The organism is Micromonospora sp. NPDC049801 (assembly GCF_040656575.1).
GTDB lineage: Bacteria > Actinomycetota > Actinomycetes > Mycobacteriales > Micromonosporaceae > Micromonospora.
This window is the reverse complement of sequence record NZ_JBFAMS010000022.1, coordinates 1-55,651: the sequence shown is the minus strand read 5'-3', so window position 1 is coordinate 55,651 and position 55,651 is coordinate 1. Positions and strand designations below refer to the sequence as shown.

The 55,651-nt window shown below is 71.8% G+C and carries 53 protein-coding genes and 2 tRNA genes (1 of these 55 cut by a window edge); 38 read left to right on the top strand and 17 right to left on the bottom strand.

Going from position 1 to position 55,651, the window contains the following annotated elements; translation table 11 throughout:
* Positions 1-1,582: the 5' portion of a transglycosylase domain-containing protein gene (locus AB0I89_RS30040; protein ID WP_357133617.1), read on the bottom strand. Its footprint begins 551 nt before the window's first position; the window shows 1,582 of its 2,133 coding nt (coding positions 1-1,582); it begins with the start codon at positions 1,580-1,582; its stop codon lies off the left edge, out of view.
* A 122-nt stretch (positions 1,583-1,704) separates the two neighbouring features.
* Here AB0I89_RS30040 and cobC point away from each other — a divergent pair, with 122 nt between their 5' ends.
* Genes cobC through cobA form a run of 3 tightly spaced genes read left to right on the top strand, consistent with a single transcriptional unit; the run spans position 1,705 to position 5,211 of the window.
* On the top strand, positions 1,705-2,787 hold the full coding sequence (cobC, locus tag AB0I89_RS30035) for an Rv2231c family pyridoxal phosphate-dependent protein CobC (protein ID WP_357133615.1): 1,083 nt from the start codon (positions 1,705-1,707) through the stop codon (positions 2,785-2,787).
* Positions 2,787-3,947, top strand: a complete 1,161-nt coding sequence (locus AB0I89_RS30030; protein WP_357133690.1) for a nicotinate-nucleotide--dimethylbenzimidazole phosphoribosyltransferase — start codon at positions 2,787-2,789, stop codon at positions 3,945-3,947. The genes cobC and AB0I89_RS30030 overlap by 1 nt, the downstream gene beginning before the upstream one ends.
* A 31-nt stretch (positions 3,948-3,978) precedes the next feature.
* Positions 3,979-5,211 carry a uroporphyrinogen-III C-methyltransferase gene (gene cobA / locus AB0I89_RS30025; protein ID WP_357133613.1) on the top strand — a complete coding sequence of 411 codons (1,233 nt, stop codon included), beginning with the start codon at positions 3,979-3,981 and terminating at the stop codon, positions 5,209-5,211.
* 248 nt (positions 5,212-5,459) lie between these two features.
* Here cobA and otsB read toward each other — a convergent pair whose 3' ends face one another.
* Together otsB and AB0I89_RS30015 are read right to left on the bottom strand one after the other, a co-directional pair.
* Positions 5,460-8,021 carry a trehalose-phosphatase gene (otsB, locus tag AB0I89_RS30020; protein WP_357133688.1) on the bottom strand — a complete coding sequence of 854 codons (2,562 nt, stop codon included), beginning with the start codon at positions 8,019-8,021 and terminating at the stop codon, positions 5,460-5,462.
* A 41-nt stretch (positions 8,022-8,062) separates the two neighbouring features.
* A complete protein-coding gene (locus tag AB0I89_RS30015) occupies positions 8,063-9,463 on the bottom strand; it encodes a trehalose-6-phosphate synthase (RefSeq protein ID WP_355052272.1) in 1,401 nt (466 codons plus the stop codon).
* A 329-nt stretch (positions 9,464-9,792) separates the two neighbouring features.
* Between AB0I89_RS30015 and ettA the strand changes: the two genes are divergently transcribed.
* The 4 genes from ettA (at position 9,793) to AB0I89_RS29995 (ending at position 13,338) form a co-directional block, all read left to right on the top strand.
* Positions 9,793-11,469, top strand: a complete 1,677-nt coding sequence (ettA, locus tag AB0I89_RS30010) for an energy-dependent translational throttle protein EttA (protein WP_357133610.1) — start codon at positions 9,793-9,795, stop codon at positions 11,467-11,469.
* Entirely contained in the window at positions 11,462-11,908 is a 447-nt protein-coding gene (locus tag AB0I89_RS30005; protein WP_357133608.1) for a thioesterase family protein, read from the top strand. The genes ettA and AB0I89_RS30005 overlap by 8 nt, the downstream gene beginning before the upstream one ends.
* Positions 11,905-12,621 carry a hypothetical protein gene (locus AB0I89_RS30000; protein ID WP_357133606.1) on the top strand — a complete coding sequence of 239 codons (717 nt, stop codon included), beginning with the start codon at positions 11,905-11,907 and terminating at the stop codon, positions 12,619-12,621. The genes AB0I89_RS30005 and AB0I89_RS30000 overlap by 4 nt, the downstream gene beginning before the upstream one ends.
* A 132-nt stretch (positions 12,622-12,753) precedes the next feature.
* Complete coding sequence (locus AB0I89_RS29995) at positions 12,754-13,338, top strand: YbjN domain-containing protein (protein ID WP_357133604.1); 585 nt, start codon at positions 12,754-12,756, stop codon at positions 13,336-13,338.
* Between the two features lie 36 nt (positions 13,339-13,374).
* Here AB0I89_RS29995 and AB0I89_RS29990 read toward each other — a convergent pair whose 3' ends face one another.
* The 3 genes from AB0I89_RS29990 to AB0I89_RS29980 all read right to left on the bottom strand — a co-directional run bounded on the left by AB0I89_RS29990 (position 13,375) and on the right by AB0I89_RS29980 (position 16,655).
* Entirely contained in the window at positions 13,375-13,806 is a 432-nt protein-coding gene (locus tag AB0I89_RS29990; RefSeq protein ID WP_357133602.1) for a globin, read from the bottom strand.
* 66 nt (positions 13,807-13,872) lie between these two features.
* The gene (locus tag AB0I89_RS29985; protein WP_357133600.1) at positions 13,873-15,252 is read right to left on the bottom strand and encodes an MFS transporter; all 1,380 of its coding nucleotides are present in this window, start codon (positions 15,250-15,252) and stop codon (positions 13,873-13,875) included.
* A 236-nt stretch (positions 15,253-15,488) separates the two neighbouring features.
* Positions 15,489-16,655 carry a mechanosensitive ion channel family protein gene (locus AB0I89_RS29980; protein WP_357133598.1) on the bottom strand — a complete coding sequence of 389 codons (1,167 nt, stop codon included), beginning with the start codon at positions 16,653-16,655 and terminating at the stop codon, positions 15,489-15,491.
* 159 nt (positions 16,656-16,814) lie between these two features.
* On the opposite strand from AB0I89_RS29980, the gene AB0I89_RS29975 reads away from it, so the two are divergent.
* Positions 16,815-17,351 carry an HNH endonuclease gene (locus AB0I89_RS29975; RefSeq protein ID WP_357133596.1) on the top strand — a complete coding sequence of 179 codons (537 nt, stop codon included), beginning with the start codon at positions 16,815-16,817 and terminating at the stop codon, positions 17,349-17,351.
* 68 nt (positions 17,352-17,419) lie between these two features.
* Here the strand turns inward: AB0I89_RS29975 and AB0I89_RS29970 are convergent, their stop codons facing one another.
* A complete protein-coding gene (locus tag AB0I89_RS29970) occupies positions 17,420-19,006 on the bottom strand; it encodes a DUF6194 family protein (RefSeq protein ID WP_357133594.1) in 1,587 nt (528 codons plus the stop codon).
* 54 nt (positions 19,007-19,060) lie between these two features.
* On the opposite strand from AB0I89_RS29970, the gene AB0I89_RS29965 reads away from it, so the two are divergent.
* A complete protein-coding gene (locus tag AB0I89_RS29965) occupies positions 19,061-19,840 on the top strand; it encodes a TioE family transcriptional regulator (RefSeq protein WP_357133592.1) in 780 nt (259 codons plus the stop codon).
* Here AB0I89_RS29965 and AB0I89_RS29960 read toward each other — a convergent pair.
* The 3 genes from AB0I89_RS29960 to AB0I89_RS29950 all read right to left on the bottom strand — a co-directional run bounded on the left by AB0I89_RS29960 (position 19,786) and on the right by AB0I89_RS29950 (position 21,994).
* A complete protein-coding gene (locus AB0I89_RS29960) occupies positions 19,786-20,562 on the bottom strand; it encodes a class F sortase (protein WP_357133686.1) in 777 nt (258 codons plus the stop codon). The genes AB0I89_RS29965 and AB0I89_RS29960 overlap by 55 nt on opposite strands.
* A 129-nt stretch (positions 20,563-20,691) precedes the next feature.
* A complete protein-coding gene (locus AB0I89_RS29955) occupies positions 20,692-21,165 on the bottom strand; it encodes a hypothetical protein (RefSeq protein ID WP_355052325.1) in 474 nt (157 codons plus the stop codon).
* A 391-nt stretch (positions 21,166-21,556) separates the two neighbouring features.
* Entirely contained in the window at positions 21,557-21,994 is a 438-nt protein-coding gene (locus AB0I89_RS29950) for an Lrp/AsnC family transcriptional regulator (protein ID WP_357133590.1), read from the bottom strand.
* Between the two features lie 146 nt (positions 21,995-22,140).
* Between AB0I89_RS29950 and AB0I89_RS29945 the strand changes: the two genes are divergently transcribed.
* The 14 genes from AB0I89_RS29945 to AB0I89_RS29880 all read left to right on the top strand — a co-directional run bounded on the left by AB0I89_RS29945 (position 22,141) and on the right by AB0I89_RS29880 (position 35,026).
* The gene (locus AB0I89_RS29945) at positions 22,141-23,043 is read left to right on the top strand and encodes a tryptophan 2,3-dioxygenase family protein (protein ID WP_357133588.1); all 903 of its coding nucleotides are present in this window, start codon (positions 22,141-22,143) and stop codon (positions 23,041-23,043) included.
* Positions 23,044-23,057: 14 nt separating this feature from the next.
* Complete coding sequence (gene kynU / locus AB0I89_RS29940; RefSeq protein WP_357133586.1) at positions 23,058-24,338, top strand: kynureninase; 1,281 nt, start codon at positions 23,058-23,060, stop codon at positions 24,336-24,338.
* The gene (locus AB0I89_RS29935; protein ID WP_357133584.1) at positions 24,335-25,672 is read left to right on the top strand and encodes an NAD(P)/FAD-dependent oxidoreductase; all 1,338 of its coding nucleotides are present in this window, start codon (positions 24,335-24,337) and stop codon (positions 25,670-25,672) included. The genes kynU and AB0I89_RS29935 overlap by 4 nt, the downstream gene beginning before the upstream one ends.
* Before the next feature lie 23 nt (positions 25,673-25,695).
* Positions 25,696-27,177, top strand: coding sequence for a 2-hydroxymuconic semialdehyde dehydrogenase (locus AB0I89_RS29930; protein ID WP_357133683.1), 1,482 nt, complete (start codon positions 25,696-25,698; stop codon positions 27,175-27,177).
* A 14-nt stretch (positions 27,178-27,191) separates the two neighbouring features.
* Positions 27,192-27,989 carry a fumarylacetoacetate hydrolase family protein gene (locus AB0I89_RS29925; RefSeq protein ID WP_357133582.1) on the top strand — a complete coding sequence of 266 codons (798 nt, stop codon included), beginning with the start codon at positions 27,192-27,194 and terminating at the stop codon, positions 27,987-27,989.
* The gene (locus AB0I89_RS29920) at positions 27,986-28,918 is read left to right on the top strand and encodes an acetaldehyde dehydrogenase (acetylating) (RefSeq protein WP_357133580.1); all 933 of its coding nucleotides are present in this window, start codon (positions 27,986-27,988) and stop codon (positions 28,916-28,918) included. The genes AB0I89_RS29925 and AB0I89_RS29920 overlap by 4 nt, the downstream gene beginning before the upstream one ends.
* Positions 28,915-29,979: a 4-hydroxy-2-oxovalerate aldolase gene (gene dmpG, locus AB0I89_RS29915; RefSeq protein WP_357133578.1), complete on the top strand. Its 1,065-nt coding sequence runs from the start codon at positions 28,915-28,917 to the stop codon at positions 29,977-29,979. The genes AB0I89_RS29920 and dmpG overlap by 4 nt, the downstream gene beginning before the upstream one ends.
* Positions 29,976-30,749 (top strand): fumarylacetoacetate hydrolase family protein, encoded by a 774-nt coding sequence (locus AB0I89_RS29910; RefSeq protein ID WP_357133576.1) that lies wholly within the window; start codon positions 29,976-29,978, stop codon positions 30,747-30,749. Before dmpG ends, AB0I89_RS29910 begins: the two co-directional genes overlap by 4 nt.
* A complete protein-coding gene (locus AB0I89_RS29905; protein ID WP_357133574.1) occupies positions 30,746-31,168 on the top strand; it encodes a RidA family protein in 423 nt (140 codons plus the stop codon). The genes AB0I89_RS29910 and AB0I89_RS29905 overlap by 4 nt, the downstream gene beginning before the upstream one ends.
* Positions 31,165-31,689, top strand: coding sequence for a 3-hydroxyanthranilate 3,4-dioxygenase (locus AB0I89_RS29900; protein ID WP_357133572.1), 525 nt, complete (start codon positions 31,165-31,167; stop codon positions 31,687-31,689). Before AB0I89_RS29905 ends, AB0I89_RS29900 begins: the two co-directional genes overlap by 4 nt.
* On the top strand, positions 31,689-32,690 hold the full coding sequence (locus tag AB0I89_RS29895) for an amidohydrolase family protein (RefSeq protein ID WP_357133570.1): 1,002 nt from the start codon (positions 31,689-31,691) through the stop codon (positions 32,688-32,690). Before AB0I89_RS29900 ends, AB0I89_RS29895 begins: the two co-directional genes overlap by 1 nt.
* Positions 32,691-32,796: 106 nt before the next feature.
* The gene (locus AB0I89_RS29890) at positions 32,797-34,263 is read left to right on the top strand and encodes an amidase (protein WP_357133568.1); all 1,467 of its coding nucleotides are present in this window, start codon (positions 32,797-32,799) and stop codon (positions 34,261-34,263) included.
* Positions 34,264-34,335: 72 nt separating this feature from the next.
* Entirely contained in the window at positions 34,336-34,632 is a 297-nt protein-coding gene (locus AB0I89_RS29885) for a hypothetical protein (RefSeq protein WP_357133681.1), read from the top strand.
* Entirely contained in the window at positions 34,619-35,026 is a 408-nt protein-coding gene (locus AB0I89_RS29880) for a DUF5130 family protein (RefSeq protein WP_357133566.1), read from the top strand. Before AB0I89_RS29885 ends, AB0I89_RS29880 begins: the two co-directional genes overlap by 14 nt.
* A 146-nt stretch (positions 35,027-35,172) precedes the next feature.
* Here AB0I89_RS29880 and pepN read toward each other — a convergent pair whose 3' ends face one another.
* Positions 35,173-37,722, bottom strand: coding sequence for an aminopeptidase N (gene pepN / locus AB0I89_RS29875; protein WP_357133564.1), 2,550 nt, complete (start codon positions 37,720-37,722; stop codon positions 35,173-35,175).
* A gap of 221 nt (positions 37,723-37,943) precedes the next feature.
* Between pepN and AB0I89_RS29870 the strand changes: the two genes are divergently transcribed.
* The 4 genes from AB0I89_RS29870 to AB0I89_RS29855 all read left to right on the top strand — a co-directional run bounded on the left by AB0I89_RS29870 (position 37,944) and on the right by AB0I89_RS29855 (position 41,168).
* Positions 37,944-38,567: a disulfide bond formation protein DsbA gene (locus tag AB0I89_RS29870; protein WP_357133562.1), complete on the top strand. Its 624-nt coding sequence runs from the start codon at positions 37,944-37,946 to the stop codon at positions 38,565-38,567.
* Between the two features lie 193 nt (positions 38,568-38,760).
* Entirely contained in the window at positions 38,761-39,324 is a 564-nt protein-coding gene (locus tag AB0I89_RS29865; protein ID WP_357133560.1) for a hypothetical protein, read from the top strand.
* Positions 39,325-39,413: 89 nt separating this feature from the next.
* Positions 39,414-40,613, top strand: a complete 1,200-nt coding sequence (locus tag AB0I89_RS29860; protein ID WP_357133558.1) for a DUF1015 family protein — start codon at positions 39,414-39,416, stop codon at positions 40,611-40,613.
* A gap of 87 nt (positions 40,614-40,700) precedes the next feature.
* The gene (locus AB0I89_RS29855) at positions 40,701-41,168 is read left to right on the top strand and encodes a ribose-5-phosphate isomerase (protein WP_357133556.1); all 468 of its coding nucleotides are present in this window, start codon (positions 40,701-40,703) and stop codon (positions 41,166-41,168) included.
* A 25-nt stretch (positions 41,169-41,193) separates the two neighbouring features.
* On the opposite strand, the gene AB0I89_RS29850 is transcribed toward AB0I89_RS29855, so the two are convergent.
* Positions 41,194-41,535 (bottom strand): hypothetical protein, encoded by a 342-nt coding sequence (locus AB0I89_RS29850; RefSeq protein WP_357133554.1) that lies wholly within the window; start codon positions 41,533-41,535, stop codon positions 41,194-41,196.
* 198 nt (positions 41,536-41,733) lie between these two features.
* Here AB0I89_RS29850 and AB0I89_RS29845 point away from each other — a divergent pair, with 198 nt between their 5' ends.
* Positions 41,734-42,279: a hypothetical protein gene (locus AB0I89_RS29845; protein WP_357133552.1), complete on the top strand. Its 546-nt coding sequence runs from the start codon at positions 41,734-41,736 to the stop codon at positions 42,277-42,279.
* 148 nt (positions 42,280-42,427) lie between these two features.
* Here the strand turns inward: AB0I89_RS29845 and AB0I89_RS29840 are convergent, their stop codons facing one another.
* On the bottom strand, positions 42,428-44,575 hold the full coding sequence (locus AB0I89_RS29840) for a M14 family zinc carboxypeptidase (RefSeq protein ID WP_357133550.1): 2,148 nt from the start codon (positions 44,573-44,575) through the stop codon (positions 42,428-42,430).
* 155 nt (positions 44,576-44,730) lie between these two features.
* Between AB0I89_RS29840 and AB0I89_RS29835 the strand changes: the two genes are divergently transcribed.
* Complete coding sequence (locus AB0I89_RS29835; RefSeq protein ID WP_357133548.1) at positions 44,731-45,852, top strand: hypothetical protein; 1,122 nt, start codon at positions 44,731-44,733, stop codon at positions 45,850-45,852.
* A gap of 52 nt (positions 45,853-45,904) precedes the next feature.
* On the opposite strand, the gene AB0I89_RS29830 is transcribed toward AB0I89_RS29835, so the two are convergent.
* Positions 45,905-46,282 (bottom strand): helix-turn-helix domain-containing protein, encoded by a 378-nt coding sequence (locus AB0I89_RS29830; RefSeq protein WP_357133546.1) that lies wholly within the window; start codon positions 46,280-46,282, stop codon positions 45,905-45,907.
* 101 nt (positions 46,283-46,383) lie between these two features.
* On the opposite strand from AB0I89_RS29830, the gene AB0I89_RS29825 reads away from it, so the two are divergent.
* Positions 46,384-47,007, top strand: coding sequence for an NAD(P)H-binding protein (locus AB0I89_RS29825; protein WP_357133544.1), 624 nt, complete (start codon positions 46,384-46,386; stop codon positions 47,005-47,007).
* Positions 47,007-47,429: a nitroreductase family deazaflavin-dependent oxidoreductase gene (locus tag AB0I89_RS29820; protein WP_357133542.1), complete on the top strand. Its 423-nt coding sequence runs from the start codon at positions 47,007-47,009 to the stop codon at positions 47,427-47,429. The genes AB0I89_RS29825 and AB0I89_RS29820 overlap by 1 nt, the downstream gene beginning before the upstream one ends.
* A 53-nt stretch (positions 47,430-47,482) precedes the next feature.
* Here the strand turns inward: AB0I89_RS29820 and AB0I89_RS29815 are convergent.
* Positions 47,483-47,556, bottom strand: a tRNA-Gly gene (locus AB0I89_RS29815).
* A gap of 334 nt (positions 47,557-47,890) precedes the next feature.
* Here AB0I89_RS29815 and AB0I89_RS29810 point away from each other — a divergent pair.
* From AB0I89_RS29810 to clpX, 5 genes are all read left to right on the top strand, one after another.
* Positions 47,891-47,964, top strand: a tRNA-Pro gene (locus tag AB0I89_RS29810).
* Positions 47,965-48,080: 116 nt separating this feature from the next.
* Positions 48,081-49,427: a trigger factor gene (gene tig, locus AB0I89_RS29805; protein ID WP_355052307.1), complete on the top strand. Its 1,347-nt coding sequence runs from the start codon at positions 48,081-48,083 to the stop codon at positions 49,425-49,427.
* Positions 49,428-49,672: 245 nt separating this feature from the next.
* On the top strand, positions 49,673-50,314 hold the full coding sequence (locus AB0I89_RS29800; RefSeq protein ID WP_088988027.1) for an ATP-dependent Clp protease proteolytic subunit: 642 nt from the start codon (positions 49,673-49,675) through the stop codon (positions 50,312-50,314).
* Positions 50,315-50,324: 10 nt separating this feature from the next.
* A complete protein-coding gene (locus tag AB0I89_RS29795) occupies positions 50,325-50,987 on the top strand; it encodes an ATP-dependent Clp protease proteolytic subunit (protein WP_357133539.1) in 663 nt (220 codons plus the stop codon).
* Between the two features lie 211 nt (positions 50,988-51,198).
* Positions 51,199-52,494: an ATP-dependent Clp protease ATP-binding subunit ClpX gene (clpX, locus tag AB0I89_RS29790; RefSeq protein WP_145779357.1), complete on the top strand. Its 1,296-nt coding sequence runs from the start codon at positions 51,199-51,201 to the stop codon at positions 52,492-52,494.
* Between the two features lie 27 nt (positions 52,495-52,521).
* Here the strand turns inward: clpX and AB0I89_RS29785 are convergent, their stop codons facing one another.
* Complete coding sequence (locus tag AB0I89_RS29785; RefSeq protein WP_357133537.1) at positions 52,522-53,142, bottom strand: XRE family transcriptional regulator; 621 nt, start codon at positions 53,140-53,142, stop codon at positions 52,522-52,524.
* Positions 53,143-53,183: 41 nt separating this feature from the next.
* Between AB0I89_RS29785 and AB0I89_RS29780 the strand changes: the two genes are divergently transcribed.
* On the top strand, positions 53,184-54,017 hold the full coding sequence (locus tag AB0I89_RS29780) for a DMT family transporter (RefSeq protein WP_357133535.1): 834 nt from the start codon (positions 53,184-53,186) through the stop codon (positions 54,015-54,017).
* A gap of 39 nt (positions 54,018-54,056) precedes the next feature.
* Positions 54,057-54,854 carry a carbon-nitrogen hydrolase family protein gene (locus tag AB0I89_RS29775; protein WP_357133533.1) on the top strand — a complete coding sequence of 266 codons (798 nt, stop codon included), beginning with the start codon at positions 54,057-54,059 and terminating at the stop codon, positions 54,852-54,854.
* Positions 54,855-54,857: 3 nt separating this feature from the next.
* On the opposite strand, the gene AB0I89_RS29770 is transcribed toward AB0I89_RS29775, so the two are convergent.
* Positions 54,858-55,082, bottom strand: a complete 225-nt coding sequence (locus AB0I89_RS29770; RefSeq protein WP_357133531.1) for a hypothetical protein — start codon at positions 55,080-55,082, stop codon at positions 54,858-54,860.
* Positions 55,083-55,651: the final 569 nt, after the last annotated feature.

Sequence of the window (55,651 nt, the reverse complement as noted above, 5' to 3'; positions counted from 1 at the left end):
CCCACTTGTTGGCCTTGCCCGGTGACGCCTGCTCCCGGTCGACGTCGGTACGCCAGCGCAGGCCGAGCTGTTCGGCGAGTCGGACCGCCTTCTCCGCGCCCACCTTCTCCTCCAGCCACACGAAGTACGTGTTGACGGATTTGCCGAAGCCCGACCACATGGTCTGCTGGCCGGTCATCGCGCCGCTGGCGTTCGACGGCGCCCAGCCGTCGTAGACGGACGACTTGTAGCGGTACGGGGCGTTGAACGAGGTGGACAACGTCATCCCGGAGTCCAGCGCGGCCAGCATCGGGAACATCTTGAACGTCGATCCGGCCTGGTAGCCGGGCAGGTCTCCGCCGCCGAGCAGCGGCGCCACCGTGTTGGGGTAGTTGGCCTTCACCTTCGGCCCGGCCTCGGGATTGGAGCTGGGTGGATTGTCGGCCAGGTCCAGGGAGTAGTTCCGGTTGACCGCCATCGCCTTGACCCGCCCGGTGCCCGGTTCGGAGACCACGATGCCGTTGGCGAACGGGCTGCCGGTGCCCTCCTTCGCGCCGACGTTCTTCTCAGCCGCCTCCTGGACCTTCTGGTCGAGGCTGAGCACGATCCGGTAGCCGCCCCGGCGCAGCTTGTCCATCCGTTCGAGGCGGTTGCTGCCGAACGCCGGTTGCGCGCTCCACCAGTTCTTCACGTAGTCGCAGGCGAAGCCCCAGCTCTGGTACTTCTCGATGATCGAGGCGCAGTCGCTCGGTGGGGTGGTGAGCTTCAGCCGGATCGGCTCGGACTTCGCGGCGGCGGCCGAGTCGGGGGACAGGTAGCCGAGCTGGCTCATCCGGTCCAGGACGTAGTTGCGCCGCCCGGTGGCCTCCTTCTGGTCGGAGTCGGCCGGGTCGTACTCGGAGGGGGACTTGACGAGCCCGGCGAGGGTGGCCGCCTCGACCGGGGTGAGGTCCTTCGGGGTCTTGGAGAAGAAGATCTCGCTGGCCGCGTAGATGCCGTACGCCCGGTGACCGAAGTACGCCGAGTTCAGGTAGCGCTCCATGATGTCTTCCTTGCTCATCTCCTTCTCCAGGTCCAGCGCCATGCGCATCTCCTTGACCTTGCGCAGGCTGGTCTGCTGGGTGGCCTCCTGGACCTCTTTGGGGGTGGTGGCGCTGTCCCGCAGGGCCATCCGGACGTACTGCATGGTCAGCGTCGACGCGCCCTGGGACACCCCGCTGGAGTGGGCGTTGGCCACGAAGGCGCGGGCCACGCCCTTCGGGTCGACGCCGTGGTGCTGGTAGAAGCGGGAGTCCTCGGCGGCGACGATCGCCTGCTGGATGTTCGGCGACATGTCCGACAGCTTCGTGTACTGCCGGTACTCCTCGTAGAACATGGTCAGCACGGTCTTGCCGTCCGGGGCGTACAGGTAGGAGGTTTCGGCGGGCAGGGCTTTGGTCAGCAGCCGGGTCTTCTGCTCCGTGGCGTGCGCGGTGGCCTTCGCGCCGAGCCCGGTGAGGGCGACCAGCGGGTAGGCGGCGGCGGCGATCACGATGCCGGCGATGAGCCCGGCGCGCAGGAGAGGAACGAGACGACCAGCGGCAGCAAGGGGTCGGTTGCTCACGTCGCAAAGTTATGACATTTCCGATTCGTACATGAGAAGAACTCATAAACCCGCGAGGTGGTGACATGGCTTACGTCGACATCGACTGTCCCGCCGGCCACCTTCCCGGCAGGATCGCGGACATGCGTGATCAGCCGTGCGGGGTGTCGCCGTTCGTCGACGCCGAGCCCGACCTGGCGCACCACGGCGACGCCGAGGCCAGCGCCGGTCTGGTCGACCTCGCCGTCAACGTCCGCCGGGCGCCGCTGCCGGCCTGGCTGGCCGATCCGATCGCCGCCACCCTCACCGACCTGGCCCGCTATCCGGACCCGGCCCCGGCCCGCGCCGCCGTCGCCGCCCGGCACCGGCGTCACCCGGACGAGGTACTGCTCACCGCCGGGGCCGCCGAGGGCTTCGTGCTCATCGCCCAGGCGCTGCGCGGCGTGCGCCGGCCCGTGGTGGTGCACCCGCAGTTCACCGAGCCGGAGGCGGCGCTGCGGGCCGCCGGGCACACGGTCGAGCGGGTCCTGCTGGACCCGGCCGACGGCTTCCGCCTCGACGAATCCCTCGTGCCCGCCGACGCGGACCTGGTCATGATCGGCAACCCGACGAACCCCACCTCGGTGCTGCACCCCGCCCGGACCATCGCCGCGCTCGCCCGTCCCGGCCGGGTGCTGGTCGTCGACGAGGCGTTCGCCGACACCACGGGCGGCGCGGACACCGGCGAACCCGAGTCGCTCGCCGAGCGGCGCGACCTGCCCGGGTTGCTCGTCCTGCGTAGCCTCACCAAGACCTGGGGCCTGGCCGGCCTGCGGATCGGCTACCTGCTCGGCGACGCGGCCCTGCTGTCCCGGCTGGCCGCCGTCCAGCCGCTCTGGGCCGTCTCCACGCCCGCGCTGGCCGCCGCCGAGGCCTGCGCCACGCCCGTCGCGGTCCAGGCCGAACGCGCGATCGCCGCCGAACTCGCCGCCGACCGCGACCACCTGGTCGCCTGCCTGTCCGACCTGCCGGGCGTACGCGTCGCCGGCCGCCCCGCCAGCGCGTTCGTCCTGCTGCGCCTGCCCGACGCGACCCGGGTACGGGCCGCCCTGCGCGACCGGGGCTGGGCGGTCCGCCGGGGCGACACCTTCCCCGGGCTCGGCCCGGACTGGCTGCGCGTGGCGGTACGCGACCGAGACACCACCGACGCGTTCATCGCGGTGCTGCGCGAGATCATGGAGGCATGATGCTGGAGACCACGACGTCGGCGATCCGGCCCCCGGACGAGGCGGCGATGGCCGCCGCCCGCGAGCTGCACGGCCGGCTGACCAAGCCGGCGGGCTCGCTGGGCCTGCTGGAGAACCTGTCGGTACACCTCGCCGGACTGGCCGGGACCTGCCCGCCGCCGGTGCCCGAGCCCGCCGCCGTGGCGATCTTCGCGGGCGACCACGGGGTGCACGCCCAGGGAGTCACCCCGTGGCCGCAGGAGGTCACCGCGCAGATGATCGGCAACTTCCTGGCCGGTGGCGCGGTCGTCAACGCGTTCGCCCGGCAGGCCGGCGCGTCGGTCACCGTGATCGACGTCGGGGTGGCCCACCCGCTGCCCGCGCCCACCGGGTCGGCCGCGCCCGCGTCGGACCTGGCCGCGCCCACGGGCTCGGCCGCGCCCGTGTCGGACCTGGCCGCGCCCACGGGCTCCGCGCCCGTGTCGGACCTGGCCGCGCCGCGGCTGATCGACGCGTCCGTACGCCGCGGTACCCGCGACCTGTCGGTGACCGCAGCGCTCACCCGGGACGAGGCGCTGGCGGCGGTCCTGACCGGCGTCCGGGTCGCCGACGAGCTGATCGACGCCGGCGCCGGCATTCTGCTCACCGGGGACATGGGCATCGGCAACACCACCCCGGCCGCCGCGCTGATCGCCGCGTTCACCGGCGTCGACCCGCTCGACTCCACGGGTCGGGGCACCGGAGTGGACGATGCGACGTACGCCCACAAGGTGGCCGTGGTGCGGGCCGCGCTGGCCCGGCACACCCCCGACCCGGCCGACCCGCTGGGTGTCCTCGCCGCCGTCGGCGGTTTGGAGCACGCCGCCCTGGCCGGGCTGATCCTCGGTGCCGCCGCCCGTCGTACGCCGGTCCTGCTGGACGGGGTGATCGCGGTGTCCGCCGCGCTCGCCGCCGCCGCGTTCGCTCCGGACGCGGTCGCCGCCATGGTCGCCGGACACCGCTCGGCGGAGCCCGGCGCGACGGTGGCGTTGCGACACCTCGGCCTCGACCCGCTCATCGATCTGGGGCTGCGCCTCGGCGAGGGCACCGGCGCGCTGCTGGCGCTGCCGGTGGTCACCGGCGCGGTCCGGGTGCTGCACGAGGTCGCCACGTTCGACTCGGCCGGCGTGGCCGAGAAGTGACCACGTCCAGCGAGCGGTCCGGTGGTGCCGGATGAGCGCGAACCCGTACCCCCTTGGTCTGCGGCTCGACGGACGGCGGGTGGTCGTGGTGGGTGGCGGCGCGGTCGCCACCCGGCGCGTGCCGGCGCTGCTGGACGCCGGCGCGGATGTCCTGCTGGTGGCACCGGAGCTGACCCCGGCGTTGCAGGCCCGGGTCGACGCGGGTCGGCTGCGCTGGGTGCCGCGCCGCTTCGTGCCCGAGGACCTGGACGGGGCCTGGCTGGTCCAGGTGGCGATCGACGATCCGACCGCGGCTGCCGCGGTCAGTGCCGTCGCGGACGAGCGGCGGATCTTCTGCGTACGCGCCGACGACCGGGCGGCCGCCACCGCCTGGACTCCGGCGGTGACCCGGCAGGGACCGGTCACCGTGGCGGTGCTCGGCGGTGGTGACCCCCGACGGGCGATGAGCGTCCGCGACGCCATCCGCGACCTGCTCGCTGCAAGGAAGGGCCCCCTCTTAACGCCTGGGGTAGAGGAAGGGGCCCTTCCTAACTCGACCGGCGGACGGGTGGCTCTCGTCGGGTCCGGGCCGGGTGACCCGGAGCTGATCACCGTGAAGGGCTGGCGGCTGCTCACCGAGGCGGATGTGGTGGTCGCCGACCGGCTGGTACCCGGCCTGCTCCTGGACGAGCTGCGCCCCGACGTCGAGCTGGTCGACGCCTCGAAGATCCCCTATGGCCCGTCGCGCGCCCAGGAGGAGATCAACCAGATCCTGGTCGACCGGGCGCTGGCCGGTGCTGCCGTGGTGCGGCTCAAGGGCGGCGACCCGTACGTCTTCGGCCGGGGCGGCGAGGAGTTGCTGGCCTGCGCGGCGGCCGGTGTGCCGGTGACCGTCGTCCCCGGGGTGACCAGCTCGATCGCCGCGCCGGCTGCGGCCGGCATCCCGGTCACCCACCGGGGGGTGGCGCACGAGTTCACCGTGGTCTCCGGGCACGTGGCGCCCGACTCGCCGGCGTCGCTGGTGCGCTGGGACGCCCTGGCCGGCCTGCGCGGCACCCTGGTGATCCTGATGGGGCTGAAGAACCTCGCCGCTATCGCCGAGACGTTGATCGCGCATGGCCGGTCGCCGCAGACACCGGCCGCCGTGGTCCAGGAAGCCACCACGGGCACTCAGCGGGTGCTGCGGTCCACGCTCGAAGCGGTCGCCGCCGACGTGCACACAGCCGAGGTGCGCCCACCCGCCGTGGTCGTCGTGGGCGACGTGGTGGGTGCCCTCGACGCCTGAGCAACGGGTGCCCACCGATCTTGCGGTTTCGGCGGGCAACATGCGTGATATGTCCCTTGTGTCGGGACAGGAAGTGCAAGATCGGCGAGCAGGGTAGTCCGGATGCGGCGATCATGGAGTTGTGGTGCCCGGGTTGGTGCCTTACCGGCGTTTTGTTGCCCACCACGGCGCCATGATCGGCGAGGTGGTGCCACGTGACGACGGGGCCGGGAGCGTCAGCGCTCCCGGCCCCGTCGTACGTGCTGTCGTTACTGCTTGAGCATGTTGTCCAGCAGCAGGGCACAGCGGATCAGCCCGAGGTGGCTGTACGCCTGCGGGTGGTTGCCCAGGCCGCGCTCGGCGAGCGGGTCGTACTGCTCGGGGAGCAGGCCGGTCGGGCCGGCGGTCAGCACCATCTGCGCGAACAGCTCCTCCGCGTCGGTGCGGCGGCCGGTGCGCAGGTACGCCTCGATCAGCCACGCCGTGCAGATGTGGAAGCCGCCCTCGCGGCCGGGCAGGCCGTCGTCCCAGTGGTACCGGTAGACGACCGGGCCGCTGCGCAGGTCCGCCTCGATCTTCAGGACCGTGGACAGGAAGCGCGGGTCGTCACCCGGGAGCAGGCCGGAGAGGCCGATCCAGAGCGACGAGGCGTCCATGTCCTCGTCCCCGTACGCGACGCTGTACGCCTCGACGTCGTCGTGCCAGCCGTGCTCCAGCACGTTCGCGCCGATCCGGTCGCGCAGGTCCGTCCACTCGGGCCGGTCTTCGCCGCCGTGCTGACGCATCACGTGCAGCGCCCGGTCGACGGTCATCCAGCACATCACCTTCGAGAAGACGTGGTGCCGGGGTGGCAGCCGCGCCTCCCAGATGCCGTGGTCGGGCTCGTGCCAGCGGCGGCGGACCGCCTCGACCATGTTCTCCAGGACCCGCCACTCGTCGTCGCGGACCGAGCCGCGCGCGTCGGCGACGGCCGCGATCAGGTCGGCGATGGGGCCGAACACGTCGAGCTGGAGCTGGTGGTTGGCGAGGTTGCCGACCCGGACCGGCCGGGAGCCGGCGTACCCGGGCAGCGTGTCGATGACCGCCTCGGCGCCCAGCTCGTACCCGTCGATGGTGTAGAGCGGGTGCAGCCGCTCCGGGTGGCCGCCGGTGCGCTCGATGCAGCCGTCCACCCAGCGCAGGAACGCCTCGGCCTCGTCGATGGAGCCGAGGTCGACGAGCGCGCGGGCGGTCAGCGCGGCGTCGCGCAGCCAGCAGTAGCGGTAGTCCCAGTTGCGGACGCCGCCCAGCTCCTCCGGCAGGGAGGTGGTGGCCGCGGCGAGGATCGAGCCGGTCGTCTCGTGGCAGAGCCCGCGCAGGGTGAGGGCGCTGCGCGCGACCAGGTCACGGGAGGTGGACGGCAGCCGCAGCGAGGCCACCCAGTCCTTCCACGGCTGCTCGGCAGCGGCCTGCCGCTCGTGGATCGGCACCCGGTGGTGCTCCAGGCTGTGCGTGCCGAAGCGCAGCTCCAGCACGACCTGCCCACCAGCGGCGGAGAGGTCGACGACCGCCTTGGCGGTCTCGTACCCACCGTCGTTGTTGACCTGCCACTCGACCCCGGGGGAGTAGAGGGCGACCGGTTCGTTCGAGCCGAGCACCAGCAGGCCGTCGCCGACGGGCTGCAACTGCACGGCCACCTGGCCGAACTCGGGGCGCGGCGCGAACTCCACCCGGACCCGCCCGTTGCCGCTGAGGACCCGGACGAGGGTCGAGTCGCCGGTGACCACGGCGGGACCGTCGGGCGTCGTCTCGCGGGCCGGCTTGTCCAGCCAGTCGGTGACGGTGAGCCCGGACCACCGGGTCTCGACGGTCATCGTGCCGGAGCGGTAGCGCTGGCCCAGCGGGATGCCGCCGCGCTCCGGGGCGATGCTGAAGTGACCGGCCGGGCTGCCGCCGACCAGGTCGGCGAAGATCGCCGCCGAGTCCGGCTTGGGGTGGCAGAGCCAGCTCACCTTCGCCTCGGGGGTGAGCAGGGCGACGGTACGACCGTTGGCCAGCATCGAGTGCCGCTCGATGGGCACCGCCCGCTCGCCGAACAGCCAGTGCCGGCGGGTCTCCAGCAGCAGCCCGAGCGCGCGGGCGGCCTCGATGGGCTCGGCCACCCGGAAGTTGGCCTTGGTGTCGCCTGGGCCGATCTTGATACCGAGGTCCGGCCCATGCAGGTTGCCGAAGGCGTTCTCATCGGTGACGTCGTCGCCGATGAAGAGCACCGCGCTCGCCGAGAGCTGGGTCCGTAGCTGGTCGACGGCCGTGCCCTTGTGGGTGGCCACCACGGACAGCTCGATGACCTCCTTGCCCTGCGTCACGGTGACGCCGTCGAAGGCGGCCGGGCCGTTGCGGACGGCCTCGATGGCGGCGGCGGCGACCTGCGGGTCGACGCCCCGGGTGTGCACCGCGACGCTGGCCGGCTTGCGTTCGAGCCGGATGCCCGGGTGTTCGGCGGCGATCTCGCGCAGCGCGTTGCGCACCTGGGTGCGGACCGCGACCAGCTCGGGGGAGAGGCGCTCGACGAAGCCGATGTCGAATTCGGAGCCGTGACTGCCGACGAGGTGTACCTCGCTGGGCAGCCGGGAGAGCGCGGCCAGGTCGCGCAGGGCGCGACCGGAGACCACGGCCACGCTCGTCTGCGGCAGCGCCGCGAGCGCGCGGATCGCGGCCACCGACTCGGGCAGCGGTACGGCGGTGCTGGGATCCTCGACGATCGGCGCGAGTGTGCCGTCGTAGTCACAGGCGATCAGGAGCTGCGGAACCCGGGCGATCCGGCCGATGGCGGATCGCAGTTCGGGGTCCATCACCCCGGTGGCGATCGCCGTTCCGTCGTTGACGGCCGTGTTCACGCGGCCTCCGCCTCGGAAACTCCCAGTTCGGAGAGGAAAGACTTGGCCCAGTGCCCCACGTCGTGGGTACGCAGGTGACGTTGCATTGTCCGCATCCGGCGGCGTGCCTCGGTTTTCTCCACGTGCACGGCCCGGAGCAGGGCGTCCTTCACCGCGTCCGGGTCGTGCGGGTTACATAGGAATGCCTGGCGCAGCTCCGTTGCGGCGCCAGCGAACTCGCTGAGCACGAGCGCACCGCCCTGGTCGGCACGGGATGCGACGTACTCCTTGGCCACGAGATTCATGCCGTCTCGCAGCGGGGTCACCATCATCACGTCCGCAGCAACGTACATCGCGGCCAGTTCACTGCGACTGTACGACTGATGGAGGTAATGCACGGCCGGCACGCCGACTCGGCCGAATTCGCCATTAATCCGACCAACTTCGCGCTCCACCTTGACCCGAAGTGCCTGGTAGTGCTCGACGCGCTCGCGACTCGGCGTGGCCACCTGCACCATAACGGCGTCCGGAACTGTCAACTTTCCGTCAGCAAGCAACTCGCGGAACGCCTTCAGGCGCAACTCGATGCCCTTGGTGTAGTCGAGCCGGTCCACGCCCAGGATTATCGTCTTCGGGTCGCCCAGTTCGGCGCGGATCTGCTTGGCCCGCGCCTGGATCGCCGGGTCGGCCGCCATCCGCTCCATCTCCTGCGTGTCGATGGAGATGGGGAAGGCGCCCGCCTTCACCTGCCGACCGTCGACCTGGATCATCTGACCCTCGTACCGGAGCCCGAGCAGGTGCCGGGCCAGCCGGACGAAGTTCTGCGCGGCCAACCGCTGCTGGAAGCCCACCAGGTCCGCGCCGAGCAGACCGCGCAGCAGCTCGGTACGGAACGGCATCTGCATGAACAGCTCGATCGGCGGGAACGGGATGTGCAGGAAGAAGCCGATCCGCAGGTCGGGGCGCAGCTCGCGGAGCATGGCCGGCACCAGTTGGAGCTGGTAGTCCTGCACCCAGACCGTCGCGCCCTCGGCCGCGACGTCGGCTGCGGCCTCCGCGAACCGGGCGTTGACCAGCCGGTACGCCTCACGCCAGCGACGCTTGTACGCCGGTGTCTCCACCGCGTCGTGATAGAGCGGCCAGATCGTCGCGTTGGACTGGCCCTCGTAGTAGCGCTCCAACTCCTCTGCGCTCAACGGGACCGGGTGCAGCCGGATGCCCTCCAGGTCGAACGGCTCGGGAGCGGCACCGGTGCCGCCGGCCCAGCCCACCCAGGTGCCCTGGTGCTCGGCGAGTACGGGATGCAGCGCGGTGACGAGCCCACCGGGGCTGCGTCGCCACTGCCGTCCCTCGGGTGTGCTCACCTCGTCGACCGGCAGACGATTCGCCACTACGACAAAGGAGCTACGGACGGTCACGATCGGCCACCTCCGGGTACTGACGGGTCCACCGCGATGAGCGTACTGAGCGTAGCTGCGGTGTCTGGGCCCCCGTGCCGGAGTCTCCTACCCGCCCAGTGTGCGGTGAATCCTGAAGGTGATCTTGTCGACAGCCCGACGGTCAGAGGTCGACGCGCTCGCCGGCGTACTCCTGGGGCGGGGTGATGTGGGCGAAGCGCGTCGTACCTGTCAGGATTGACGATGGCGTGCGCGCGGCCGGCTCCCGGCCGGCGGCGGCGGGCGGAGGTCTCAGCTCGCGCCGCGCCGCCCACTCAGGCGACAGCAAACCGACGGAGGTAGCCCGCACCGTGGCCCAGTACATCTACGTCCTGGAAAAGGCGCGCAAGGCGCACGGCGACAAGGTCGTGCTCGACAACGTCACGTTGAGCTTCCTGCCGGGGGCCAAGATCGGTGTGCTCGGCCCCAACGGCGCCGGTAAGTCCAGCCTCCTCAAGATCATGGCAGGGCTGGACAAGCCGAGCAACGGCGAGGCCCGGCTCATGCCCGGCTACACCGTCGGCATGCTCGCCCAGGAGCCCCCGCTCAACGAGGCCAAGACCGTGCTCGGCAACGTCGAGGAGGCGGTCGCCGAGACCAAGGCCAAGCTGGAGCGGTTCAACAAGATCGCCGAGCAGATGGCGACCGACTACTCCGACGAGCTGATGGAGGAGATGGGCAAGCTCCAGGAAGAGCTTGATCACCTCGACGCCTGGGACGTCGACTCCAAGCTCGAACTGGCCATGGACGCGCTGCGCTGCCCGCCGCCGGACGCCGACGTGACCCAGCTCTCCGGTGGTGAGCGCCGCCGGGTCGCGCTCTGCAAACTGCTGCTGGAGGCGCCCGACCTGCTGCTGCTGGACGAGCCCACCAACCACCTGGACGCGGAGAGCGTCTCCTGGCTGGAGCAGCACCTGGCGAAGTACGCCGGCACCGTCATGGCGATCACGCACGACCGGTACTTCCTGGACAACGTGGCCAACTGGATCCTCGAGCTGGACCGTGGCCGGACGTACCCGTACGAGGGCAACTACTCCACCTACCTGGAGAAGAAGGCCGCCCGACTGGCCGTCGAGGGCCGCCGCGACGCCAAGATGAAGAAGCGCCTCACCGAGGAGTTGGAGTGGGTCCGCTCCAACGCCAAGGCCCGGCAGACCAAGTCCAAGGCCCGCCTGGACCGGTACGACGAGATGGCCACCGAGGCGGAGAAGACCCGCAAGCTGGACTTCGAAGAGATCCAGATCCCGCCGGGTCCGCGCCTGGGCAGCACCGTGATCGAGGCGCAGAACCTCAGCAAGGGCTTCGGTGACCGGCTGCTGATCGACAACCTGTCGTTCTCGCTGCCGCGCAACGGCATCGTCGGCATCATCGGCCCCAACGGCGTCGGCAAGACCACGCTGTTCAAGACCATCGTCGGGCTGGAGGAGCCGACCGCCGGCTCGGTGCGCGTCGGCGAGACGGTCTCGCTGTCGTACGTCGACCAGAACCGCGAGGGCCTCAACGGCGACAAGACCGTCTGGGAGGTCGTCTCGGACGGGCTGGACTACCTGATGGTGGGCAAGGTCGAGATGCCGTCGCGGGCGTACATCGCGGCGTTCGGCTTCAAGGGGCCGGATCAGCAGAAGCCGACGAAGGTGCTCTCCGGCGGTGAGCGCAACCGGCTCAACCTGGCGCTGACCCTCAAGATCGGCGGCAACGTCATCCTGCTCGACGAGCCGACGAACGACCTGGACGTGGAGACGCTGTCCAGCCTGGAGAACGCCCTGCTGGAGTTCCCCGGCTGCGCCGTGGTCATCTCTCACGACCGGATGTTCCTGGACCGGGTCGCCACGCACATCCTGGCCTGGGAGGGCGACGACCAGGACCCGTCCAGGTGGTTCTGGTTCGAGGGCAACTTCGAGGCGTACGAGAAGAACAAGATCGACCGCCTCGGCGCGGAGGCCGCCCGACCGCACCGGGTGACCTACCGCAAGCTGACCCGTGACTGAGCGGTTCGTCTACCACTGCACGCTGCGCTGGTCCGACCTGGACGCGTACGGACACGTCAACAACTCGCGCTTCCTCACGCTGTACGAGGAGGCGCGGGTGGCGTTGATGTTCGCCGGCGGCCGGGCCTGGGGAGTGGGCTCGTTCGCCGACGGGGTGGTGATCCGCCGGCACGAGGTCGACTACCTGCGCCCGGTCGACTACGCGCTCGGACGGGCCACCGCGGAGTCCGCGCCCACGGTCCGCATCGAGCTGTGGGTGGAGGAGATCAAGGCGTCCCGGTTCACCGTCGCCTACGAGCTGTACGACGGTGAGGTGCTGGCCAGTCGCGCCCGCTCGGTGCTGGTGCCGTTCGACCTGACGCGTCAGGTGCCCCGGCGGATCACCGTCGAGGAGCGGGACTTCCTGCTGACGTACGCCCCGCAGGGCGGCGGATCGTGACGCGGCCGGAACGGGTGGCGTCGTCGGCGTCCAGCCACGGCCTGGCCGGCGTGGCCGACGCGGGCGCCTTCCTGGCCCGGCTGGTCCGGCTGGACCCGGCGGCGCCGGTGCGGCTGCGGCCGGCCGGCGCTTCCGGGCGGGTCGTCCTGTGGGCCCGGCTGCCGTGGCAGGTGCTGGTCGCCTCCACGGTGGCCGGCGACGCCGCCGGGGACGTCACCGTGGGCGCGGCCGACCTGCTGGCCGAGCTGGGACGCGGCGGTACCGCGTTGCCGGAGCGCCGGGACGCGCAGTGGCGCTGGCCCCTGCCGCCGGCGCGCAGCGAGCCAGTCGAGGTGCTGCCCGGCGTCGAGGTGCGCCGGATCGCGGCCGCGGCGGCGGGCACCCTGCGTACGGCGAGCGCCGAGGGGGTGGCGGGCCGCGCGGTGGGTCAGCGGGTCCTGCGCGACGCGCTGCTCGACCACGTGGCGGTGGTGGTCACGCCGGACGATCCGCCGGGCCCGCCGGTCGAGGTGCCGCAGCGACTGGTGCAGGGACTGGTCCGGATGGGCTTCCTCGGCGCGGTCGACGAGCCGGCCGTCCCTGCGGCGCGCGCCGCGGTGCGGGTAAGGGTCGCCGGCCGTTGGGTGGGCCTGGTGGGACCGTACGGAGCGGCCTGGTTGCAGAAGGCCACCGATCTCGCCGTGACTCCGCTCACTACTCGTCCGAACGGATGACCCCCCTTCATTCTTCTGGGCCGGTGGGGTCGTTGGGGGGGTGCTTCAACCCGGCTGTCCGGGTACCGTCCATCCTCGGATCCAACGCACCGTAGGCGGCTGGATCCGCTGGGGAGTGAGGTGCGACGAGCGATGCCGTGGTGGTCATGGCGCCCCGGTCCCGCCGACGGCGGTGATCCGGAAACCCGAAGCGGGATCACAGTGGAGAGCGCGGTCCGGGTCGGGCCGCCGAGTCCTCGCCAGCCGGGGGACGACTGCCCGGGCAGCGACCGACCCGTACTGGCCGAAATGGCGGCCAGCATCGAGCCGGTGAGCCTGCGCCGGGTCTGTGACGCACTCGACCTGCTCGACGTGCGTTACCTGGCCGACGGTGACGGCAACCTGCTGGCCATGTGGGAGCGCCACGCCGTGCTGGTGACCCTTGAGGGTCCGGAGGACGAGATCCTGGTGATGCGGGCCCGCCCGCACGCCACGGTCCCGCCCGACTGGGCCGACCGGGCCTACCGGGTGGTCAACGAGTGGAACCACACCCGCCGCTTCTGCAAGGCGTACATCGGTGATCCGACCGAGCGCGGCCAGCTACCGATCTACGCCGAGCTGCAGGTCCCCCTCGGCGCCGGTACGCACGACGCGCTGCTGGTCGAGATGCTCGACTGCGGCGCGGCCGTGGCCACCAGCTTCGTGGACTGGCTGCACGACGAGGGCGCGCTGCTCTGAGACGGGCCGCGGCCCGGGTGCCCGGTGCGCGCGCCGTCAGGCGCGCTCGGCCGGGTCCTCCATGGCGTTGACCATGAAGTACGCGGCCCGCTCCAGGTAGTCCCAGAGGGCGACGGCGAGCTGCGGTTCCAGGTCGAGCCGGTCCACCGCCTGGCGCATGTGCCGCAGCCAGGCGTCCCGCTCGGCCACCCCGATCCGGAACGGGGCGTGCCGCATCCGCAGCCGTGGGTGACCGCGCTGCGCGGAGTACGTGTTCGGCCCACCCCAGTACTGCATCAGGAACAGGGTCAACCGGTCGGCCGCCGGGCCCAGGTCCTCCTCCGGGTACATCGGTCGCAGCAGCGGATCGCTGGCGACGCCGACGTAGAACTCGTCCACCAGCCGGCGGAAGGTGGGTTCGCCGCCGACTGCTTCGAAGAGCGTCATCGACGCGTCGGGACGGTCGGATTCACCTGCGGGGTTCACCATTCCATCCTGCCAGGTGCGTCGGCCGTGGACCCGACCCGGAGGCCGTGCGTCGGCTCACCCCGTGGATCACGTGACCGCGTGCCGACGGTGGCCTCCGGCTGCCCGGGGGTCGGTGAGCCCCGTCGTCCCGCTGACGGCGACGTCGCCCGCCGCGCGGGCCTGCGCGACGTTGGCGGCCGTGGCTGCCGCCACCGCCTCCTCCATCGTCTGCCGGCTCGGCCAGCGCAGGGTGGCGACAGTCATCAGCAGCACTCCGGCGGCGCTCCAGAGGCCGACCACCACCGGGATGGGGAACCGTTCGGCGAGCAACCCGGTAACCAGCACGGCGATCCCCTGGATGACCTGCACACCGGTGGCCATCACGCCGAACGCGCGAGCCCGGAACCCGGCCGGCAGGGCCCGGACGAACAGCCCGTTGGCCATCGGGAGCATGCCGGCGACCGCGAATCCACACAGGGCGGCCAGCAGCGCCACCACCAGCGGTGGCGGATCGAAGAGCGCGGGCACCAGCGCCAGCGGGGCGAGCACCGCGAGCGGGCGCATCATGGCCAACCGGCGGGCCGGGCCGCACAACCGGCTCACCAGCAGCCCGCCGAGGATGAAGCCCACCGGACTGGCGACCATGATGACGGCCTGCGCGGTACCGGCGGCCATGCCGCTCCTGGCATCGTCGTTGGCCCAGGCGGCGGCCAGCCCTTCCGGGACGATCGAGAAGAGCATCGCGCTGAACACCAGCACCGCGATGGCCCGCAACACCGGCGTACGGAAGACGATCCCGAAGCCCTCGGCGGTCTCCCGCAGCAGGTGGCCCCGGTGGGCGGTGGCTATCGCGGCGGCGTGATTCCGGACGCCGAAGCGCAGCAGCAGCGCCGAGACGCCGAAGGTCGCGGCGTTGAACAGCAGCGCGACGGTCGGGTCGATCGAGGCGACGGCGGCGCCGAACAGGTACCCGACGACCTGTGCGGCCTGCCCGATACTGCCGTTCAGCGACAGTCCGACCACCAGGCGGTCTCCGGTGAGGATCTGCGGCATCAGCGCCGACTTCGCCGCCTGGCTGGGCGGGTTGGCCAGCGTGGTGGTGAAGAGGAGCACCAGCACCACCGGGACCGGCAGACCAGGGAGGGCGATGAGCACCATCAGCACCATCCGGATGACGTCACACGCCACCATCACCCGCCGGTACGGGTGCCGCTCGGCCAGCGCGGCGAGCAGCGGACCACCGAGCAGCCACGGCAGGTAGCTCACCGCGAACGCGGCGGCGGAGAGCGCGACGGACCTGGTCTGCTGGTAGACGAGGAGGGTCACGGCGGCCCTGGCGACGTAGTCACCGACCCAGGACAGCGACCCGGCGGTGAAGACAGCCCGGAACTCACGTTGGGCAAACACTTCGCGAAAAGTGGCCGGACCTTCCGCGGAAGGTCGCTCGTCGGGCACCGTCGCCTCCATCGGCCCCCGGGCACGGCTGCTTGTGGCCGCCGGGCCGGGAACACTCGTCAGATCTGTCGGATCAGCGAGGATGTGACCGCGCTCCAGCGGGAACGCGTGCTTCGGGATTCTGCCCGATCGTCCGACGACTAGCTAGGGTGAACGGATCGTTCGTCGCATCCCCGACTGAACGAACGGACGATACTCCAGGGGCCGGCTGGACCGCGACCCCTGGATTGCCGGCCATTCTCACCGGGTCAGGTGGCGCCGCCCTGACCGGTCTCACCGTCCGGCAAGGGCCGGCTCGGCACGCCGGGATAGCTGCGGGCAGCGGCGATCTGCGCGGTGATGCCCGAGTTCTCTAGCGCCTCCGCCAACCTGCGCCGCAGTTCCCGGCCCACCGCGAACTGGCCGTCGGCAGTCGTCTTGACCACCGTTCGGATCACGGCGCCCTCCACCGTCATCTGCTCGACGCCCAGCACCTCCGGCGCCTCCACGATCTCCGGCGACAGGTCCGGGTCCACCGCCACCGACGCGGCGGCCGTCCGCAGCACCGCGTTGGCCTCCTCCGTGCCGCTGAAGCCGATCGGCAGGTCCACCACCACCAGCGCCCAGCCCTGGCTCTTGTTGCCGACCCGGATGATCTCGCCGTTGCGGATGTACCACAGCACGCCACGTCCGTCCCGGACCGTGGTGACGCGCAGCCCGACCGACTCCACGACGCCCGACGCCTCGCCGAGGTCGACGTTGTCGCCCACGCCGTACTGGTCCTCGATGAGCATGAAGAGACCGGCGATCAGGTCCTTGACCAGGCTCTGCGCGCCGAAGCCCAGTGCGACGCCGGCGATGCCGGCGCTGGCCAGCAGCGGCGCCAGGTCGAAGCTGAACTCGCGCAGGATCATCAACAGCGCGATGCCGAAGACGAACGCCGTGGTCAGGCTGCGCAGCACCGAGCCGATCGCCTCGGCCCGCTGCCGCCGCCGCTCCGGCACGAACTCGGTCGGGTCGACCGCCGCGGTCGGCACCCGCTCGCGCAGCGGCCGCAGCATCGTCGGCACCGCGCCGTCGGTGGTCGTCCGGACCAGCCGGTTGATCGTCCGGTGCAGCGCCCAGCGCGCCACCATCGCCAGCGCCAGGATCAGCAGGACCCGCAGTGGCTTGAGCAGGATCCAGTAGCTGCCCTCGGCGAACCACGCCGAGCGGGTGATCCCGTAGATCCATTCGCAGGAGGTGCTGCCCTGACAGTTCACCGACACGACGTCGGGCAGGGCAAGGGGCGTCACGCTGGCGGCACTCACCCTGTCTTCGTACCGCAACACCTCGGACCGGTCGCCGCCGACCCACCAGCCGGGTGAGATGCGCCGGAGCGCCGGGTCGGACCGGGGCGAACCGGCCATCGTGACAGGTGCGGAAAAGAGCTTCACATCCGACCCCGGATTAGTACGTGCAATCCGGGGTCCGATCAGGGACTATTGGCGCAACGGACGTCGGTGATCGAACGGGCGTCGACGGTGCGGGCCCTCGTGCCCAACTCCGGTCGGCGGCAGGTTCGCAGCAGCCGCTGAACCGGGAGGGTGATCGCGATGCCTGACATACGACCCGCGGTGGGCTCCGGCGCGCTGGTTCTCAACGCCACCTACGAGCCGCTGTGTGTCGTGTCGGTGCGTCGCGCCGCGATCCTCGTCCTCTCCTCCAAGGCCGTCTGCGTCGCCGACGGCGACGGCATCCTGCACAGCGCCCGGGACGCGCTGCCGGTGCCATCGGTCGTGCGGCTGACCCGCTTCGTCCGGGTGCCCTACCGCACCCACGTCGGGCTGTCCCGCCGGGCGATCTTCGCCCGGGACGGTTGGCGGTGCGCCTACTGCCGGGGCCCGGCCGAGACCATCGACCACGTCTTCCCGCGCAGCCGGGGCGGCCGGCACGCATGGGAGAACGTGGTCGCCGCGTGCGCGCGGTGCAACCACACCAAGGGCGACAAGACTCCGGCCGAGCTGGGTTGGCGGCTGCACGCCCTGCCGGCCGCGCCGAAGGGCACCGCGTGGCGGGTCCTCGGGCACCGCGCTCCGGACCCGCGCTGGGCCGACTGGCTCGACCTGCGCGAGCCCGAAGCAGCGGCCTGACCCGTACCCGTGCGGGCCCGGCTGCACCCGCGGGCCCCGCCGTGCAGGACGGCAGGCCGGCGTCGGGCTCAGTCCTGCTGGCCGGCGGCCCGGCGCGTCGCGCGCTCGTGCCGGTCGACCGCCCGCCGGTGCGCGATGGCGAGAAGCCGGTCGACCTCGGGCAGCATCTGCGGACCCGGCATCACGATGCTGGCGAAGCCGTACAGCGCGTAGCCCGGGTGCGGCGTGAGAGTGTCCAGCCGGGCGTAGTCGAAGTCCTCCCGGTGCTCCTCGAAGGCAGCCGGCGCGAAGCCGAACGCCTTTTCGAACTCGGCCCGGCCCAGCTCCAGGTTGAGGCGGAAGACGCCGGGGCGGTCGAGCTGCCCGGCCTCGTCGAAGCCGGGCACGTCGTGCTCGACGATGGTGGCGAACGGTTGGCGGCGGTCCGGCCCGACGTGGAAGAAGCGATCGCCCCACGCGGCCTCCGGTGATCCGTTCTCCGCGCCCGCCACCACCTGTTCGACGCCGGGCAGCGCGCCGATCCGCTCGGCGAGCACGGCCGCGTCGACGCCGGTCGGGATATGCAGCACCGCCTCGGCGTTGTCGATGGTCGCCTGGTCCAGCGGGAAGTAGCGGTAGTCGTGCGTCCTGCGCTCGGCCGGCTCGATGTCGGCCGTCGGGACGTACCCGGGGAGGTCGCCCAGACGCTGGAGCCGACCCTCGTAGGTCGACGCGGCGGGCGCGTCGATGCCGAGCGCGGGGCTCGCGCCGAGGGCGCCGACCACCACCGCGTACCGCTCGCCCAGCAGCGCTCCGACGATCGCGCCAGCGCCGGCCCACGACACCGTCGCGCCACCGATCGTCATGGTGGCCGGATGGCGTCGCAGGTGCGTGTTGTGCGCGAAGACCAGCGTCGGTCCCCGGTCGGCCTCGACCGCCCGGATCGCGAGCAGGTTCTCGGCCATCAGCGCGTCCCGGACCCCGGCCAGGCGCGCGAACCGTTCCTCCGGCGCGAGGTCGGTCGCCGCGGCGGCGTGGTACCGCAGCAACGCGACCGCGGACATGGCGTGCACGTGGGCCTCCCGCCAGCCCGCGGGCCGGCGGTGCGCCTGGAGAAACAGCTCGGTCAGCAGGTCGTCGGCGAGGACCCGCAGCCGGTGGGCGTCCGTCGAGCGTCCGACGGACCGGCCCGGCTCCCACACCGCGGCCGTGTCGCTCCACCGGGCCTCGTCCCCGACCAGGTCGTCGATCTCCGCCGACCGGTCCAGGCCGAGAAAGTCGCAGACGAACGTCAGGTGCCGGCGCGGGCTCGGGGCGCCCTCGATCTCCAGCGGCGCGTCGAAACCGTGGAACCGCAGGCGCTGCGCGGCGGGTCGTCCGGCGTTCCACTCCCGCATCCGCAGCAGCAGGTCACGGTTGGCCGGGGCGGCGCCGAAGCCGTGACTGAACCCCTCGGCGAGCGCGCGGTCGAGCGGCACGGGCCCGCCGTCCACGAACTCGTCGGCGAGCAGCCCGGCGGCCCGGTCGCTCTCCAGGGCGATGGAGCGGTAACCGTGCTCGGCCAGCGTCAGGAAGGTGTCGTTGCGGATCTGGAGGAAGGCGGATTCACCGTGCGTCGGCTCGCCGATCGCGAGCAGGGTCGGTGAGCCGGCGAGCAGGTCGAGAACAGTGGTCATTGCATCGACCGTATCGTTGAACCAGCGGTTGAGACTTCAGAGCAGGAGAGCACGGTGGTCACCCCAAAACCCTCAAACCCAGGGGTACGCCGGCCGGTCGACCTCGCCCGGCGGCACGGGCTGTCGGCGCAGGCCGTCCGCAACTACGAACGCGACGGTGTGCTGCCGCCGGCCGAGCGCACCGTCAGCGGGTACCGTCGGTTCACCGAGACGCACGCCCGGGCACTTGACGCCTACCTCGCCCTCGTCGCGGGCCACGGTCACGCGGCCGGCGGTGACATCATGCGCGCCGTCAACCGGGGCGAGCTCGACACCGCGTTGCGGGCGATCGATGACGGCCACGGCCTGCTGCGACGCGACCGGGAGACCCTGGACGCGGTCGAGGTGGCGGTCGGCACGCTCACCGCCACGAAGCCCGCGCCGCAGACCCGGCGGGCCGTACCGATCAGCGTGCTCGCGCACCGGCTCGGCGTACGACCGGCGACGCTGCGCAAGTGGGAGTCGGCCGGAATCCTGCGACCGGAGCGCGACCGGGCCACCCGCCACCGCGTCTACTCGCCCGACGACGTCCGGGACGCCGAACTCGCGCACCTGCTGCGCCGGGGCGGGTACCGGCTGAGCCACATCGCCGACGTGCTGCGTCGCGTACGGGACGCCGGCGGCGCCGAACCACTGGCCGCGTCGCTGACCCAGTGGCGCGGACGACTCACCGAGCGCGGCCGGGCCATGCTCACCGGGGCCGCCCGGCTCGCCGCGTACCTCGACGACGGCGCGGGAGGTCACCCGCCACGTGCCTCGACCAGCGAGGCGAAGACCACCAGGTTGTCCGAGTAGCCGGTCTCACCGCCCACCCACCGGCCGCCGCAGGTGATCAGTCGCAGGCTGGGACGGCTGAAGTCGCCGTACACCTCGTCCACCGGTAGCCGTTCCTTGCTGAACCGCTCCACCGAATCCACCTCGAAGACCGCCACCCGCCCGTCGGCGCGGGTGATGTCGACCCGGTCGCCGGAGCGCAGTTCCCGTAGCCGGTGGAAGACGGCCGGCCCGGTGGTCGTGTCCACGTGCCCGACGATCACCGCCGGCCCGTACTGCCCCGGGGTGGGGCCCTGGTCGTACCAGCCGGCCTCCTGCGCGCGGGCCACGTCGGGCACGGCGATGGTGCCGTCCGGGGCGATGCCCACGTCGTGCAGCGGCGCCCGCAGGTCGATCGTGTCGATGGCGAGGGCGGTCGGTGGGCTGGCCGGCAGCACCGGGAACTTCTTCGGCGGCGGCCGCAGGCCCGCGCTGATCCGGTCCGGCAGCAGACTCACCCCGGTCACCCGTTCGACGCCGAGCATCGCCACGATCAGCACCATCAGCGTGGCGATGACCAGGACCGGCACCCCCGGACCGGTACCGCCCAGCCGACGCCGGGCCAACGGTGGCCCGCCGGGACGGCGCGGCGGCAGCGGGCGCGCGTCCGGGTCGGTGGTGGCGACACTGGCGGAGACCGCCTGCCCGGCGACCCGCCGCAGCCGGCCCGAGGCCCGGGCCACCAGCCGGCCGGCGGCGCGCAGCGTCCTCGCGGCCCGGACGCGGGCCGTGCGGTCCGCCGGCGCGGGGCGGGCCGTGCGGTCCGGCCGCGCGGAGCGGGCAGGGCCATCCGGCCGCGTATGCGCGGATCTGCGGGTCATGGCAGCTCCGGGTCAGGAGCCGGCTCCGGGCCGACGCCGGCCGCCCATCATGCCGAGCGCGACCGCGGCGGCCACCAGTGCCACGCCGCCGAGGACCAGGACCGAGCCGGTTCCCCGGCCGCCGGCGGTCCCGCCGCCCCCGGTCGCCGGCCCCTTGCTGGGCGAGGCCATGTTGAGCACGGTCAGCATCGTCTGCGCGGTCTGGTTGTTCTGGCAGCGCAGGTCGACCTGGTAGTCACCGGGCTCCTTGTTGCCCGGAACGGTGACCTCCCCCTTGAGGAAGCCGTTGTCCGGCCTGAGCATGACGTGCCCGAACGCGTCGGAGCGTACGTTCGCCTGCCGATCGTTGTTGTTGTCGCAGCTCGCGCGGATCGTGACCCGGCTGCCCGCCGGGACGCTGTTCGGTGTCACTTCGACGAAGGTGTTCTCGCCCGCGTGGGCCGGCGTGACCGACAGCAGGACGAACGCCCCGATGAGTCCGACCAGTGTCAGAGCGGACGAGAGCGCGCGGTTGATCGTGCGAAGACCCTGCATGATTTCCCCCCAACCGGCGACGACCGCCGGAACCCTCCCCTGGGCACGCGCGCTGCTTTCCCCCCACCCCAAAGGCAAACCCACCCCCCCACCCCGCCCCCACCCCGCACCCCCGCGCCCGCCCCGCCCCCTCCCGCGCGTCGATCATGGAGTTGTGGTGCGCCGCAAAAGGCGCATCTGATCACCATCTACCCACCGCAACTCCATGACCGACCCGGGACTGCGCCGAGAGTCCCGCGATCTTGCACTTTCTGTCGTCGAAATACGAGGAATGCCCGGGTATGCCGCGACAGAAAGTGCAAGATCGCGAACGAGGGGGCGGGGGTGGGGAGGGGCGGGGGGGTTAGGGGTGGGGGGTTATGGGGTGCCAGGGTAGGGGGGAGGACAGGACCATGGTGCTCGATGGTTGGCCGTACGGGGCCAGGCGGTCGATGACGGCCTCGAAGTCCCCGATCGAGCCGGCGGCCACCTTGAGCATGCTGCACGCGTCACCGGTGATCCGGTGGATCTCCAGGATCTCCGGCCAGTCGGACACCTCCGGGTCGTGCAGGATGCACCGCGACCCGTAACAGGACATCCGGATCAGGGCGACCACCGTACGACCGGCCCGGGTCAGGTCGACGTGGGCGTGGTAGCCGGTGATCACGCCGGTCTCCTCGAGCCGGCGGACCCGCTCGGCGACCGCCGGTGGGGACAGGTGCACCCGGCGGGACAACTCGCTGAAGGAGAGCCGGGCGTCGGCCTGCAACTCGCGCAGCAGCGCCCAGTCCATGTCGTCCACGCTCGCACCTTACTTTCGTGAACCGGATTCGCCCAGCTGCCTTCCGTTCGCCAGGTCAGGACGGCAAGTGCCGTTGATCCGGCATTCCGTACGCCGATCCCACCGCGAGATCATGACGTCGGCAGTTCGGGGAAGGGAGACGACTGGTGGAATCGACGGAGCGGCGGGCCTCGAACCGCGTCGCCACGGTGCGACCGGTGACCCCGCGACAACGGGCGGCCCGCGCCGCACGCAACGGCGGTGAGCCGACTCTCGAGTTCGCCGACCTGGTGCCGTACGACGCGTACGTGCGGGCCAGCGCGCTGCACCAGTTGCAGCAACCTCTCAGCGACGACCCCGGCGAGATGTCGTTCCTCATGGTCAGCCAGATCATGGAGCTGTACTTCGGACTGACCTGCCACGAACTGCGCGAGACCCAGCGCCTGGTGCGCGCCGACCAGATCTGGGACGCGCTGGCTCCGCTGCGCCGGGCCACCCTGCACCTGGAGGGGTTGAACGCCGCCTGGCAGGGCCTGCGCTGGATGACCCCGGCCGACTTCAACCGGTTCCGCAACCTGCTCGGCGAGGGCAGCGGCTTCCAGTCCGCGATGTACCGGCACCTCGAGTTCCTGCTCGGGCTGCGCGACCCGGCGCTGATCCGCCCGTTCCGTCGGCAGGCCGAGGTGCACGCCGCGCTCAGCGCGGCGATGGCCGCCCCGAGCCTCTGGGACGATGTCGTCGCGCTGTTGGCCCGGCGTGGCTTCGACATCCCAACCGAGTTGTTGGACCGCGACGTGGCGGTCGAACACGACCCGCAGCCGCAGGTCGAGGCCGCCTGGGTGCGGATCTACGCCGACAACGGCCCCGACAATCACCTGCGGCTGCTCGGCGAGGCGCTCAGCGGTGTCGCCGAGGAGTTCGGCGACTGGCGCTGGAACCACGTCAAGGCGGTGCAGCGGACGATGGGCGCGAAGGTCGGCAGCGGCGGTTCCGCCGGCCTGGCGTGGCTGCAACGGAGCATGGCCCGGGTGGTCTTCCCGGAGCTGTGGTCGGCCCGCACCGCGATGTGACCGGAGAGCGAGACATGCACATTCCTGTTGACGAGGCGCACCGCCTCGACGAGGCCGACCCGGGTCACCGGCACCTCTTCCACGTGCCGCCCGCCGACGGCGGTCTCCACCCCGAATCGGCGTACCTGGCCGGCAACTCGCTCGGTCTGCAGCCCCGGGCCACCCGCGACGAGCTCCTCGCCGACCTGGACGCCTGGGGGCGGCTCGGCGTCGAGGGGCACCTGGAGGCCGAGCGCGCCTGGTTGCCGTACCACGAGCTGTTGACCGGCCCGGCCGCGCGACTGGTCGGCGCCCGGCCCGCGGAGGCCGTGGTGATGAACTCGCTCACCGTCAACCTGCACCTGCTGATGGTCAGCTTCTACCGCCCGGCCGGCGCGCGTACCCGCATCGTCATCGAGGACAGCGCCTTCCCCTCGGACAGCTACGCGGTGCGCAGCCAGGCCCGGTTCCACGGCCTGGACCCGGACGACACGGTGGTCCGGCTGCGCCCCCGCCCCGGCGAGGACGCGCTGCGCACCGAGGACATCACCGACTACCTGGCCGCCGAGGGCGACCGGGTGGCGTTGGTGCTGCTCGGCGGCGTCAACTACCTGACCGGTGAGCTGCTGGACATCCCGGCGATCACGGCCGCCGGCCGCGCGGCCGGCGCGGTGGTCGGCTGGGATCTCGCCCACGCGGTCGGCAACGTGCCCCTCGCGCTGCACGACTGGGATGTCGACTTCGCGGCCTGGTGCTCGTACAAGTACCTGAACTCCGGTCCTGGGGCGTTGGCCGGCGTCTTCGTGCACGAGCGGCACCTCGGCGATGCGGACCTGCCGCGCTTCGAGGGCTGGTGGAGCACCGCGGCGGCCACCCGGTTCGAGATGACGCCGGTGTCCCGCCCACCGTCCACCGTGGAGGCGTGGCAGATCTCCAACCCGCCGATCTTCGCGATGGGTCCGGTGCGTACCTCGCTGGAGCTGTTCGACGCGGTCGGCATGCCGGCGCTGCGCGCCCGCAGCCTGCGCCTCACCGGCTGGCTGGAGTCGCTGCTCGACGAGGTCACCGCCGACCGGCCGCTGCGGGTGGTCACCCCGCGCGAGGAGGCCCGCCGGGGCTGCCAGCTCTCGGTCCGCGTCGGCGCCGGCAACGCCGCCGAGCTGACCAAACGCCTACGGTACGAACACGGCGTCATCGCCGATGCCCGGGAGCCGGATGTGGTCCGCTTCGCCCCGGTGCCGCTCTACTCGACGTACCTCGACTGTTGGCGAGCCGCCGCCGCACTGGAGGCCACGGTGGGACGGGTGAACCCATGACCGCCCGGCGGGACGAGGTCGCGATCATCGGCGCCGGCCTGGCCGGGTGCCTGGCCGCCTGCTTCCTGGCCCGGCGGGGCTACCCGGTGGCCCTGTACGAGCGGCGGCCGGACCCGCGCACCGGAACGGCCGAGCGCGGGCGTTCGATCAACCTGGCGCTCTCCGAGCGCGGGCTGGACGCGTTGCGCCGGATCGGCCTGGCCGAGCAGGTGATGGCCGACGCGCTGCCGATGCGCGGCCGGATGATCCACCCGGTCGAGGGGGAGCCGCAGTTCCAGTCGTACAGCGCGGCCGGCGACCGGGCGATCAACTCGATCAGCCGGGGCGCGCTGAACAACGCCCTGCTGGACGCCGCGGACGCGCTGCCCGGGGTACGGGTCGTCTTCGACCACCGTCTCGTCGGACTCGACCCGACCGACGGCTCGTTGGGCTTCGAGACCCCGCAGGGCCCGGTCGCGGCCAAGGCTTCCGTGGTGCTGGGCGCGGACGGCGCGGGCTCCGCCGTACGCGGGCAGCTCCTGGCGCACGGGCTGCTGAGCGAAAGCGTGGACTTCCTCGACTACGGCTACAAGGAGCTGACGATCCCGCCGCTGGGCGGGGACTTCGCCCTCGATCCGGACGCCCTGCACATCTGGCCGCGCGGCACGTCGATGATGATCGCGTTGCCGAACCCGGACCGCTCCTTCACCTGCACGCTGTTCTGGCCCAACGAGGGCGTCGGCAGCTTCGCGGCCCTGGACAACCCGGCCGCCATCCGGGCGCACTTCGCCGAGCGGTACCCGGACGTGGTTCCCCTGGCCCCGGCCCTGGTGGACGACTACCAGCACAATCCGGTGGGGGTGCTGGGCACGGTCCGCAGCACGCCCTGGCAGGTCAACGGCACCGTCGGTCTGATCGGCGACGCCGCGCACGCCATCGTGCCGTTCTACGGCCAGGGCGCGAACTGCGCCTTCGAGGACGTCGTCGAGCTGGACCGCTGCCTCGACGAGTGCGCCGACGAGTGGTCGGCGGCGCTGCCGCTGTTCCAACGTCGCCGGCAGGAGAACGCGGAGGCCATCGCGCAGATGGCGTTGACCAACTTCGTGGAGATGCGGGACAAGGTCGCGTCACCGATGTTCCAGACCCGCAGGCGGGTGGAGCACGCGCTGGAACGGGCCCTGCCCGGCCGGTACGTTTCGCAGTACGAGCTGGTGTCCTTCTCCACCACCCCGTACGCCGAGGTGCGCCGCCGGGTGCGCCGGCAGCACCGGGTGCTCGGCGCGATCGCCGGTGGGGCGGCGCTGCTGCTGGCCGGGACGATCACGGCGGTGCTCAACCGAGGGAGGCGCGCGTGACGAACCTCTGGGACCCGACGTTGATGACCGGCCACGCGCCGGCCGGGCCACCGCGCCTGCGCAACTTCGTGGGCGGCGAGTTCGTCGACGCGGGGTCGACGTTCACCAAGGTCAGCCCGGTGACCGGGGAGCCGGTCTTCGAGGTGGCGGAGGCGTCGCGGTCCACCGTGGACGACGCGGTGGCCGCCGCCCGTGCGGCGCTGCGCGGGCCGTGGGGCCGGATGGGCGAGCGCGAGCGCGCCGAGGTGCTCCGGCGGGTCGCCGACGAGCTGGAACGCCGCTTCGACGACCTGGTCACCGCCGAGGTCGCCGACACCGGAAAGTCCATCGCCCAGGCCCGTACGCTGGACATCCCGCGCGGCGCGGCGAACTTCCGGGCGTTCGCCGAGATCGTGGCGACCGCACCCACCGAGTCGTTCACCACGGTCACCCCGACCGGTGGCCGGGCCCTCAACTACGCGGTCCGCAAGCCGGTCGGCGTGGTCGCGGTCATCGTGCCGTGGAACCTGCCGCTGCTGCTGCTCACCTGGAAGGTCGCCCCGGCGCTGGCCTGCGGCAACGCCGTGGTGGTCAAGCCCAGCGAGGAGACACCCGCCTCGGCGACGGTGCTGGCCGAGGTGATGGCCGCCGCCGGCGTGCCCGAGGGCGTGTTCAACCTCGTGCACGGCTTCGGTCCGGACTCGGCGGGGGAGTTCCTGACCCGCCACCCGGGCGTGGACGCGATCACCTTCACGGGCGAGTCGGCCACCGGCGGCGCGATCATGCGGGCCGCCGCCGACGGGGTGAAGGCGGTCAGCTTCGAGTTGGGCGGCAAGAACGCCGGCCTGGTCTTCGCCGACGCCGACCTGGACGCGGCGGTCGCCGGGTCGGTGCGGTCCAGCTTCACCAACGGCGGTCAGGTGTGCCTCTGCACCGAGCGCCTCTACGTGCAGCGGCCGGTCTTCGAGGAGTTCACCGCCCGGCTGGCGAAGCGGGCCGGCGAGCTGGCGTACGGCTGGCCGACCGACGAGGCCACCGCCACCATGCCGCTCATCTCCCCGCAGCACCGGGCCAAGGTGCTCGGGGCGTACGAACTGGCCCGGTCCGAGGGCGCCGAGGTGCTGACCGGCGGCGGTACGCCCACCTTCGGCGACGCCCGGGACGGCGGGTCGTACGTGCAGCCCACGGTGCTCGCCGGTCTCGACGCCCGCGCCCGCACCAACCGGGAGGAGATCTTCGGCCCGGTGGTGCACGTCGCGCCGTTCGACACCGAGGACGAGGCGTACGCCCTGGCCAACGGCACCGACTATGGCCTGGCGGCGACGGTGTGGACCCGGGACGTCGGTGTCGCGCACCGGGCCGGGGCGCGGCTGGACGCCGGCATCGTCTGGGTCAACACCTGGTTCCTGCGGGATCTGCGAACCCCGTTCGGTGGGGTGAAGGCGTCCGGCATCGGTCGGGAGGGCGGCGTGCACTCGCTGGACTTCTACTCCGAACTCACAAACGTCTGCGTGGACCTGTCGTGACCGAGGGAGTGAACGTGGAAGCCGACATCGAGGCCGCGAACCGGGAGTTGGCCGAGGCGCGCAGCACCGGCAAGCCGTGCCCGCCGCTGCGCGGCCGGTTGCTGCCGGAGGGGGACGTCGAGTCCGCGTACCGCGTGCAGCAGTTGCAGACGCGGGCCTGGCAGGGCCGGGGCGAGCGCCGCGTCGGCGCGAAGATCGGGCTGACGTCCCGGGCGGTGCAGGAGACCTTCGGGGTGTTCCAGCCGGACTTCGGGATGCTGACCGACGAGATGGCCGTCGGCGACGGGGTCGAGGTGCCCATCGACCGGCTGCTCCAGCCACGGGTCGAGGCGGAGATCGCGTTCGTGCTCGGCGGGGACCTCACCGAGGAGCGGATCACCACGGTCGACCTGATCCGCGCGGTCGATCACCTGCTGCCCGCCATCGAGATTGTCGACTCGCGGGTCGCCGGCTGGGACATCTCCATCGTGGACACGATCGCCGACAACGCCTCCAGCGGGCTGTTCGTGCTGGGCACCACGCCCCGGCGGCTCGCCGACGTCGACCTGCGACTGTGCGGGATGGTGCTGGAGCACGCCGGTGAGCCGGTCTCGGTGGGCGCGGGCGCGGCCTGCCTGGGCAACCCGCTGCACGCCCTGCACTGGCTGGCCACCACCCTCGCTCGGGCCGGTGACCCGCTGCGGGCCGGGGACGTGGTGCTCTCCGGGGCGCTCGGCCCGATGGTCCCGGTCACCCCCGGGGCCGCGTACGAGGCCCGGATTTCCGGGCTCGGCTCGGTACGCACCTGCTTCAGCAAGGAGGCTGCCGCATGACCACCGGAGTGGCGGTGCTGGGATCGGGAAACATCGGCACCGACCTGATGATCAAGGTTCTTCGGCTCAGTAGCGAGCTGCGGATGGTGGCGATGGCGGGCATCGACCCGGCCTCCGACGGCCTGGCGCGGGCCCGCCGCCTCGGCGTCGCCACCACCGCCGACGGCGTGGACGGCCTCGTCGCGCTGCCCGAGTTCGCCGACGTCGAACTGGTCTTCGACGCCACCTCGGCCGGCGCGCACCGCCGCCACGACGAGGTGCTGCGGTCGCACGGCCGCACGGTGGTCGACCTGACCCCGGCCGCGATCGGCCCGTACGTGGTGCCGCCGGTCAACCTCGACGAGCACCTGCACGAGCCGAACGTCAACATGGTGACCTGCGGCGGCCAGGCGACCGTGCCGATCGTCGCCGCCGTCGGTCGGGTCACCCCGGTGGCGTACGGCGAGATCGTCGCGTCGATCGCCTCGAAGTCCGCGGGGCCGGGCACCCGGGCCAACATCGACGAGTTCACCGAGACCACGGCGCGAGCCATCGAGGTGGTCGGCGGCGCCGAGCGGGGCAAGGCCATCATCGTGCTGAACCCGGCGGACCCGCCGCTGCTGATGCGGGACACCGTCTACTGCCTCTGCCCGGACGCGGACGCCGACCGCGCCGCCATCGCCGCCTCGATCAGCGACATGGTGGCGACGGTGCAGGAGTACGTCCCCGGCTACCGGCTCAAGCAGGACGTGCAGTTCGACCTGGTGCGGGCGTACCTGCCGTCGCTCGGACGACAGCTCACCGCCCTGCAGGTGTCGGTCTTCCTGGAGGTCTCCGGCGCGGGCCACTACCTCCCGGCGTACGCCGGGAACCTGGACATCATGACGTCGGCCGCGCTGCGGACCGCCGAGCGGCTGGTGGCCCTGCGCGCGACGGGAGCGGTGGCATGACCGACCTGTACATCCAGGACGTGACCCTGCGCGACGGCATGCACGCCATCGCCCACCGCTACACCGTCGAGCAGGTGCGCACGATCGCCGCCGCGCTGGACGCCGCCGGGGTGGCCGCCATCGAGGTCGCGCACGGCGACGGGCTCGCCGGGTCCAGCGTCAACTACGGCCACGGCGCGGCCAGCGACGCCGAGTGGATCTCCGCGGCCGCCGAGGTGCTGACCACCGCGAAGCTGACCACCCTGCTGCTGCCCGGCATCGGCACCATCGCCGACCTGAAGGCCGCCCAGGCGCTCGGGGTGACGAGCGTCCGGATCGCCACCCACTGCACCGAGGCGGACATCTCCGCCCAGCACATCTCCTGGGCCCGGGAGAACGGCATGGACGTGGCCGGGTTCCTGATGATGTCGCACATGAACGATCCGGCCGGGCTGGCCGGGCAGGCCAAACTCATGGAGTCGTACGGGGCGCACTGCGTCTACGTCACCGACTCCGGCGGCCGGCTGCTGATGTCCGACGTGGCGCAGCGGGTCGACGCGTACCGGCAGGTCCTCGACCCGGAGACGCAGATCGGCATCCACGCGCACCACAACCTGTCCCTCGGGGTGGCCAACAGCGTGCTCGCCGTGGAGCACGGCCGGGTCCTCGGGTCCGCGCCGGCCGGCTCCGACGCGCCGCACGGCCGGACCGTCCGGGTGGACGCGTCGCTCGCCGGGATGGGCGCGGGCGCCGGCAACGCGCCGCTGGAGGTCTTCGTCGCGGTCGCCGAACTGCACGGCTGGAAGCACGGCTGTGACGTGTTCGCGTTGATGGACGCCGCCGACGACATCGTCCGCCCGTTGCAGGACCGGCCCGTCCAGGTGGACCGGGAGACGCTCTCCCTCGGGTACGCCGGGGTCTACTCCAGCTTCCTGCGGCACGCCGAGCGGGCCTCGGCGAAGTACGGCGTGGACGTGCGCTCGATCCTGGTCGAGTTGGGCCGGCGTCGGATGGTCGGCGGCCAGGAGGACATGATCGTCGACGTGGCACTCGACCTGGCCGGCAAGGAGCAGCAATCATGATCGGACCGGACATCGCGGGGATCGCCGAGAAGTTGGGCGCGGCGGCGACCACCGCCACCCCGATCCCGCAGCTCGCCGCCGAGACCGGCCTCGACGTGGACGCCGCGTACGCCGTGCAGGCCGCGCTCGCGCAGCGCCGGATCGACGCCGGCGAGCGGCTGGTCGGGCTGAAGATGGGGCTCACCAGCAAGGCGAAGATGGCCCAGGTCGGCGTGGACGAGGTGATCTGGGGACGGCTCACCGACGCGATGCGGGTGCCCGACGGCGGCGCGGTCGACCCGACCGCGTACATCCATCCCCGGGTCGAACCGGAGGTGGCGTTCCTGCTGGACCGGCTGCCCGAGCCGGGTGAGCCGGTCGGCGACTTCGCCACGGCGGTGCGCGCGGTCGCTCCGGCCATCGAGCTGATCGACTCCCGGTACGCGGACTTCCGCTTCTCGTTGCCGGACGTCATCGCGGACAACACCTCGGCCGCCGCGTTCGTGATCGGCCCGTGGTCCCCGGTGCCGGCCGGCCTGGACAACCTGGGCGTGCTGCTGGAGGTCGACGGCCGGGTGGCCCAGGTCGGCTCGACGGCGGCGATCCTCGGCGATCCGCGCCGCGCGCTCGACGAGGGCATCCGACTGGCGGGCCGGCACGGGGTGCGACTGGAGTCGGGCTGGGTGTTCCTGGCCGGCGCGGCCACCGCCGCCGTCCCGCTGCGCCCGGGCGCGCACGTCCGCGCGGTCGTCGAGAAGCTCGGCACCGCGTCTCTGCGGGCGTCGTCGTGAGCGGGGTCGTCGTCGCCGGCAAGGCCGTTCCGCGGGGGGCCTTTCCGCACGTCAAGGTCGCCCGTGGGTTCGTCTTCGTCTCCGGTACGTCGTCCCGGCGGCCGGACAACAGCTTCGCCGGTGTCGAGGTGGACGAGTTCGGCACCACGAGCCTCGATATCCGGGTGCAGACGCGGGCGGTCATCGAGAACGTCCGGGATCTGCTGCGATCGGTCGGCGCGGACCTCACCGACCTCGTCCAGGTGACGTCGTACCTGGTCAACATGAACGACTTCGGTGGCTACAACGAGGTGTGGGCGGAGTTCTTCGACGCGTCCGGGCCGACCCGTACGACGGTGGCGGTGCACCAGTTGCCGCACCCGCACCTGCTCATCGAGATCCAGGCCGTGGCCCTTCTTCCCTCGGGAGGTCAGTCGTGAGTGAGATCGCCGAGCCGTTCAGCTTTCCGGGCTGGATCGCCGACAACCAGCACCTGTTGAAGCCGCCGGTGGGCAACAAGGAGATGTTCCCCGGCGGGGACGACTTCATCGTGATGGTGGTGGGCGGGCCCAACCAGCGCACCGACTTTCACGTGGACCCGTACGAGGAGTTCTTCTACCAGGTCAAGGGCAACATGCACATCAACCTGATGACCCCGCAGGGGCCGCGTACGGTGCACGTGCGCGAAGGTCAGATGTGGATGCTGCCGCGCAACACCCCGCACTCGCCGCAGCGGCCGGAGGCCGGCTCGATCGGTGTGGTCGTGGAGCGGGTCCGCGAGGAGGGCACGCTGGAGACGTTCCAGTGGTACTGCCCGGAGTGCGGGCACAAGGTGCACGAGGTGGAGTTGCAGGTCCGCGACATCGCGGCCGACCTGCCGCCGGTGTTCCAGGCGTTCTACGCGGACGAGTCGGCGCGTACCTGCGCGAACTGCGGCACCCTGCACCCGGGCAAGGGCTGATGCCCGCTGGTGTGGTCGACGTGCACACGCACGTCGTACCGAAGGGGTGGCCGGACCTCGGCGCGGCGTGCGGCGGGTCCGGCTGGCCCTGGTTGCGGGTGGACTCCGAGCGCGCCGCCATGATCATGGTGGGGGAGACGGAGTTCCGCCCGATCGGCGCCGAGTGCTGGGACGCGTCGCGCCGACTCGCCGACATGGACGCCGATGGCGTCGCCGTGCAGGTGGTGTCGCCGACGCCGGTCTTCTTCAGCTACGACCGCCCGGCCGACCAGGCGGTGAAGGTCGCCCGGATCTTCAACGACCTGACCCTGGAGGTCACCGCGGCCGGCGGCGACCGGCTGGTGCCGTTCTGTCAGGTGCCCCTTCAGGACCCGGACGCCGCCTGCGCCGAGCTGGACCGCAGCCTGGCCGCCGGGCACGTGGGCGTGGAGATCGGCAACCACGTGGGCGACCGGGACCTGGACGACGCCGGGGTGGTCACCTTCCTGCAGCACTGCGCCGAGGTGGGCGCCCCGGTCTTCGTCCACCCCTGGGACATGCCGGGCAGCCCCCGGCTGGACCGCTGGATGGCCCGCTGGCTCACCGGGATGCCCGCCGAGACGCACCTGTCGGTGCTCGCGATGATCCTGGGCGGCGTCTTCGACCGGGTGCCGGAGGCGCTGCGGATCTGCTTCGCGCACGGCGGGGGCAGCTTCCCGTTCTGGCTCGGCCGCGCCGACAACGCCTGGCACCGCCGTGGCGACCTGGTCCGGGGCGCGTCCGCAGCCCCGCCGAGCAGCTACGTCGATCGGTTCAGCGTCGACTCGGTGGTCTTCGCGCCGCCGGCGCTGCGGCTGCTGGTCGACACGCTGGGGGAGGACCGGGTGCTGGTCGGCAGCGACTACCCGTACCCGCTGGGGGAGCGGCCCGTCGGCGCGGTGGTCGACGCGGCCGACTTCCTCACCGATGCCCAGCGCGACAAGCTCCGGTCCACCAACGCCCTGCGCTTCCTGCACGGCTGAGCACGGCTCACGCCGCCGGCTCGACACGCCATTCGTCGGTGGGGCGTCCGATGGTCGCCCGCGCGTGTCGGCTGCGCGAAGTGCTGACGGGCGGCAGGATGGCGTAATGGCCGAGCCGCACGACCTGACCGCGCTGGAACAGGCCGCCGCCATCGCCCGCGGCGAGTTGTCCAGCGTCGAGCTGGTCGAGCACTCCCTGCGCCGGGTGGCGGCGCTCGGCGACACCGTGGGCGCGTTCGTCACCGTCACGCCGGACCTCGCCCGGCAGGCCGCGCGCGCCGCCGACGCGGTGCCCATCGAGGCGCGCGGCCCGCTGCACGGCGTACCGACCGCCATCAAGGACCTCACCCTCACCGCCGGGGTACGCACCACCTTCGGCTCGGCCGCCTTCGCCGACTTCGTCCCGCCGGTCGACGCCGACGTGGTCCGGTTCATCAAGGCCGCCGGCCTCGTCAGTCTCGGTAAGACGACCACCTCGGAGCTGGGCTGCTCGCTCTACTCGGAGGGCCGCGTCGCGCCACCGGCCCGCAATCCGTGGCAGTTGGCGTACACCGCCGGTGGTTCCAGTGGCGGCGCGGCGGCGGCGGTCGCGGCCGGCCTCGTGCCGGTGGCCCAGGGTTCCGACGGCGGCGGCTCGCTGCGCATCCCGGCGTCACTCTGCGGCCTGGTCGGCTACAAGCCCAGCCGTGGCCTGGTCTCCGGCGGGCCGCTCGGCTCCGGCGCGTTCGGTCTGCCCACCAGCGGGCCGATCGGGCGGACGGTGGCCGACATCGCCGCGCTGCTCGACGTCATGGCCGTCCCGGTGCCCGGCGAGCCGTACCTGTCGCCGCCCGCGCCGCCCGGCGGATACCTGGCCGCCGCCCGTCGGGCCGAGCCCGGCCGCCTGCGGATCGGCCGGTTCACCACGCCGATGCTCGCCGACGAGCCGGTGCACCCCGACTGCGTCGCGGCCGTCGACTCCGCCGCCGCGCTGCTCGCCGCCGCCGGCCACGAGGTGGTCGAGGTGCCGCCGCCGCTCACGCCGGCGGTGTGGCCGCTGTTCGAGATCATCTGGTACGTCCTGGCGCTCGCCCCAGTCCCGGCGCACCGCGAGTCGGAGCTGCTGCCGCTGACCCGGCTGCTCCGCGCCCGGGGCGCCGAGGTGTCCGCGGGGACACTGTCCGCGACCCTCGGCGAACTACAGGCGCAGGTACGCCTCGGCGCGGCCCGAACCGCCGACTGCGACCTCCTGCTCTGCCCCACCCTGGCCGCCCCGCAGGCGCCCGTCGGCTGGTTCACCGCCGACGGCGATCCGGCGGCCGATTTCGACCGGCAGCGCCGCTTCTCGCCCTACTGCGCCATCTTCAACGTCACCGGCGCCCCCTCGGTCTCCCTGCCCCTGGGCACCACGACCACCGACGGGCTGCCCGTCGGGGTGCTGCTCACCGGCCGGTACGGCGACGACGCGCGGCTCATCGCTACCGCTGCGCAACTGGAGCACGCCAGTGACGGGTGGGATCGGCACCCCGCAATCTGGCGGGCCGTCGACTCCGCTAACGTGAATGGCGACGGAGTTGGCCGGTTGCCATCATGATCGTCCATCCGACCCGCTTGTTCGAGGTCCTTCTTCCGCCTGGGGGCGTTGGGATTGTCTGTTACCGAGACGGTGCTGATCTTCGCCGGCATCCCGTTGGCGGCAGTGCTGGTGATCGCCGGCCTGTCGTACGCCGGTAGCCGTGGGGGTGCCACCGGCGGTGGTGGTGGCGCCAAGCGCTACCGGCCGGGCCGGCCCTTCGACTTCACTCCGGTCTGGTTCCTGGGCCGCCCGGAGCAGCTGGCCGACTCGGCCGGCACCGCGCTGACGGCGGGCGCGCAGGCGCCCGCGCTGACCAGCCACAAGCTAGAGCAGGCCAGCGTCGAGGCGCCGGCCGGTGGAACCGGAGGCGCAAGTGACCGTTGGTGAGAAGCAGACCGGGACGGAGAATCCGCCCGAGGTGCTCGACGGGCCCTTCTCGACCCGTCAGCTGCTGCGCATCGACGAGGCCCTGCGCCTGGCCGACAAGGGCACCGGCCTGGTCTTCTCGGTGTTCGTCGGCGGCCTCGACGAGCCGATCCGCGAGCACGCCCAGCGGCTGCACCGCCAGCTCGCCGACCCGGACAAGTCGGTGCTGATCGCCCTGTCGCCCAACCAGCGGCAGCTGGAGATCGTCACCGGGCGGCACGCGCGTAAGCGCATCCCCGACACGTACGCCAAGCTGGCCGCGCTCTCGATGGTCGGCGCGTTCAGCGGCGGCGACCTGGCCGGCGGCATCATCAACGGGCTCGACCAGCTCGCCAGCCACGCCGGCAAGGGCTGATCCCTCCCTCGTACGACGAAGCCCGACCCGCCGCACGGTGGGTCGGGCTTCGACGTGTCGCGGGTTGTCTCAGCGCGGCCAGGAGGACGGGTCCGGGCCGGCGCGGGTTCGCACCCACGCCGGCCCCGGGCCGCGTACTCGCTGGGTCAGCTCTGCTGGGCGTCCTTCGCGCGGGCCTTGAGCGCCCGCAGCACGCCGTCACGACCCTCGGCGACCAGGCGACGCAGCGGGCCCGGGTTGCCGTCCCCGGCCAGCCACGCGTCGGTGGCCGCCACCGTGTCGTCGTCCACCAGGTACGTCGGGTACGCGAGCTGGGCGAACTCCTGCGCCGGCTCGCTGTCCCGGCTGGCCCACACCTGCCCGACCGCGGCGAAGTACCGCTCCCGGTACGGGGTGACCAGCTCCACCTGCGCCGGGTGGGCCAGGCCCTGCAACAGCGCCCGGTTCCGCCAGTTCGGCAGCGCGTCCGGGCCGGTCAGCAGCGCCCACACGGCCGCCTTGTTCTCCGCCGTCGGCACCAGCGCGTGCGCGTACGCGGCCTCCCGCTCGCCGCTGGCCGTACGGTCGCCGGCCAGCTCCGCCTCGACCTCCGCCGCGCCGGCCGCGCCGTTGGCCACCAGCGCGCCGAGCACCGTCCAGCGCAGCTCGGTGTCCACGGTCAGACCTTCCGGCGCTCCGGTGCCGTCCAGCCAGCCGCGCAACGTGGCCAGGTCCTCGTCGGAGCGGGCGGCCGAGGTGAACGCCCGGGCCCAGGCGAGCTGGAAGCCGCTGCCCGGCTCGGCGGCGGCGAGCGCGTCCTTCGCCGTGCGGGCCAGTCCCGCCCAGCCGGTGGCCGCCCACGCGGGGTCGGCGTAGAGGGTCAGCGCGGTGGTGGCCTGGCGCAGGGTGGCGGTGACCAGGTTGATGTCGGTCTCGGCGGGTAGCCCGGCCAGCACCAGCGCCACGTAGTCGCGGGTCGCCAGCTCGGCGTCGCGGGTCATGTCCCACGCGGCCGTCCAGCACAGCGCGCGGGCCAGCGACGAGTCGAAGCCGCCGATGTGCTGCACCACCGTGGCCATCGACCGGTCGTCCAGGCGCAGCTTGGTGTAGCTCAGGTCATCGTCGTTGAGCAGCAGCACGTCGGCCGCCCGGAGGCCACGCAGCTCGGCGAGGTCGGTCCGCTCACCGGTCACGTCCACCTCGTACCGTTCGCGGCGGACCAACCGGCCGTCGGCCAGGTCGTACAGGCCCACGCCGATCCGGTGGGTGCGCAGCGTCGGGTACGCCGTCGGCGCCTCCTGCCGGACGATTACCTGCTCGTACGTGCCGTCGGCGCCGATGGTCACCTCCGGGCGCAGCGTGTTCACCTGCGCGGTCTCCAGCCACTGTGCCGCGAACTTGCGCAGCTCCCGGCCCGAGGCCGCCTCCAACTCGGTGAGCAGGTCGTCGAAGGTGGCGTTGCCCCACGCGTGCTTGCCGAAGTACGCCCGCAGCCCGGCCACGAACGGCTCCTCGCCCACGTACGCGACGAGCTGCTTGAGCACGCTCGCGCCCTTGGCGTAGGTGATGCCGTCGAAGTTGACCTCGACGGCCTCCATGTCCGGCATCTCGGTGTAGACCGGGTGGGTGGAGGAGAGCTGGTCCTGTCGGTAACCCCAGTTCTTGCGGATCGACAGGAACGTCGTCCACGCCTCGGTGAACCGGGTGGCGTTGGTGTTGCACCAGTGGCTGGCCCACTCGGCGAACGACTCGTTCAGCCACAGGTCGTTCCACCAGCGCATGGTGACCAGGTCACCGAACCACATGTGCGCCAGCTCGTGCAGGATCGTGTTGGCCCGCTGCTCGTACTCGTAGTCGGTGACCTGCGAGCGGTACAGGTAGTGCGACTCGGCGTGCGTGACGCAGCCGAAGTTCTCCATCGCGCCGGCGTTGAAGTCGGGCACCCACAGCTGGTCGTACTTCGGCAGCGGGTAGCGCACGCCGAACTTCTCGTGGAAGAAGTCGAAGCCCTGCTTGGTGATGAGGAACAGGTCGTCGGAGTCCAGGTAGCGCGACATGGACGCCCGGCAGAACACGCCCAGGTCGATGCCGTCGTGGCTGTCGCGCACCTCGTGGTACGGGCCGGCGCACAGCGCGGTGATGTACGTGCTCATCCGGGGCGACTCGGTGAAGTGGAGGGTCTTGAGGTCCTCGCCGGCCGGCTCCTCGCTCTGCACCGGCATGTTGGACACGACCCGCCAGTGCGCCGGGACCGTCGCGTGCCAGGTGTAGACGCTCTTGAGGTCGGGCTGGTCGAAGCAGGCGAACACCCGCTGCGCGTCGGCCGTCTCGAACTGGCTGTAGAGGTACGTCTCGCCGTCGACCGGGTCGACCGTGCGGTGCAGCCCCTGCCCGCTGTTGGAGTAGGCGAAGTCCGCGTCGACGACCAGGGTGTTGTCGCCGGCCAGCCCGGTCAGGGTCAGGCCCTTCTCGGCCGACCAGTCGGACAGGTCCACCGGGTCGCCGTTCAGCGTGGCGGACCGCACCGACTCGGCGGCCAACTCGATGAACGTGCTCGCCCCCGGCTCGGCGCAACGGAACCTGACCTCGGTCGTCGACCGGAAGGTGCGGCCGTCGGCGGCCAGCACGGCGGTCGCCAGGTCCAGCCTGATGTCGTACCCGGTCACCTCAAGCAGGCGGGCCCGCTCGGTCGCCTCGACCTGCGTCAGGTTACGCACTCCCGGCACTGTTCGTCTCCATCCCACGTCTCGCCGTACGCCCGGCGGCGCCCGTCTGCCGACCGCTCGTGACGTTCGGCCCGGTCCGAGTCTTCCACGTACGGCCTGCCATCGGTGGTCGAGGTCACGCTCTCATTCGGGTGCCGGTCCATGCTTCGCGGGGTGAGTATCGAGGCGAGACGCCGGACTGCCGGCGCCACCCGTCGCGAAGGGACCTCACCGTGACCGATCGTGTCACCGCCGACATGTGGTTCGACCCAATCTGTCCGTGGGCGTGGATCACCTCCCGCTGGCTGCTGGAGGTCGAGCAGGTCCGCGAAGTGGACATCCGCTACCACGTGATGAGCCTTTCGGTGCTGAACGAGGGCCGGGACCTGTCCGAGCAGTACCGGGAACTGATGGACAACGGCTGGGGCCCCGTGCGGGTGTGCATCGCCGCCGAGCAGCGCTACGGCTCGGACGTGCTGCGCAAGCTCTACACCGCGCTGGGCACCCGCATCCACCTCGGTAAGGAGCAGCTCGGGCCGGAGTTGTTCGTCGCCGCGCTGACCGAGGCCGGCCTGGACCCGGCGCTGGCCGCCGCCGCCGACAGCACCGAGTACGACGAGGCGCTGCGGGCCAGCCACGAGGCTGGCATGCGCCCCGTCGGGCAGGACGTCGGCACCCCGGTCGTCCACGCGCCCGGCCCGGACGGCAGTCCGGTCGCGTTCTTCGGCCCGGTGATCACGCCGCGTCCCAAGGGCGAGGCCGCCGGTCGGCTCTGGGACGGCGTCCTCCTGGTCGCCGGCACCCCGGGCTTCTACGAGCTCAAGCGCACCCGCGAGCAGTCCCCGATCTTCGACTGACCACGACCGTCACCTGCCCCCGTCCGGACTCCTTCGGTTGTCCGGGCGGGGGTTCGTCGCGCCGGAGGCCCGGTGCGGCTGCGGGGGCCGGAAACGCTCACAGCGTCACCGCTGGGCGGGGGACGTCGTTTCCCTCGGTGTCCGCGCAGTGGCCCCGCAGGGCCGCACACCGCAGCTCGTGGAGGCAGTCCCGATGGCCAAGCACCGTGCGTCCGGTGACGATCAGCTGACCCGGCAGGGGGTGATCGAGACTCCCGGCGCGGCGTACTGGTCGGTCGACGGTTCCCGCTGGCCGACGGTCCGCCCCGACCTTCCCGCCGACGTGGCGGACCTGCTCGCGCCGCCCATCGTGGTCGGCGTGGCCCGGGTGCCGGTCACCTCGCGCCTGACACCCGCGCGGGCCGCGCTGGCGACGCCCGCACCGGTGGACCCGGCGCCCTCGACGTTGGAACCGGTCGTCGCGACGTTGGAACCGGTCGTGGCGGCGTTGGAACCGGTCGCTGTGGTGGCGGCCGCGCCGGCCGAACCGGCTCCGCCCCCGCCGGCGCCCACCGCGCCGCGCCCCGTGCCCACTCCGCCGCTGAACCCGCGGCCCGTTCCGGCGCCGCCGCCCGAGCGTCCCGTGCCGGGGCCGCCCGCCTCGCCTCGCCGCAACGCGGTCACCGGTCCGGTCGGGGGCGGTCGGCGCGGCAACGCCGGACCGGTCGTCGCGGGGCGACACCGCCGGCACAACGGCGCGTCCGGCCGCGCCGGCTGACCGCACGCCGGCGGATGGGCGCTTTCATCTGGTGGACGCCGCGCGGGTCCCCGTCGTCCGGTCCGGCGACGCCGGTAGCGTCAGTGGGCATGACGGTCGTGCATCCGATCACCCGGGCCTGGATCACCACTGGCGGCACCGGCGCGCAGAACTACGACGAGTTCGCCGACGACGCGGAGATCACCGCGATCATCGAGGCGAACCCGCACAGTGCCCTCGGCATCGAGATGCCGCACCGCGCTCCGGACAGCCTGGGGACGTCGTTCCTCGACGCGCTGCCGGCCTCGGTGGCCCGACTCGCCGAGGCCAAGGCCGACGGCAGCTACACACCCGCCGAGCAGGTGGTCGTGCTGTACCGGATCAGCGCCCCGGGCGAGGAACCGGCGTACGGGCTGTTCGCGATGGTGGACACCGACCAGATCTCCACCAGCGCCGACGAGCCGGGCCTGGTCATCCGCAACGAGGACGTGTTCATCGCCAAGGTGCGCGAGCGCGTGGCGCTGGCCGAGGCGTTGGGTCACCTGCTCTCACCCGTACTCCTGCTGCAGACCGGAAGTGGCGACGAGCTGCACGCCGCGCTCGCGGCGGCGACCGACGCGGCCGGGGCGCCGGCCGCGACCGACACCGACCAGGCGGGCCGCACCCACGCCATCTGGCTGCTCGGCCCCGGCCCGGAGCAGGACGCGCTGACCGCCCTGGCGGGCGGCGGTGAGCTGGTCGTCGCCGACGGCAACCACCGCAGCTTGGCCGCCCAGAGCGGTGGGCTGTCGCGCTTCCTGGCCGTGGTGACCACCCCGGCGTCGGTGGCCATCCAGCCGTACAACCGGCTGGTCAGCGAGCTGACCACCACGCCGGCCGAGCTGCTCGACCGGTTGCGCGCGGCGGGGGCCGAGGTCGAGCCGATCGACGGCCCGGTCGAGGTCCCGACGGCCGGCGGCACCGTCCACCTCCGGCTGGCCGACCAGGGGTACGCGGTGCGCCTGCCCGCCACCGCCGACGCCCGCCTGGAAAACCTGGATCACGCCCTGGTCGAGCGGCTGCTGCTGCGCGACGCCCTGGGTCTGGACCCGGGCGACAAGCGGATCACCTACGTGGGCGGGGACTACCCGGCGAGCTGGCTCACCGGAGAGGTCGACGCCGGGCGTGCCGAGCTGGCCGTCCTCATCGCGCCGGTGACCGTGGCGGACTTCGTCGCGGTGAATCTGGCCCGGGAGAAGATGCCCCGCAAGAGCACCTGGTTCACCCCGAAGGCGCGCGGTGGCCTGGTGGTCGCCGAGCTGCCCCGCTGAGCGCGTACCGCCCGACCGTGTGACGTACCCGCCTCCAGAGCGCCGCCCCTGCGTCGCTCTGGAGCGCGGCCTGACAGACTGCCCGGTATGCGCGTCTACCTGGGATCCGACCACGCCGGTTTCGAGTTGAAGGTGCACCTGGCCAACCACCTGGCCAAGCAGGGGTACGACGTGGTCGACGTCGGCCCGCACAGCTACGACCCGGACGACGACTACCCGACGTTCTGCCTGCACACCGGTGACCGGGTGGTCGCCGATGAGACCTCCCTCGGGGTCGTCATCGGCGGGTCCGGCAACGGTGAGCAGATCGCCGCGAACAAGGTCGCCGGGGTTCGTGCCGCCCTGGCCTGGAGTGTCGAGACGGCTCAGCTCGCCCGGCAGCACAACGACGCGAACGTCGTCGCGGTGGGCGCCCGTCAGCACACGCTGGACGAGGCCACGGGCATCGTCGAGGCGTTCCTGAACACGCCGTTCTCCGGAAACGAGCGGCACGCCCGCCGGATCACCCAGGTCGCCGAGTACGAGCAGACCCGGGAACTGCCCGACCTGCCCTGACCCTGCCGACCCGCGTCGCCCGCCGTCAGCGCGGCGGGCGGGGCAGGTCCTCGCGGGGTACCCAGTTGCGGCGCACGACCACCACCCGGGCCTCCGCGGCGGCGAGGTCGTCGTCGCTCGGCCGGGCGGCGTCGCGGGCCCGCAGCGCCGCGCTCAGCCCCACCTGGGACGAGCCGGAGCCGACCAGCCCGCGTAGCCCCCGCTCGCCGTCGCGGTCGTCGCCGCCGGCCCCTCGACGTCGCGGTGGCGGATCTCCACCGTCGTGGACGCCGGCCGTGCTGGCCGTCGAGCCGTCGGCGCTGCGAGGGGCCGCGTCGGAGTCGGGATGGTGGCGCAGCCGTCGCCGGCGTCGGTCCGGGTCACCCATCAGCCGACCGTACCTCCCCACGCCATCAAGATCCCCACAGCATCAGGGATGTTGCTGCTTCCCGAGCGTCGGAGGCAGCAACATCCCTGATGTTGTGCGGATCTTGGTCGCGCTGGACGGCGGTCTGCGACCGATTTGCCGGCTGGCTACCCTCGGGTTCGGGCGGTGCTGAGGCCGTCCGTCAGGGGGAGGAACGAGATGGCAGACCAGACGCAGCCGTGGGCGGAACGCACCGTGGAGGTCCCACCGCAGGCAGGCGTCGATGTGCCGGCGCAGCGGGACGGCTTCCGCCGAGGTGTCGCGCCGGTGGGTCAACCGCGTACCCCGCGCACCGAACCGTTCCCCGTGGTCGAGGAGCCGACCGGTACGGGTTGGCCGGGCGAACCCGTCCCGCGCCGGCCGTTGAGCTGGCGGCTGGCGCAGTTGCGTCGCGGCGGCGAGTGGAGCGCGGCGGGTGGCCTGTTCGCCTTCGTGTGCTGGGGGATCTGGGCGCTCTCCGGCGGTGGCGACCTGTCCGGCCCGCTGCTCGTGCTCGTGTTGAGCCTGCTGGTGGCGGTCGGCCTGTTCGCCCTGGCCCGCGCGGTCGGGCGGTTGGTGCTGGAGCGGCAGCTCGGGCGCGTTCGGCGCGGCGCGCGGGGCGCGCACCTGGCCACCGCGGTCTTCCTCGTCGGCCTGGGCGTGGCCTGGCTCCAGCAGACCGAGTGGGTCGTCTCGGCCTGGAACTGGGTTACCTCGAACGTGTGACGAGGCGTGCACGGACGGGCCGGCAAATGCGCCGCCCGCCCGTGCACCCGGTCGTCTCCCCACCAGGCAGTGTTGCTGCTTACCCGGCCGGCCACGGTTCATCCGTGGCCGGCCGGAGCGTCCGTCGTTCGGGTCAACCGGGAGCGGGTCAGCCGGTGGCGGCCTCGGCGGCGGCGTGGTCGCGGGCCACCCGGACCAGTTCGACCAGGCCGCCCGCGTACTCCTGGGACTCGCCGTGCGCCTCGTCGAACGGCGGCTGGAAACCGACGCCCTCCCACTCGCCGGTGGCCGGGTTCCAGCGGTCGTTGCCGACCTCGAAGTCCCAGGCGAAGATGCCCAGCTCGTAGTAGAGCTGGTCGGCCGAGTTGCCGGCGGCGGAGTAGAGCACGTCGGCGACCGGGCCGGTCTGCGACGGCCAGGTGACCGTGCCACGCTCCTGCGCGATCGCGCCGACGATCCGCCGGGCGCTGTCGAGGAACAGCGTCGACTCGTCGATCGACGGCCGGGGCAGGGTGATCCGCCCGTCGGCCCGGTACGCGCCCGGCGGCCACATGAAGTACCCGCCGTAGGAGTGCACGTTCATCGCGAACCTGATGTTGGGATGGGCCTTGGCCAGCGCGATGACGTTGCCGCTCTCCGCCTCGGACAGCTCCGCCGTACCGGCGTAGTTGCCGGAGAGGCAGTTCGCGCTTGCGCCCACGTACCCGTCGAAGTACGACCCGACGGTGTAGTTCCGGTTCACGTCGACGCCCCAGGAGGTGCGGTACTTCGGGTCCCGTGCCGGTCCCTCGCAGTGGTTGACCAGGTTCTTGCGCTGGAAGTTGTAGTCGTTGAACGAGTAGTTCGCGCCGTCCGGGTTGACCGTCGGGATGACGAACACGTCGACCTGCTCCAGCAGCTCACGGGTCGCCGGGTCGGTACGCGCGTTCGCCAGCATGCGCTCGGCGAACTCCAGCGTCACCAGCGGCGTGGCCCACTCCCGGGCGTGTTCCTGGGAGTACGCCAGCACGCCGATCCGGGACCCGTCCCGGTGTACGCCGAGACGCAGGGCCTGCACCGTCCAGGGCTTCGCCGGCACCTCGGTGCCCTGGAGCCCGTCGTCGAGGCGGGCCGGACCGGCGACGGGCATCGGCAGCCCGGTCGAGCCGTCCTCGACGGTGGCCCGGAACCGGTTCGCCTGGCGGGCGTTCACGGCCGCCGCGACGTCGTCGGTGGTGCTCACCGTCTTGCCCGCGGCGTCGGTGGCGAGCGTGACCGTGAGGACACGGTCGCGGTAGCCGACGGTCAGCGGTCGGTTGGGTCGGCCCGGGTCGACGGTGCGCACCTGCACGCCGTTCAGGCCCTGGTCGCCGAAGCGGACCGACTCCACGACCACGGCGGCGACCGCCGGGTCGCCCAGGTACGCGACGGCGTTCCGGCGGTACCCCTGGGTCTTGTTCGGCAGGTCGATGACGTCGACCAGGTCCCGGTACTGGCGGGCCAGTCGCTTGATCCGCGCCTGGATGTCCACCGGCGTCAGGTACGCGTCGATGAAGTCCTTCTGGTAGCCGGCCGGCAGCGGCGGCGGGGTGGCGTTCGGCCACAGCGTCGGGGTGACGGCCCGACTGACGCCGCCGAGGCTGGACGTGGCGGTCAGCTGGACCGGTCGGCTCGGCACCGGCTGGGGGACGTTGTAGTGGTACTGGTATTCCCCCGAGTCCTCGAACCGGTAGAGCGGGAACGAACCGGTGACGCCGTCCGCGGTCCGCCAGCTGACGGTGATCTCCACGTCCGGGTCGTCGGTGGCGGTGGTGGCCACCTGCGCCTGCAGGAACGTCTGCCCGCCGGTGGTCCACCAGTACGCCTGCTGGACCGCGAGGGTGTCGACCCCGACGGCGGCGGTCGTCCGCTGGCCGGCGACCGGTGCGCCGAGCCCGGCGGCGGTACGCGCCCGCGCCGCGCGGACACTGTCGGCGAAGTGCCGGCTGCCGTCGCCGGCCCGCTGCACGACCTGGGTGGCGGTGGCGCCCCAGGCGGTGAGGTCGGTGAGCTGCGCGCCGGTCAACACCAGGTCGGCGAGGATCCGGCCATCCCGTGCCCGGGGCCGGTTGGCGAGGTCGACGCCGGTGGCGACGAGCCTGTCGAGCTGGGCCTGATCGCGCAACCGCACCCGGACCAGAGCGGTCTCGGTGGCGGCCAGGGTGATCGGGGCGGTGTCGGCGACGGGTGCCGCCGTCGCGGTGCCGGGATGGGACAGCGCCGCGCTGATCAGGATCGCTGTGGTGGCGGCAGCCGTCCACCGTCGTCGGACGATCATGTGCCCTCCTGTGACGGACGTCGATGCGTGTGGTCCTTACACCAGTGCAACGATCGACACATGTCAAGGTCTCTGATCGGTAAGGGCGACGTAAGGTCATCCGGCTACGTCGACGGACATCATTCCCTGATCCGTTGCCAACGAGGGGACCGTCGATGAGTCGACTACGGAGAAGTCTGGCCTTCCTGATCGTGCTGACCACCGGTCTGACGACCGCGCCGGGCGTCGCGTCGGCAGCCACGGCGCTGCCCACGTACACGTTCGTGGACCTGGGAACGCTCGGTGTGCCGAGCACGGGGGAGCCGCCCACCAGCGACGGCTACGCCCTCAACGACGCCCGTACCGTGGTGGGCGTCTCCACGATCGACGGTGTCTACAACTTCCACGCGTTCGCCTCGGCCGGTGGGGTGATGAGCGACCTGGGCGCCCTGTACACCGGACCGTACGGCGCGAGTTCCGCGACGGGCATCAACGAGCGGGGCGTCGTCGTCGGGGCCACCCACGTCAACGCGACGGAGCCTCCGCACGCCTTCCGGTACGCCGACGGGGTGATGACCGACCTCGGCACCGGTCACGGCGCGGGCAGCGGAAGCTCGGCGAACGACGTCAACGACGACGGCCTGGTGGTGGGCAGCCGGTTCGAGAAGCAGGGAGCGCCCACCCGGGCGGTCGTCTGGCGCAACGGCACGGTCATCGACCTGGGCACGCTCGGCGGCCAGGCCGGCCCGTGGGGGACGGACAGCATCGCCTACGGCGTGAACTCGTCCGGGCATGTCGTCGGCGGCGCCGCTGTCCCGAGCGGCGGCCTGCACGCCTTCGTCTACTCCGGTGGGGCGCTGACGGACCTCGGCACGCTGGGCGGTGTCACGGAGTCCACGTACGCCCGGGACATCAACGACCGGGGTCAGGTCGTCGGTATCTCGCAGAACACCACCGGCGAGCTGCGGGCGACGCTCTGGCGTAACGGCACCATCCGCGACCTCGGTTCCCTCGGTGGCAACTACTCCGAGGCGCGGGCCGTGAACGAGACCGGCCAGGTGGTGGGCATCGCCCGGACCAGCAGCCCCGACTTCTACAACGAGCGGGCGTTCCTGTGGCAGGGCGGCCGGATGGTCGACCTGAACACCCGGGTGCGGAACCTTCCTCCGACGGTGACGCTGCGCTCCGCCGAGGACATCAACGACGACGGCGTCATCGTGGGCCTCGCCTGCCCCGTCGACTGCGCCGAGGGCGGTGATCGCGCGCGCCGGGCCTACCTCCTGGTGCCGACGAGCTGACCCGCTACCGGGGCGACCGGCGCCTGTCCTGCCCGCGCGGGACGGGCGCCGGTCACCGCGCCGCTGTGCCGGTGTCGTACGACTCGCGGGCGTCGAGCAGCTCGTCCCAGTGCTGCGCCACCCAGGCGCAGGCGACCGCGATCGGTTCGAGCATGCTGCGGCCCACCGGCGTCAGCTCGTACTCGACGTGCGCGGCCGCTCCGGCGTGGACGGTGCGGCTGACCAGCCCGTCCCGTTCGAGGGAGCGCAGCGACTGGGTGAGGACCTTGGGTGTGACGCGGCGCAGCGGCACGCGCAGCTCGGAGAATCGGCGAGGCCCGTCTTCCAGGCAGCGGATGATGAGCGCCGCCCACTTGTCACCGAACCGGATCGGATTGAGCGAGGAGGGGCACAGCTCGTCGAACATGTCGGCGGGCAGGGGTTGCCTCATGGCCTGACGATAGCTGGTATCCCGGCGGTAACCAGGCCCGGCGATAGCGTCGGCGAACCGGCCGGGCGTACGGGCTCCGGCCCTGGTGAGAGGCGTCCGCCATGAACATCGTGATCTTCGGCGCGGGTGGCCGGGCCGGGCGGCGGGCCGTCGCCGAGGCACGTCGACGCGGCCATCGGGTCACCGCCGTGGTGCGTGACCCGGCGGCCCACGGCGACCTGGGCGAGGCGCACGTGGTGGCGGGCGACGTCACGGACGCCGCGAGCATCGCGCGCGCCGCCGCCGGGCAGGACGCCGCGATCAGTGCCGCCGTGGACCTGTCCCGGCCACCGCGCGACTTCTTCACGACGTCGTCCCGCGCCCTGGCCGCCGGCCTGGCCGAGGCGGGCGTACGTCGCCTGGTGGTGGTGGGCCTCGCGTCGATCATGCCCGGGGCGTCCGGCGTCGCCCTGATGGACGAGCCCGGCTACCCCGACGGGTACCGCTCCTTCTACCTGGGCCACGCGGCGGGCCTCGACGAGCTGCGGACCTGCGATCTCGACTGGGCGTACGTGGCCCCGGCCGGCGACTTTGACCACGACGGCACCCGTACCGGCGGCTATCGGGTCGCCGAGCACGGTGACCCGGCCAGCCGGATCAGCTACCCGGACTTCGCGATAGCGCTGGTCGACGAAATCGAGGCGCCCCGCCACCACCGGTCCGCCCTGAGTGTCCGGGAGGTGTGATGCCCGAGGTCCACGACAGCCCGAACACCTGGGTCGCCGAGCACATCCGCCGTTTCGAGGAGACCGGAGGCAGACCACGGCCAGGCGTGCGCGACCTGCTCCTGACGACCCGTGGCCGAAGAACCGGCGAGCTGCGCCGCACCGCGCTCGTGTACGAACGCGATGGCGACGGCTACGTGCTGGCCGCCTCGAACCGTGGCGCGGAGCACCACCCGGCGTGGTATCTCAACCTGCTCGCCGACCCGTACGTCACCGTGCAGGTCGGTACGGAGACCTTCACCGCCCGGGCGCGCACCGCCACCACGCGGGAGCGTCCGCGCCTGTGGCGTCTGATGGTGTCGGCCAGGTCGGAGTACGCCACCTACCAGCAGGGGATCACCCGCGAGATTCCCGTGGTCGTCCTGGAACGCGTCGAAGACTGAACGGGGAAAAGCCCAGGCTCAGCGAAGGTGCCGCTGAGCCTGGGCTTCGTGGGTGGAGCGGGCGACGGGAATCGAACCCGCACCGTCAGTTTGGAAGACTGAAGCTCTGCCATTGAGCTACGCCCGCGCTCGGCCCCGCCGCAACGGGGCGCGCCGACAGCGTACCCAATGCCGGTCCTGGGCGCGCGACCGCGCCACCGCCCCCGTGGCGTCGGGTCGTCGCGACGCCGCGTGGCGCCTTCCAAGATCCGCACAACATCACCGAAGTCGTGGCATCCGCACCCCGGGAAGCCGCAGTTTCCCCGATGTTGCGCGGATCCTGCGGCGGGCGCGGCGGGCGGCGGGCCCCAAAGTCGCGCGGATCTTGAAGGGTCTAAGGGGTGAGATGGGCAGATCTGTCCGGGTGGCGGACGCCCCGGCACTGCCGGAGGCGCGGCGACGGCATAGACTGCACGTCGCCACGGGGTGTGGCGCAGCTTGGTAGCGCACTCGCTTTGGGAGCGAGGGGCCGTGGGTTCAAATCCCGCCACCCCGACTGTCGTCCGCGTCCGGTCTCCCCGGGCGCTGCGAGCCGGCCCCGCCGGCTCGCCTACACTCGATGGGCCAATCGAAGGCCCAGAATCAAACCCAGATCCGTCAAGGAGTACGCCTGTGAAGAGCACCGTCGAGACTCTGAGCCCGACGCGCGTGCGGCTCGCCATCGAGGTGCCGTTCGTCGAGCTCGAGCCGAGCCTCAAGAAGGCGTACCGGGAGATCGGTTCGCAGGTCCAGGTCCCGGGCTTCCGCCGGGGCAAGGTGCCGACCGCGGTGATCGACCAGCGGGTGGGCCGGGGCACCGTCCTCAACGAGGCGGTCCAGGAGGCCATCCCGGAGAACATCATGGCGGCGGTACGCGAGCACGACCTGAAGACGCTGGGGCGTCCCGAGGTCGAGATCACCGAGTTCAACGACGGTGACTCGCTGAACTTCACCGCCGAGGTCGACGTCCGTCCGGAGATCACCATCCCGGACGCGTCCACCATCGAGGTGACCGTCGACGAGCTGCAGATCGACGACAGCGAGATCGACGAGCAGGTCAAGAACCTGCGGGAGCGGTTCGCCACCCTCAAGACGGTCGAGCGGGCCGCCGCCGAGGGCGACTACGTGCAGATCGACCTGAACGCGACCGTCGACGGCGAGGACGTGCCGGGCGGTCAGGCCAGCAACATCTCCCACGAGGTGGGCAGCAAGCAGCTCCTGCCGGGCCTGGACGAGGCCGTCGTCGGCCTCGCCGCCGGCGACAGCACCACCTTCACCACCCAGCTCGTGGGCGGCGACTTCGCCGGCCGCGACGCCGACGTGGCGGTGACCGTGCGCACGGTCAAGGAGAAGGAGCTGCCGGAGCTGAACGACGAGTTCGCGCAGATGGCCAGCGAGTTCGACACGATCGAGGAGCTGCGCGGCGACCTGCGGTCCCGGGTCACCCAGGGCAAGCAGGTCGAGCAGATCTACGCCGCCCGCGACAAGGCGCTGGCGCAGCTGGTCGAGACCGCCGAGGTGCCGGCGCCGGAGGGCGTCGTGCGCGAGGAGGTCGCCAGCCGCAAGCAGGCGATGGTCGACCAGCTCGAGCGGATCGGCGCCTCCCTGGAGGAATACCTGGCGGCCGAGGAGAAGACCGAGGAGCAGATCGACGCCGAGCTGACCGAGGCGGCCACCGAGGGCGTCAAGGTGCAGCTCCTGCTCGACACGCTGGCCGACGCGGAGGACGTGCAGGTCTCCGACGACGAGTTCGGGCACGAGATCGTGCACCGGGCGCAGCGCGCCGGGATGGCCCCGCAGCAGTACTACGACCAGTTGGTGCGCTCCGGCGCCGCCGCCGCGGTCTTCGGTGACGTCCGGCGCGGCAAGGCGCTCGCGGCCGTCATGGAGCGCATCACGATCAAGGACTCGGCCGGCAACCCGGTCACCCTGGACGCGCTGCGCGCCGCCAACGAGGCCGAGCACAACCACGAGCACTGATCGTCGGGTGCGGCCGCCGTCCGCCGCTGCGCGGTGCACGGCGGCCAAACCCTTTCCGGGGACACCCGGAGTTGAGCGCTGCCGGGTACGCCCGGAGTTGAGCGCTGCCGGGGTACGCCCGGAAGGCCCGCGCCGCGGGTGCCCGACACAGCTGCGCTGAGAGCGAACAGTGCCCCGACCGGGACTCTGCCGCCCCGCACAGCGGTTAGTGTCGGGAAAGACGGTACGGAGAGCGAAGGGCTGCCATGACCGACATGCACATCCCCAAGAAGTCGCTCCGGGCGATTGACGCGCGCGGTGGCGACTCCATTGGCAACCTCGACGACTCGGTCTACAACCGGTTGCTCAAGGAACGCATCATCTTCCTGGGCAGTGAGGTGACCGACCAGGTCGCCAACCGCATCTGCGCGCAGCTGCTGCTGCTCGCCGCGGAGGACCCGGACCGCGACATCAACCTGTGGATCAACTCGCCGGGTGGCTCGGTCTACTCGGGCATGGCGATCTACGACACCATGCAGTTCATCGACAACGACGTGTCGACCGTGGCGATGGGCATGGCTGCCTCGATGGGTCAGCTGCTGCTCTGCGCGGGCACCAAGGGCAAGCGTTACGCCCTGCCGCACGCCCGGATCATGATGCACCAGCCGTCCGGTGGCCTGGGCGGCACGGCGTCCGACATCGCCATCCAGGCGGAGCAGATGCTCTACACGAAGCGGATGTTCCAGGAGCGGGTCGCGCACCACACCGGCCAAGACCAGTCGCAGATCGAGGCGGACTCGGACCGGGACCGTTGGTTCACCGCCCAGGAGGCCATGGACTACGGCTTCATCGACAAGGTGATCATCGGGGCCGCTCAGGTTCCGGATGGCGCCGGGACCCTGAGCTGAGGAGCTGACGATGACCGACCTGAGCCTGCCGCCCCAGTTCGCGGCCGTGCACAACCGTTACGTGCTGCCGTCGTTCGTCGAGCGCACGTCGTACGGGGTCAAGGAGTCGAACCCGTACAACAAGCTCTTCGAGGACCGGATCATCTTCCTCGGTGTCCAGGTGGACGACGCGTCGGCCAACGACGTGATGGCCCAGCTGCTCACGCTGGAGGGCACCGACCCGGACCGCGACATCATCATGTACATCAACTCGCCGGGTGGCTCCTTCACCGCGATGACGGCGATCTACGACACCATGCAGTACGTCCGCCCCGACATCCAGACGGTCTGCCTCGGGCAGGCGGCCAGCGCCGCGGCCGTGCTGCTGTCGGCGGGCACCCCGGGTAAGCGGATGGCGCTGCCGAACTCGCGGATCATCATCCACCAGCCGGCCACCGAGGGCGGCTACGGGCAGGGCTCGGACATCGAGATCCAGGCCCGGGAGATCCTGCGGATGCGGACGCAGTTGGAGGACATGTTGTCCCGCCACTGCAACCGCCCGATCGAGCAGGTCCGCAAGGACATCGACCGTGACAAGATCATGACGGCCGAGGAGTCCAAGGAGTACGGGCTGGTGGACACGATTCTGACCAGCCGCAAGAAGGGTCTGCTGGCGACCCACTCCGCCAGCTGAGCTGTACCGGGTCAGAGGTTGGCCGGGGCGTGAAGTTCCCGGCCGGCCTCTGACACACCCGTTTTGGGGGTCGGAGAATGCCCCGCCAGCGGGTAACGTCGGGTCCGTACCGCTTCGCCGGTCGGGCCAGCGAAGCGAACCAAGCCGGGCGGCGCGCAGCGTCCGCAGGTCAGGGCCGGGTCTCCGGCCGATGAGTGCAGGGAGAACGTAGGTGGCACGGATCGGTGACGGCGGCGACCTACTGAAATGCTCCTTCTGCGGTAAGTCGCAGAAGCAGGTCAAGAAGCTCATCGCGGGCCCAGGGGTCTACATCTGCGACGAGTGCATCGATCTCTGTAACGAGATCATCGAAGAGGAGCTGGCCGAGTCCGGCGAGGTGAAGTGGGAAGAGCTTCCCAAGCCGATGGAGATCTGCCAGTTCCTCGACAACTACGTCGTGGGGCAGGACCAGGCCAAGAAGGCGCTCGCCGTCGCGGTCTACAACCACTACAAGCGCATCCAGGCAGAGGCGGCCAACGCGCCGGGCTCCGGCAGTGACGCCGTCGAGCTGGCCAAGTCCAACATCCTGCTGCTCGGCCCGACGGGGTGCGGCAAGACCCACCTGGCGCAGACCCTCGCCCGGATGCTGAACGTCCCGTTCGCCATCGCCGACGCCACGGCGCTGACCGAGGCGGGCTACGTGGGCGAGGACGTGGAGAACATCCTCCTCAAGCTGATCCAGGCCGCCGACTACGACATCAAGCGCGCCGAGACCGGCATCATCTACATCGACGAGGTCGACAAGATCGCCCGTAAGTCGGAGAACCCGTCGATCACCCGCGACGTCTCCGGCGAGGGTGTGCAGCAGGCCCTGCTCAAGATGTTGGAGGGCACGGTCGCCAACGTCCCGCCGCAGGGCGGTCGCAAGCACCCGCACCAGGAGTTCATCCAGATCGACACCACGAACGTGCTGTTCATCTGCGGTGGCGCGTTCGCCGGCCTCGACCAGATCATCGAGTCCCGCACCGGGCAGGGTGGCACCGGCTTCGGCGCCCGGCTGCGGTCGGTGTCCGAGCGGTCGACCGACGACATCTTCAGCCAGGTCATGCCGGAGGACATGCTCAAGTTCGGGCTCATCCCCGAGTTCGTCGGGCGGCTTCCCGTGATCACCAACGTGCGCAGCCTGGACCGCAGCGCCCTGGTGCGCATCCTCACCGAGCCGCGCAACGCTCTCGTCCGGCAGTACCAGCGCCTGTTCGAGCTGGACGGCGTCGAGCTGGAGTTCGACGAGCCGGCGCTGGAGGCCATCGCCGACCAGGCGATGCTGCGGGGCACCGGCGCCCGCGGTCTGCGGGCCATCATCGAGGAGGTCCTGCTCTCCGCGATGTACGAGGTGCCGAGCAACCCGGACGCCGCCCGGGTGTTGATCACCCGCGAGGTCGTCCTGGAGAACGTCAACCCGACGATCGTTCCGCGTGAGTTCACCGGGCGTCGGGCCCGGCGGGACCGCGAGGAGAAGTCGGCCTGATCCTCCCCGCGTCACGCCGGCCGTCCGTCACTGACGCGGTCGGCGTGACCGTGTCCGGCGGTCCCACTCACCCGACGGGGTGACCGTCACCATCATCAGCCGAGCCGGTTCGTCGGCGTCGTTGCGGTAGCCGTGCTCCCGGTCGGCGTGGAACTCGATCGTGTCCCCGGCCCGTACGGCGTGATCCTGCCCGTCCACCCGGACGACCACCGCCCCGGCGAGCACGTGCAGGACCTCCCGGGTGCCCCGGGGATGGTCGGCGGAGCGGTGTCGTTCTCCGGGTTCGAGCCGCCAGTCCCACAGCTCGACGAGGTCGGGTTCGCCGAGCCCGCTGAGCAGGTGGGCGGTGCCGCCGTGCTCGCCCCGCCAGAGTACTGGCGCCTCGACCGTGGAGCTGATCCGCACGGTCTGCTCCTCGTCGGGCTCGAGCAGCCGCGCGATGTTGACGCCGAACGCGTCGGCGACCCGGCACAGCGTGCCGACGCTGGGGTTGGTGCGTGCGCTCTCGATCTGTACGAGCATCGCCTTGCTCACGCCGGACCGGCCGGCCAACTCCTCGAACGACCAGCCCCGTGCGGCGCGCAGCTCCCGTACCTGCCGGGCCACCGCGGCCGTCACCGCACTGACACGGCCACCTGCGTCGGTCATCAAACTATCCTTCACGGTTACTATTGTGGTACGACAGTGGCATGTTCCCCATTCTCCTGGCAGCGGTGTCCGCAGTCGCGTTCGGCACCGCCGACTTCTCCGGCGGCAAGGCGTCCCGCCGCGCCGACCCCATCGCGGTGACCGTGGTCTCCCAGCTGCTGAGCGTCCCGCTGCTGGTCGCTCTGGTGCTCCTGGTGCCGGGGTCACCGACGGTCGCCGACATCGCCTGGGGACTGCTCGCGGGGACGGCGGGCGCGGGCGGCGTCGTGCTGCTCTACCGAGCGCTCGCCGGCGGGATGATGGCCGTGGTGGCACCGGTCACCGCGATCACCGCCGCCGTGGTGCCGATCGTCGCCGGCCTGTTCACCACCACCTTCCCCGGCGCCCCGGCGCTCACCGGCGCCGGCCTCGCGGTGGTGGCGATCGCCCTGGTCAGCCTCGGCGAGGGCGGTGGCCGCCCGACGGTCCCGGCCCGACTGGTGGGGCTCGCCCTCGCGGCCGGCGCGCTCTTCGGCGTCTTCTTCACCCTGCTCGGTCAGGCCAGCGAGAGCGCGGGCATGTGGCCGGTGGCGGCGGTACGGGCCAGTTCGATCGCGTTCGGCCTGCTCCTCGCCGCCGGCACGGGTGTGCGACTGCGAGTCGGACGGCGGTCGCTGGGCTGGGCGGCCGTCGCCGGTCTGCTCGACAGCGCCGCCAACGCGCTCTTCCTGGCCGCTGCCGCGCGAGGGCACCTCAGCATCGTGGCGGCGATCGCCGCGCTCTACCCCGCCAGCACGGTACTGCTGGCGCTCGCCGTCGACCGCGAACGGCTGCGGCCGGTTCAGATCGCCGGCCTCGGGTTCGCGGCGGGGGCTCTCGTGCTGGCCAGCATCTGAGGCTGTCCACACCGGCCGGTCCGGTCGTACTCTTCTCTCATGCGCGTCGCCGTCTGCCAGCTCAACGCCCGGGACGACCGCAAGGCCAACCTGGCCGCCGCGGAGCTGCTGCTGGAACGCGCCGCCGACGGCGGCGCGGACCTCGCCATCCTTCCCGAGTACGTCGACTATCTCGGCCCGGAGGCCGGTCTGCCGGAGCCGGAGCCGGTCGACGGCGAGGTGGGCAGCTTCTTCGCCGGGGTGGCACGGCGGCTGGGGATGTGGGTGCTGGCCGGGTCGTTCCACGAAGCCGGCCCGGACCCCGCGCACACCTGGAACACCTCGCTGGTCTTCGACCGCGCCGGCAGCCTGGCCGCGAGCTACCGCAAAATCCACCTGTACGACGTGGAGATCCCCGGTCGGGTCTCCTACCGGGAGTCGGAGACCGTCGCGCCCGGTGCCCAACCTGTCGTGGTGGACGTGGAAGGCCTCCGGGTCGGGCTCTCGATCTGCTACGACCTGCGCTTCCCGGAGCTGTACCGACGGCTCGCCACCGAGGGCGGCGCCCAGCTCCTGGTGGTGCCGGCGGCGTTCATGATGCACACCGGGCGGGACCACTGGGAGATCCTGCTCCGGGCCAGGGCGATCGAGAACCAGTGCTTCGTGGCGGCGGCGGGTCAGACCGGTGACCACGAGCCGGGCCGCACCTGCTTCGGGCGCAGCATGGTGGTCGACCCGTGGGGGACGGTCCTGACCCAGCTGCCCGACGGGCCGGGGGTCGCCGTCGCCGATCTGGACCTTGACCGGCTCTCGATGATCCGGGCCGAGCTGCCGAGCCTCGCCAACCGCCGGCTCTGAGACTCAGCCCTCGAGCAGGACGCCGATCGTCGCAAGCCCGGCGATCACCGCGGCGGTGACCAGCAGGGCCGTGGTCATCCGGGACCTGCCGCGGCGGGCCAGTCGTCCGACCGAGAAGACCAGGACCACCAGTACGACCGCGCCGATCACCAGTTGCCAGAACGGCAGGAGGATGCCGAGCAGTGCTTCCTCGGCGAACACCGCGGTTTTCAGCCCGGACTCATCCATGACTGACACTCTGGCACGCCGACACGTGCCGCGTCGCCGACCACGGTGGAGAGCGCGCCGGTCGACGTGACCCGAACCAGTGATGAACCCTGATTTGCCTTCTCCCGGCCGGCCGCGTAACTTTCTCTCTGCACGAGGGAGGCCGGACAAACCGGCCGAGAACGGGCGCCAGGCTCGTGGCGGAGACGCCGAGCGAGACTGAGATCGGGCGGTGCGAAACACCTCGGAGACGGGGTTGCGGACGCGAAGCCGACCGGGTAGAGTTCTGAAGCCGGCAGGAGCCGGGCGGAGAGCCGCGCAGCGGCGATCGGCCGGTCTGCGGCTTCCCACGAGAGTAACGACCGCCGGATACGGCGTGCGTCAACGTGGGTCCGGACGAACCAGATTGATCGCCTCAAATACGAGGTTGACAATGAAAGTTCGACCAAGTAGGTTTGAGCGGTTGCCCCGAAACGGGGTTCCACGGATGTGGAGCTGCTGATCGGTGTGTGGTTGTTCTTTGAGAACTCAACAGGGTGCTTGTAAAGCCAGTGCCAATTATGATTTATACCCCGGACTGGCAGCCTGCT

What these genes read in the sequence shown, in the direction of transcription:
- cobC (WP_357133615.1), top strand. Translation starts at nt 1,705, where the DNA reads ATGCGTGATCAGCCGTGCGGGGTGTCGCCGTTCGTCGACGCCGAGCCC.
- AB0I89_RS30030 (WP_357133690.1), top strand. Translation starts at nt 2,787, where the DNA reads ATGCTGGAGACCACGACGTCGGCGATCCGGCCCCCGGACGAGGCGGCG.
- cobA (WP_357133613.1), top strand. Translation starts at nt 3,979, where the DNA reads ATGAGCGCGAACCCGTACCCCCTTGGTCTGCGGCTCGACGGACGGCGG.
- otsB (WP_357133688.1), bottom strand. Translation starts at nt 8,021, where the DNA reads ATGGACCCCGAACTGCGATCCGCCATCGGCCGGATCGCCCGGGTTCCG.
- AB0I89_RS29995 (WP_357133604.1), top strand. Translation starts at nt 12,754, where the DNA reads ATGCCGTGGTGGTCATGGCGCCCCGGTCCCGCCGACGGCGGTGATCCG.
- AB0I89_RS29990 (WP_357133602.1), bottom strand. Translation starts at nt 13,806, where the DNA reads ATGGTGAACCCCGCAGGTGAATCCGACCGTCCCGACGCGTCGATGACG.
- AB0I89_RS29985 (WP_357133600.1), bottom strand. Translation starts at nt 15,252, where the DNA reads ATGGAGGCGACGGTGCCCGACGAGCGACCTTCCGCGGAAGGTCCGGCC.
- AB0I89_RS29975 (WP_357133596.1), top strand. Translation starts at nt 16,815, where the DNA reads ATGCCTGACATACGACCCGCGGTGGGCTCCGGCGCGCTGGTTCTCAAC.
- AB0I89_RS29970 (WP_357133594.1), bottom strand. Translation starts at nt 19,006, where the DNA reads ATGACCACTGTTCTCGACCTGCTCGCCGGCTCACCGACCCTGCTCGCG.
- kynU (WP_357133586.1), top strand. Translation starts at nt 23,058, where the DNA reads ATGCACATTCCTGTTGACGAGGCGCACCGCCTCGACGAGGCCGACCCG.
- AB0I89_RS29935 (WP_357133584.1), top strand. Translation starts at nt 24,335, where the DNA reads ATGACCGCCCGGCGGGACGAGGTCGCGATCATCGGCGCCGGCCTGGCC.
- AB0I89_RS29930 (WP_357133683.1), top strand. Translation starts at nt 25,696, where the DNA reads ATGACCGGCCACGCGCCGGCCGGGCCACCGCGCCTGCGCAACTTCGTG.
- AB0I89_RS29920 (WP_357133580.1), top strand. Translation starts at nt 27,986, where the DNA reads ATGACCACCGGAGTGGCGGTGCTGGGATCGGGAAACATCGGCACCGAC.
- dmpG (WP_357133578.1), top strand. Translation starts at nt 28,915, where the DNA reads ATGACCGACCTGTACATCCAGGACGTGACCCTGCGCGACGGCATGCAC.
- AB0I89_RS29910 (WP_357133576.1), top strand. Translation starts at nt 29,976, where the DNA reads ATGATCGGACCGGACATCGCGGGGATCGCCGAGAAGTTGGGCGCGGCG.
- AB0I89_RS29895 (WP_357133570.1), top strand. Translation starts at nt 31,689, where the DNA reads ATGCCCGCTGGTGTGGTCGACGTGCACACGCACGTCGTACCGAAGGGG.
- AB0I89_RS29890 (WP_357133568.1), top strand. Translation starts at nt 32,797, where the DNA reads ATGGCCGAGCCGCACGACCTGACCGCGCTGGAACAGGCCGCCGCCATC.
- AB0I89_RS29865 (WP_357133560.1), top strand. Translation starts at nt 38,761, where the DNA reads ATGGCCAAGCACCGTGCGTCCGGTGACGATCAGCTGACCCGGCAGGGG.
- AB0I89_RS29860 (WP_357133558.1), top strand. Translation starts at nt 39,414, where the DNA reads ATGACGGTCGTGCATCCGATCACCCGGGCCTGGATCACCACTGGCGGC.
- AB0I89_RS29855 (WP_357133556.1), top strand. Translation starts at nt 40,701, where the DNA reads ATGCGCGTCTACCTGGGATCCGACCACGCCGGTTTCGAGTTGAAGGTG.
- AB0I89_RS29850 (WP_357133554.1), bottom strand. Translation starts at nt 41,535, where the DNA reads ATGGGTGACCCGGACCGACGCCGGCGACGGCTGCGCCACCATCCCGAC.
- AB0I89_RS29845 (WP_357133552.1), top strand. Translation starts at nt 41,734, where the DNA reads ATGGCAGACCAGACGCAGCCGTGGGCGGAACGCACCGTGGAGGTCCCA.
- AB0I89_RS29840 (WP_357133550.1), bottom strand. Translation starts at nt 44,575, where the DNA reads ATGATCGTCCGACGACGGTGGACGGCTGCCGCCACCACAGCGATCCTG.
- AB0I89_RS29835 (WP_357133548.1), top strand. Translation starts at nt 44,731, where the DNA reads ATGAGTCGACTACGGAGAAGTCTGGCCTTCCTGATCGTGCTGACCACC.
- AB0I89_RS29830 (WP_357133546.1), bottom strand. Translation starts at nt 46,282, where the DNA reads ATGAGGCAACCCCTGCCCGCCGACATGTTCGACGAGCTGTGCCCCTCC.
- AB0I89_RS29825 (WP_357133544.1), top strand. Translation starts at nt 46,384, where the DNA reads ATGAACATCGTGATCTTCGGCGCGGGTGGCCGGGCCGGGCGGCGGGCC.
- AB0I89_RS29820 (WP_357133542.1), top strand. Translation starts at nt 47,007, where the DNA reads ATGCCCGAGGTCCACGACAGCCCGAACACCTGGGTCGCCGAGCACATC.
- AB0I89_RS29800 (WP_088988027.1), top strand. Translation starts at nt 49,673, where the DNA reads ATGACCGACATGCACATCCCCAAGAAGTCGCTCCGGGCGATTGACGCG.
- AB0I89_RS29795 (WP_357133539.1), top strand. Translation starts at nt 50,325, where the DNA reads ATGACCGACCTGAGCCTGCCGCCCCAGTTCGCGGCCGTGCACAACCGT.
- AB0I89_RS29785 (WP_357133537.1), bottom strand. Translation starts at nt 53,142, where the DNA reads ATGACCGACGCAGGTGGCCGTGTCAGTGCGGTGACGGCCGCGGTGGCC.
- AB0I89_RS29780 (WP_357133535.1), top strand. Translation starts at nt 53,184, where the DNA reads ATGTTCCCCATTCTCCTGGCAGCGGTGTCCGCAGTCGCGTTCGGCACC.
- AB0I89_RS29775 (WP_357133533.1), top strand. Translation starts at nt 54,057, where the DNA reads ATGCGCGTCGCCGTCTGCCAGCTCAACGCCCGGGACGACCGCAAGGCC.
- AB0I89_RS29770 (WP_357133531.1), bottom strand. Translation starts at nt 55,082, where the DNA reads ATGGATGAGTCCGGGCTGAAAACCGCGGTGTTCGCCGAGGAAGCACTG.